Consider the following 57,164-nt stretch of genomic DNA (forward strand, 5'->3'; position numbering starts at 1 on the left):
GCAAACGCTGGGTGACCCGATGGAAGGCCGCCCTCAACGCCTTCGCCATCACCTTCGAAGGCCGCCTGACCCCAACCGCCCGATAGAACCAATCAAGACCGAGTTACACCGTTGATTGGACAGACCCGGCTGGTGGGACGAGGACCATCTGATCGTGTGGGCGGACGACCAGGAGAAGGCACCCCACCGTGCCGTGTTGATCGATTTTCGCGGGAAGGTCACCAGGACTCTCATAAGGGCCGGTGACAGAGACTACGAAGACGGCCGTCTGGGATTGATATTCACCCGTGCATCCGCTGGGGCAGCGGGCTGAATGAGCGTCGGACATGACGAGGGCGGGCTCGGCGTTGTGCCGAGCCCGCCCGTTTCAGGTCCACCCTCACATGTCAGGGCTTGGAGGCGGGACCTGTGTCATACGCCTTAACGCTGCAGGGTCAGGACGCCCGGGCGGTAGGGCAGGAGACCGTAGTCGACGTTGCCGGAGTTCGGGCTGCGGCCCTGGTAGAGCAGCTGCAGGTTGCAGGGGTCGACCGTCTTGGTCTGGTCGGGGTTGTTGCGGACCAGGTCACCGTGGCTGATGTCGTTGGTCCAGGTGGCACCGCTGTTGGCCTTGCCGGCGAACGGGTTGCTCTCGCTGGCGGCGTTCGGCGTCCACGACCCGCTCAGGCTGTCGGCCGTGAACGAACGGAAGTACCGGCCCTGCGAGCCGATCGCCTCGACGAGCATGAGGTACTTGTTCTGGTTCTGCAGCTTGTAGACCTCGACCGCCTCGAACAGGTTGTTGGTCGAGTCGCTCATGATCTGCGTGTAGTTGGAGCCGAAGCTGCTCGGGAAGTTCCCGATCGGCATGCTCTGCCGGTAGATCTTGCCGTTGTCGCCGGCGAAGAACAGGTACATGTTCTGGCCGTCACCGATCAGCGTCTGGTCGATCGGGCCGGTGCCCCCACCGCCGATGTTCGCGGTGGACAGGGTCTGCGTCGCACCCCAGCCGTTGGGGTTGGTCGGGTCGCTGGAGGTGCGGTAGGAGAACGCGGTCCCGCCCCACTGGTAGGTGAGCACCCAGATGTTCTTGGGGGCGAAGTAGAACAGCGTGGGCGCGACCGTGGAGGAGTTCATCTTGGTCTGGGTGGCCGAGGCCATATCCGACCAGTTGGTGAACGGGCTGAAGGCCATCGAACCCCAGGTCGACCCGGTGTCGTGCGTGGTGGCGTAGACGATGTGCTTGCCGTTGTAGGTGACGTTGGTGAAGTCCTTGAGCGACACCCAGCCGGACTTCGGCTGCGCCAGCGCGCCGGTCGAGGTCCAGCGGTACGACGACGGAAGCGGGCACGTGCCGGTCGGCGTCACAGACGGCGACGCGGACGGCGACGCGGACGGCGACTGGCTCGGGCCGCCAGAGGTGGTCCACTTCTGGTTGGTCCCGCCGTGGCAGGTCCACAGGTAGACGGCGGACCCGTTGGCCGTGCCGTAGTTGCTCACGTCGAGGCACAGGCCCGACTGCACGCCCGTGATCGTCCCGTCGGAGTTGAGGCGCCACTTCTGGTTGGCCTGGCCGTTGCAGGACCAGATGACCACCTTGGTGCCGTTCGCGGTGCCCTGACCGTAGGCGTCCACGCACCGCGTGCCGTTGAACGTCCGCAGGTCCCCCGACGAGGTGAACTCGAACGCCTGGTTGGCCTGGCCGTTGCAGTCGTAGATCTGCAGACCGGTTCCCTGCGCGTCGGTGTTGCCCACCACATCGAGGCACCGGCCCGACCCGACGCCCACCAGCGGCGCCGCCGCCGCCGACGCGGGCGCCGCCGAGACCAGCGCCGCGGCCAGCACCGTCACCAGCGCGGCGGACACACGCGCCGCCACGGTGACGTGGGAACGCCACCGGCCGACGGCCGAACGGATGGGGGGTGAATGCATGGTCTACTCCTGAGGGTGGGTCGAGGCGGAGGCCTGGGTCCTACGAAGTGCTGTTAGCGCTAACATTTTCTGTGGTACGAGAGGTCGCGTCCACGGGCGTCGATGTCGGTGGTGGTATTGGCGGAGCAAACTAGGGGACAGCGGGTGGCGTCAAGAGGCCGATCGAGAGGTCCGGTGACGCTCCGACCTTCAGAGGCGCATCTATCTGGCGTTACCGGCACAGCCCACACAGAACAGACGGCGGCCTCGTGATGAAACTTTCAACCGCGCGCTCACGCCGGTGAGGCCCTCGCCCGGTCCTGCTGGAGGCTGTCTCCGGGGAGCGCAGGAGGTGAGCTCCAGGACCACGGGTGACCGGGTAAGCGTTTGATCAATCGTAGAGGTCGCCGAGTGGGATCAGGCGTACGTCCCCCCCTGATCGGGCGCCGAGTTCCGCGGTGAATCCCGCGCCCGAGTAGCACGTGAGCACCGTGTCACGGGTGTCGTACCCCTTGGCGGTGAGCAGGTCGCGCGCGCGGCGGAGCCGGGCCACGTGCTCGGCTCCCATGACCCTGTCCCACTTGACCTCACCCAGCGAGAGGACCCGCCGTGGGCGTCCGTGATCCGCGGGCGCCAGAACGGCGACATCGACCTCGATCTGTGTGCGGTTGGCCGGATCCGGTACGACTCCGCTCCCCACCTCACCGGCCGCGGCATCGGCATGCAGGGCGTACTCGCGGCAGAGCACCTCGACGTGGGGGCCGACGACCTGCGACAGGAAACGTGCCCTGCTGCCCCGCCACACCGTGGCCGCGTCCCCACGCTCCAGCCGCGCCCACTCCCTGACCATGATCGCCTGGTAGAACGTGATGAGCGGTTCGGCCACCCGGTAGTAACTCCGGTTCGGACGGAAGAGATCGCGTTCCTTGACCAGGAGATGGCTGTCCTCCAGGACGCGGAGCGGATGCGCGATCTCGTTGGACTTGCGCCCCACATAGCCGGCGATCCCCCCTGACGTCGTGTTGCCGTCGGCTACGGCGGCGAGGACGGAGTGGTAGAGCGACGGGTCGCGGATCTCCGTCTCCTCCGCCAGGAGGTAGCGGGCCTCCCTGAACAACGGGACCTCGGCGTTCAGCACCGATCTGATCACCCAGTCGTCGAAATCCGCCGGTCCGGCCGGGACGTCGCCACGGACGAACTCCCTTCGGTAGGCCGGTGTCCCGCCCACCACCGCGTGGACCTGGACCGCCAGGCGCGGGTCGCCGATGCCCCAGAAGCGGGCGGCCTGACGGTAGTCGAAGGGCCTGACGACCATTTCCAGTCCCGCGCGCCCGCGAAGCGGAGCCGTACCGGACAACAACCCGCCCATCACCGACATCGCCGAACCGCAGAGCAGCACCCGGGCCATGCTGCCGGCTCCCGAGCCGCCGGGGCCCAGCTCCCGCTGGATGATCGAGGGAAGCTCCGGAGACGCCTTGACGAGGTACGGAAACTCGTCCAGCACGACAGGCACCGGCCGGTCTCGTACAACGCCGAAGAGGTAGGGGACGGCGTCGATCCAGTCGCGGAAGGCCGGAACAGGAGCGCCGGTGAACCTGATCAGTTCATCGGCGAAGAGGCGCAGTGCCACCGCCTCGGTCACCTCGAGCGCGGGGAAGTAGATGCCGCCCCAAGGCGGCGGCAGCGCAGGCGATGGTGGCGAGCAGCGGTGGAGCCCATGGGTTTGCGGGGCCGCTGCTGATGTAGTCAGGCTGGCTGCCCGCGCTGACCTCCGCAGGGGTGAACGGCCATGGGCATTCGCCCACGAAGACCACCAGATTGACCACCGCCATGACGCCGAGGAGCGCGGCGCCGGCCATCCCCGTTCGCCACCAGAACCAGGAGAAGCCGGCCGCTGACAGAGCGAACAGCGGCAGGACACCCACCACGAGGAGATCGAGCGCGAGCAGGTATCGCGCGTCGACTCCGATGAAACGCCAGGCGAAGGAGACGAGCGGCAGGTAGTCGATGCCGCCGCGCGCGGTCATGGCCATCAGCAGGGACGGCACCGCTGAGAGGAGCACCGCCAGCGCCATCCACGGCCACGCCCGGCGACGGGCCCGGTCCTTTCGATCACCAGCGAATCGTACGGGACCGCCTCGCCGAGGGCCTGCCCTCACGGTGCCGCTTCACCGGCTCCGAGGCGGGCTACCTGTGAATGACGAAGGCCCCGGGACTCCGTGAGGAGCCCGGGGCCGGATGCCGTCGGATGGCGCGGGCCTCACCTCGGTGGGCCCGGCATCGGCGGTGCGAAGCGCTGCTTAGAGCGGGCGGACCTGCTCGGCCTGCGGGCCCTTGGCGCCCTGGCCGGCGGTGTACTCGACCCGCTGGTTCTCCTCGAGCGAGCGGTAGCCGCGGCTGTCGATGGCCGAGTAGTGGACGAAGACGTCCGGAGTGCCGTCGTCGGGGGCGATGAAGCCGAAGCCCTTCTCGGCGTTGAACCACTTGACGGTTCCCTGGGCCATACTGCTTTCTCCTTCATGAGACGATCTCGAGGGCCACGGGTGTGGTCCCTCGGGCTGCTGCGACCGACCGCCTCGGGAAAGCCTCGGCTCCGTACGGCAACGCCCGCTGTCACTACTCAGCAAGCGTTTCAACGCATACTGGTACTTCGACACAACCTCTGTCTCGACATTACACGCCGCGACGCGGTTCTCGCGCCCCCCTTTCGCAAAACCCCGTACGCGCCCCGCGGGCCGCACCCCTCCAGCGGCCGAAGGCACAAGGCCCGTAGGTGAGGGAGCCTCTCGATCTGTGATGACGGACACACGCGTCACAGACGGGCAGACCGTCCTGTCTTGCTCAGCAGGACGGAACGCATGGCGACCAGGGGGGTTCGCAATGGAAGTACCCGACTTGAGCGGGAAGCTGGCGGTGGTGACCGGGGGCAGCGACGGTCTCGGTCTCGGCCTGGCCACACGCCTGGCCCAGGCCGGGGCCGAGGTGGTGCTGCCGGTCCGCAACGTCGCCAAGGGCGCCGCCGCGCTCCAGAGGATCCACGCGGCCGCGCCGGAGGCTGTGATCTCCACTCGTGAGCTCGACCTGGCCTCGCTGGAGTCGGTCGCGAAGCTCGCCGACGCCCTCCGGCACGAGGCCCGCCCGATCGACATCCTGATCAACAACGCGGGCGTGATGGCTCCCGCCTCCCGGCACACCACCGCGGACGGCCTGGAGCTGCAGTTCGGCACCAACCACATCGGCCACCTGGCGCTGGTGGCACGGCTCCTGCCGCTGCTGCGCCTGCGCGGAGCGCGGGTCACCACCATGACCAGCAGCGCCGCCCGCTCGGCGAAGATCGACTGGGTCGACCTGCAGAGCGAACGTAAGTACTCGCCGGTCCGCTCGTACGGTCAGTCGAAGCTGGCCAACCTTCTCTTCGGGCTCGAACTGGACCGGCGCAGCAGGGCCGGGGGGTGGGGCATCGTGAGCAACGTCGCCCACCCCGGCACGACCCTGACCAACCTCTACGCGTCCGGGCCGAACCTCGGCCGCGCCCGCTCCGCGCCGTACGAGCGGATCATGACCCGGCTCCTGCGGTGGGGTCTGTTCGTGCAGCCGGTCGACGCCGGCCTGCTGCCCGCCCTGTACGCGGCCACCAGCCCGGACGCCCAGGGCGGTCGGCTGTACGGCCCCGACGGCATCGGCCAGTTCACGGGCGGCCCCACGGAGCTGCCCCTCTACCGGTCGGTCCGGGCCGGGTCCGACGCGGCCCGGCTGTGGGACGTCTCCGAGCGGCTGGCCGGGGTCGAGTTCCCCTCCTGACCCGGCCCGTCCGCGCCGGACACTGCGGCGATCTTGGCGGGGTTCATCATCCACAGCACCTGGTCGATGCCCTCGTCGGAGGCGTTGACGGTGAGCACGGTGAACACCTCGCCGTCACGGCGGAGCACGGCCGCCGCCTGCCCGTTGACGTCGGCCCACTCCACCTCGGCCCCGGCCCAGAAGCGGTCCGCGAACGCCCTGACGTACTTCGCGACCCGCAGCGCGCCGACCACGGGGATGCGGGAGGCGCGGACCGCGCCGCCGCCGTCGGAGTAGCTGACCACGTCCGCGGCGAGGATCCGCTCCAGCGCGGCGAGGTCGCCGGAGCGGGCGGCGGTGACGAAGGCGCCGAGCAGCCTGCGCTGCTCGGCTCTGGTCACCGGCGCCCGGCGCTTGGAGGCGAGGTGCTTGCGGGCCCTGCTGACCAGTTGCCGCACCGCCGCCTCACTGGTCTCGATGATCTCGGCGATCTGCCGGTAGGGGTAGTCGAACGCCTCGCGCAGCACGTAGGCCGCGCGTTCGGTGGGGGTGAGCCGCTCCAGCAGGAGCAGGACCGCGAAGCCCAGGGCCTCGCCCCGCTCGGCGCCGAGGTGGGGGTCGTCGCGGGTGTCGACGGGTTCGGGGAGCCACGGGCCGACGTACGTCTCGCGGCGGACCCGGGCGGACTGCAGGACGTTGAGGGCGAGGCGGGTGGTCACCGTTGCCAGGAACGCCCCCGGTTCGGCCACAGTGTCGCGGTCGTAGGCCTGCCAGCGCATCCAGACGTCCTGCAGCAGGTCCTCCGCCTCGGTGGAACTGCCCAGCATCCGGTACGCGATCCCGAACAGGCGGGGCCGCACGCTCTGGAAGACGGCCGCCGCCTGGTCGAGATCGTCCACATCGCGGACGTGTCTCCCCGATCCGGTGTCCCCCATGACGATGGCTCCCGTTCCGCCGGCGATGGACCCGTCCAGCCTTTCACTCGCCCATCTCGCGGCTTCGACGGGGGATCCCTCAGCTCCAGGGGCCCTTCAGCAGGGTGTGGAAGCAGTCGGCGCCGAACTCCAGTGCCCGCACCGAGACGCGCTCGTCGGCGCAGTGCAGGCGGTCGCGGTAGACGACCTCGGGTCCGTGCAGCAGCGGCATCCAGCCGTAGCACTCGATGCCGAGCCCGCGGAAGACCCGCGCGTCGGTCGAGGCGGGCGTGATCACGGGGACCGGGACGCCGCCCGGGTCCCTGTCCCTGAGCACTCCGGCGAGCCGGTCGTAGAAGCCGCCGAGGCGCGGTGGCGGGCTCTTCTCGCCCTCCACGAGGATCTCGACGTCCATCTCGCAGCCGGCCCGGGCGCGCAGTCCGGCGAGGAAGTCCTCCGTCGAGAAGTCGCCGGGGAGCAGCCGTCCGTCGAGTTCGACAGTGATCTCGGAGGGGTGCACGTTCGTCACCGTGCCGCCGCGCAGCACGGTGGCGGTGACCGTGTGCCGGACGAGCGACTGGAGATAGCGGGAGGCCGTGTCGCCCAGCCCGGCCAGGAGGGCGGCGTTCCCGGGGTCGGCCCGGAACGCCTCGACGGCGCGGCCGGCCTCGGGCGGCAGCGCCCGCGCGAGTTCGCCCAGCATATGGTCGACGACCGGGGTGAGCCGGACGCCGAGGCCGCCGTCGGAGATCGCGTCGAGCAGCCGGGCGAGTTTGCGTACGGCGCCGTCGGCGGACGGCACCCGGGAGGCGTGCCCGCCCGGCCCGCGCAGGGTCGCCCGGACCCAGCAGGTGCGCTTCTCCCCCACCACGACGGGATGGACGCGTGCGTACGCGCCGAGGCCCAGCTCGGCTCCGCCGTCCTCGCCGATCGCGTGCCTGACCCCGGCGAACAGCTCCGGGTGCCGGCCCACGAGGAACCGCGCCCCCACCGTGCTCCCGGCCTCCTCGTCGGGGACGACGGCCAGGATGACGTCACCGGGCGGCTCCTCGCCCGCCGCCCGCATGCGCAGCAGCGCCGCCAGCATCATCGCGAGCTGGCCCTTCATGTCGACGGCCCCGCGCCCCCACAGCTCGCCTCCGGCGATCTCCCCGCCGAACGGCGGGCGGGTCCAGGGCTGCCCCTCCACCGGGACGACGTCGGCGTGCGCCTGGAGCAGCAGGGGCGGTTCGGCGCCCCGGCCGGGCAGCCGGGCGACGAGGTTCGGGCGGCGCGGGTCCGCCGCGAGCAGCCGCGTCTCCAGCCCGGCGGCGTCCAGCAGGTCGCGGATCCAGCCGACGCAGTCCGCCTCGTCGCCCGGGGGGTTGACGGTGGGGAACCTGATCAGCCGCTGCGCGATCGCCGTCGCCGTCGGTGACGGCTCGCCCGGCGAAGGCGGAGCGGCCTCCTCCGCCCGCCGCGTCGCCACCTCCACCGCACCGCGGCCGGGACCGGCGGCGGACATGTGACCGTCGCCCGCGGGACGGCCGCCGTGACCGAGGCCGTCGCGCAGCCGGGTGAGCGCCGCACGCATGACCGTCTCCTCGTGGACGAGGGCGACGCGCAGGTGCCCGGCCCCCGGGTTCACGCCGTACGGCCCCTCGGCCGCGAGATAGCGGCCCGGCATGACGGACAGGCCCTGGTCGCGCCACAGGTCCCGGGCCGCCGCCTCGTCGTCGGGCACCGGCAGCCAGAGGAAGAAGCCCGCCTCGGCCCTGCGATAGCCGGGGAGCCCGCCGAGGATCTCGTCGGCCAGGTCCCAGTTGCGGGCCAGCGCGGTCCGCAGCCGCGCCACGTGGGCGTCGTCGGACCACAGAGCGGCGGCGGCCGCGCAGACGGGCAGCGGGCTGGAGACTCCGCAGGCCCGGTTGTGGGCGGCGTACGCGGCGACCGTGGCGGGGTCACCCGCGGCGAAGCCGCTGCGCAGCCCCGGCGCCGCGGACCGCTTCGACAGGCTGTGCAGCACCAGGAACCGTCCGGGCGCGACCGAGCCGTGCTCCACCAGCGAGAGGTAGCCCGGGGGCTCGCGGCCGGTGGACAGGTCGGTGTAGCACTCGTCGACGACGAGCAGCGTGCCGGCCGTGGCGGCGATCTTCGTGATCTCGCTGAGGGCCTCCTCCGGCAGGATCTCCCCCTCCGGGTTGCCGGGGTTGCACACGATCAGGGCGGCGACGGGGGAACGCGCGGCGTCCACGGCCGCCGCGACGGCGGCCGGGCCGTCGCTCCCGGCGAAGAACTGCGGCCGGGCGCCCGCCGCCTCGGCTCCCGCGAGGTACGTCGGGTAGAAGGGGTTGGGCATGACGACCGAGGGAGTCTCGCCGTCGCGGCGGGCCCGCGCCCTGGTGGACGTGACGGCGAGGGCGACGGCGGCCGCGACGGCCTGTTTGGTGCCGGGGGTCGGCTCGATCGCGATCGCCTCGTCGTCCAGCCCCCGCCGTACGCCGAAACGGCGCTCCAGCCAGCCCCGGTAGGCGGCCCGCAGTTCGGGGGTACCGCCGAGCGGCGGATAGCGGGTCCACCCCTCGGCGTCGTCCAGGAGGCCGGGCGCGAGCGGTGGCGTCACGAGCCGCGACTCGCCGAGGTGGAGCCGCACCGGTTCCCGGTCCGGCGGCGCGGACACGCCGTCGAGCAGGTCGCGCAGCAGGGCGAACGCGCTCCGGGCGGTGGTCACCGGTCCAGGTCCCGTACGAGGTCGTTGAGCGCGGTCTTGCCCCGGGTCCGCTCGTCGGCGTACTTGACGATCACCGCCGCGTACGTCGAGAGGCCGGGCCGGCGCGGGTCGGTGCGCGCCCCGGGGATCACCACGGCGTTCTCCGGCACCTCCCCGTAGGTCACCTCGCCCGAGGCCCGGTCGACGATCGGCGTCGAGCGGCCCAGGTAGACGCCCATCCCGACGACCGCGCCGCGGCGCACCCGCACGCCCTCGGCGATCTCGCTGCGGGCGCCGACGAAGACGTCGTCCTCGATGACGACCGGGTCGTCGCCGATCGGCTCCAGCACGCCGCCGAGGCCGGCGCCGCCGGAGATGTGGCACCGCGCGCCGACCTGCGCGCAGGAGCCGACCGTCGCCCAGGTGTCGATCATGGTGCCCGGGCCCACGTACGCGCCGACGTTCACGAAGCAGGGCATCAGCACGGCGCCCGGCGCGACGTACGCCCCGAAGCGGACGACGGCGCCGGGGACGACCCTGATCCTCGCCTCCTGGAAGTCGGGCTCCTTCCAGGTCTCGAACTTCAGGGGCACCTTGTCGAAGGTCCGGGGGCGGCCGGGGCCCGCCTCGGCCATCTCGCTCCGGCCGGTGCGGAACGACAGGAGGATCAGCTTCTTGACGAAGGTGTCCACGACCCACTCCTCGCCCAGGGGGCGGGCGGCGCGCAGCTCGCCGCGGTCGAGCGCGCCGAGACCGGCCTCGATCTCCGGGGCGAGGACCGCCAGTTCGGCCTCGGTCAGCTCGGCGCGCCGTTCCCAGGCGGCCTCCACCGCGGCTTCGTTCACAGGCTTCGCTCCTCGTGCTCGTGGTTCGGGAGGCCGGCCGGCGACGCGATCGGCACCGGCTCCGGCTTCCAGCGGGCCGTGGCCAGGTAGTCGTCGACGGTCTCGGCGCGGCGGATCTCGACGACGTCGCCGCCGGGGGTCATCATCAGCTCGGCCGGTCGCAGCCGGCCGTTGTAGGTGAAGCCCATGGCGTGCCCGTGCGCGCCGGTGTCGTGGACGAGGGCGATGTCCCCCTCGCGGGGATCGGGCAGCATCCGGTCGATCGCGAACTTGTCCATGTTCTCGCAGAGCGAGCCGACCACGTCGAACCGCGACCGCTCCCGTCCCCGGGCGAAGGGCAGGCTGACGTGGTGGTACGCGCCGTACATCGCGGGGCGCATGAGCGCGGACATCGACGCGTCGACGCCGACGATCTCGCGGCCCTTGCGGCAGCGGTTGACCACCCGGGTCACCAGCACGCCGTGGGGCCCGGTGACGTACCGCCCGCACTCCATGAGGATGCGCGGGGCCCGCTGCGGGAAGCACCGGCGCCGCGCGGCCACGATGGCGTCGGCGTACGCCGTGAAGCTGAGCGGCTTGTCCTCGGGGCGGTAGGGGATGCCGAGGCCGCCGGCCACGTTCACGTACTCGATGTCGACTCCGGCGGTCTCGGCCACGTGCGCGCCCAGCTCGACGACGTCCACCGCCGCCCGGATGGCCCGGTCGACGTCCAGCTCGTTGGCGCAGGTCATGCCGTGGATGCCGAACCGGGTCACGCCGCGCCGCCGGGCCTCGCGGTAGGCGTCGGGGAGCTCGTCCAGGGGCACGCCGAACTTGGAGCCGGTCGGGTCGCCCATGAGGGACGAGCCCGCCGCGAGCCCGTTGGGCGAGGCGCGGAACGCCACCGTCTCCGGCAGGACGTCCGCCTTGCCGAGGAACGACCGGTCGTCGAACGTGATGAGCGCCCCGGCCTCCAGGGCGGCGCGGTACTCGGAGAGCCGGGTGTTGTTGGAGGTGAAGATCACCTCGTCGCCGGCCGCGCCGACGCGCGCGGCCAGCTCCAGCTCGATCGGTGACGCGCAGTCGAGCCCGCTGCCCTCCCGGTGCAGCAGGGAGAGGACGGCGGGGTTCGGCAGGGCCTTCACGGCGAAGTACTGGCGGTAGGGCTCGCCCCGGAAGGCGTCCACCATCCCCCGGTACGTCTCGATGATCCCCTGGGCGTCGTAGATGTGGAACGGCGTGCCGTATGCGGCTACGACGTCCGGGAGCACGGGCAGGAGCTTGCGGGCGAACCCGTCAGAGATCGGCACGCTGGTCCTCCTCGGTCACGGCACCCGCGCGACGCAGATGGTGCGGTTGCGCATGCCGCTGATGGGCCGCAGATAGGGGAAGTAGTAGCTCTCCAGCGGCTCGAACCCGAACGACGACAGGGTGTCCTGGAGGTAGTCCTTCGAGACGAACCAGAAGCCCTCGACCCGCTCGTGCGGCGCGAAGGCGACGTGCCGGTCGCGCGGCGCGTCATTGGAGAAGACCAGGCGCGTCCCGGACCGCAGGCCCAGGCTCTCCAGCTTGCCGAGGGCGGGCCGCAGTTCCTCCACGGGGTCGAAGAGGTGGCCGAGCAGGCCGTCGGCGTAGACCGCCTCGGCGTCGCCCACGTCGGCCGCCGTCAGCGCGAAGTAGTCCGCGGTGAAGGCGTCGACGCCCTTCTGCCGGGTCAGCCGCACCGCCTCCTCGTTGTAGTCCATCGCCCTGACCTTCCGCTCGCAGTGCACGAGGTCGGCCTCGACGAACCCGTTGCCGCAGCCGAGGGAGAAGACGCCGGAGCCGTCCGCGGTCAGCGACAGGATCTTGAGGACCATGTGCGAGCGGTATTCGGGGACGTACGTGGAGGGGGTGATGGAGTCGTTGTACGCGCCGCCGCTCTCCCATATGTCGTAGATGGTGGCTTCGGCCCCGCCGACCTCGCGCTGCGTGCAGTAGTACTCGCGCACCGCGTCGAGCGCCTGTCGGGTCTGGGTCATGTGCGTTCTCCTTGGTCAGGCGTCCTGGTCAGGCGTCGCCGTGGGCGTGGAGGTGCTCCTGCAGGTAGTCGACGGAACGGAGGGGACGCGAGCGCATCTCCTCGATCAGGGGCAGCAGTGGCGCGGGGTTCGCCGGGCCGTAGGCGCCGTACAGCGCGACGGCGGGCTCGCCCCGGCCGGCGAGCAGCGCGTCCGCGAGGACCCGGGCCAGCGAGCGCAGCCCCGCCAGGACGACCTCCGGGTCGCCCTTCAGGCGGCCGTCCTCCAGGGCGAGCGCGCCCAGCTGGACGAAGTAGGACAACTGGAGGAACATGCCGTCGCTGTCGGGGAAGTGGCCGAGGCCGCGGTCGACGTACCGCAGGCACTCCCCCAGGTAGTAGGTGACGGCGTCGGCGCCGGACAGGTCCATGCGGGGCGCCCAGACGTCGGCGAGGATCAGGATGCCGAAGACGTCGGCCGCGACCTCCTGGAGGACGACCGACGCCCAGCGGTCGGCGGCGTTCAGCTCCTTGTAGGCGGTGGCCGGGCGGCGCACGCTGTGCCCCAGCTCGTGACCGAACACGCCGAGCGCCGGGATCCGCGCGAAGCGCTCCCCACCCGGCTCGTACGGCTCGCCCAGATCGAGGTGGCGCGCCGCGAGCGGCCCGGAGAAGCCCTCGACCATGGCCCGGTGGGTGTTGCCGAAGTAGTAGGTCTTCTTGAACGGCGAGCGCTTCACCCCCTCGTCCTCCGGGAGGAAGTAGGCGATGTGCTTCGGGTGGAGGGCGCCCTCCCCGGCCATGAAGAACAGCCGGGTCGCCGCGAACGCCGGCACGTCGCCGAGCCGCAGGTCGGCGTGCAGCCGGGCGAGATACTTCGCGACGTCCTCCTGGTACGTCAGGGCCTCGGACACGTCGGCCTGGCGTTCGGGGTCCCGGCGGCAGGCGAACGCGGTCGGCAGCCCTCGCAGGTCCTTGCCGTACCAGGTGGAGATCTGGCCGGCGACGACCGCGACGTCCTCCTCGACGCCGACGAGCTCCTGGAGGATGTCGTCGGTGTAGCCGTGCTGGACGGCGTCCGCCCGCAGGGCGAGCGCCCGGCGGTCCACCTCCCCGGGCAGGTGCCCGCCGATCCGGCGCATCGCCTCGGCGACGGGCAGCGGGTCGGGGAGCCGGGTCCGGGCGGGCGCGCCGACGGTCTTGACGGTGCGCCACTCGTCCTCCACGGCCGCGCCGAGCGCGGCCAGGTCGCGGAGGAAGGCCGGCCCGAGGGCGGGGGCGGCGTCCGCGAGGTCGAGCCGCCGCAGTTCGTAGCGGTCGGACGGCGGCCAGAAGGCGTTGCGATGGTCGCCGTAGGTCGTCGCCCTGGCGAGGTTGGCCGTGTAGTCGAAGCGATCAGCGGGGGGCTGTCCGGTCACCGTTGCACTCCCATCCTTTGTCTGCCGCGTCAGCCGGTGGTGAAGAGCCGGCCCTCGCGCTCCCATCGCCGTACGGTCAGGTAGTCGGCCTGCAGGACCTCGGGGTCCGGATGACTCATGAAGACGATGCCGGGGCTCGAGTAGAGGTCGGTGGTCCGCGTGACGGTGTCACCGGCCCTCGGCGCCTTCTGGATCCAGGTGGTGCTCTCCAGGGTTCCCAGCAGTTCCTCGTAGTGGGACCGGGTCACCGTCCCCGACTGGGCGGAGATGAACTGGACCTGCCACAGCGGGGCGTGCAGCCCCTTCTGCTCGTCGGCGAGCCGCGCGGCGAACGGCTCGCCCTCGACGACCAGGCGGGCGGCCAGGTCGAGCATGCTCGCGCCCACCGCATGGTTGGCGGCGGGCCGGTTGAGCCCGCCGGACAGGCGCGAGGCGCACTCGATGAGGACCGGCCCCCGGTCGGTGACCATCAGTTCGGTGTGGTGGGCGCCGTACCGCACGCCCAGGGCGTCGAGGACCGCCTTCACGTAGTCGACGATCCGCTTCATCTCCGGGTCGACCGGGTCGAACAGGACGCTGCGGTCGTAGATCAGGCCCGCGCCGGGCACCGGCACCTTGTCGGTCCGCCAGATCTCGGTGACGACGTGCCGCCCGTTCCCGCTGATCCCGTTGATGAAGTACTCCTGGCCCGACAGCAGCCGCTGCGCGAGCACGGCGTCGTTGCGCTCGCCGAGCTGGTTCACCGCGCCGTGCAGGCGGTGGAAGACCTCCTCCAGCTCGCCCTCGTCGGCGCAGAAGGTCACGGAGTCGGTGCCGGCGCTCGCCGGCGGCTTCACGACGACGGGCCAGGCGCCGGCCTTCGCCCAGGCGAGCAGCCCGCCGAGGTCGTGTGCCAGGTAGTGGTCCATGGCGGGCAGGCCCGCGCCGATCAGGCGGTTGTGCATCTCGTACTTGTCGCGCCGGGCGGCGCTGGACGACGGGTCGTTGCCCGGCAGGCCGAGCGCGGCCGCCAGGAGGTCGGCGACGATCACGCCGCTCTCCGTGCCCGGCAGCACGGCCGCGGGCCGGTACGCGCCGACCTCGCGGGCGAGGGCCTCGATGTCCCCGTCGTTGTCGAACTCGGCGAGGTAGTCGCCGGGCCGGTAGGTGGCCCGGAAGTACTCGGGCAGGCTCGCCGACGCCCGCACGTGCACGCAGTCCCAGCCGTGCTCCGCCATCACCCCCGGCAGCTGCGAGCCGGACGAGTAGCCGTCGACGATGACCAGGACCTGCCGTGGTGACGTGCTCATGTGGTGTCCTTCGTGACGTGGGGGCCGGTGCCCGGGCGCTCGTCCGCCGCGCTCTCGCGCTCGTAGGCCCCGCTCTCGCGCTCGTAGGCGGCGTGCGGGCCGCCGCACCCGTGGTCGGCCAGGATCATCGCCGCGCCCTTCTCGGCGATCATCAGGCTCGCGGCGTTCGTGTTGCCGGAGACCAGCGTCGGCATGACGGACGCGTCCACCACCCGCAGCCCCTCCACCCCGTGCACGCGCAGCCGGTGGTCGACCACCGCCATGGGGTCGTCGCCCATCCGGCAGGTGCCGGCGGGGTGATAGGAGGTGTCGCCGTGGGCGCGGGCGTAGGCGAGCAGTTCGTCGTCGGTCCGCACGCCGCTCCCCGGCGTCAGCTCGTCGCCCCGGTACGGGTCGAGCACCGGGCTCTCCACGATCTCCCTGGCGATCCTGATCCCGGCGACGAGGCGGGAACGATCCATGCCGGACTCCAGGAAGCGCGGGCGGATCTCGGGCGGGGCCAGCGGGTCGCGGGAGCGGACGTGGATGGAGCCGGACGACTCCGGGCGCAGCGGGTAGACGCCGAGCGTCATGCCGGGAGCGGTGTCGAGCCGCCTGCTCGACCCGGGGCCGTAGCTGGCCGGCGCGAAGTGGAACTGGATGTCCGGCCGCGTCTCCTCCGGCGAGGAGCGGACGAAGCCGAAGCCGAGCGCGATCGGCAGGCTGAGCAGGCCCCGGCGGGAGGTCAGGTAGGTGGCGACCTCCCGCGCCAGCGCGAGCCCGCGACTGCGCTCGTTGAAGGTGATCGGCCGCCGCACCCGCCACCGCAGGCGGGCCGCGAAGTGGTCGCGGAAGTTCTCGCCGACGCCCGGCAGGTGGTGCACGACCGGGATGCCGAGGCCGCCGAGCACGTCGCGGGAGCCGATTCCGGAGAGCTCAAGGAGCTGGGGCGACTGCACCGCGCCGGCGCTGACGATCACCTCCTTGGCGCAGCCGGCCCGCTCCGTCTCGCCGTCCCGCACGTACGTCACGCCGGTGCAGCGGGTGCCGCTGAACCGCAGGCCCGTGACGTGGGCCCGGGTGAGGAGGGTGAGGTTCGGCCGGAGCCGGGCGAGCTTCAGGTAGGTCCCCAGGGCCGACGACCGCCGTCCGCCGTCGTGGTTGACCTGGTAGTAGCCGAAGCCCTCCTGGTCTCCCGAGTTGTAGTCGGGGTTGGCGGGATAGCCCGCCTTGGCCGCCGCGGCGAGGAAGACGTCGCACAGTTCGTCGCGGTCGCGCGGCGGGCCGACGGCGATCAGCCCGTCCCGGCCGCGCGTCTCCCCGCCGATCCCGGTCACGCGCTCCAGGCTGCGGAAGTACGGCAGGACGCCGTCCCAGGACCAGCCCGGGTTGCCGAGCCGCGCCCAGTCGTCGTAGTCCTCCGCCTGGCCCCGTACGTAGATCATGCCGTTGATCGCGTTCGAGCCGCCGAGCAGGCGCCCGCGCGGGATGCGCACGCTGCGGCCGTCGATGGTGGGGTCGGGCGCGGTCTCGAAGCACCAGTCGTACCTGGGGTTGCCCATCAGGATGGTCTCGGCGGCGGGGATCGACAGCAGCGGGCTGCGCCGCTCGTGCCCCGCCTCCAGGAGGAGCACGCTGACGGACGGGTCCTCGGTCAGCCGGCCGGCGAGCACGCAGCCCGCCGCCCCTGCCCCGACGATCACGAAGTCGTACGTCTTCATGAGGCGATGGCCTCGCCGACCGGCACCGGGCTGCCGGTGGACAGGTGACCGGCGATCGTCGTGCGGTGCATGAGGCGGCGATACGCCTCGTAGTCGTAGGGGGTGGCCCGGTGCATCGCGCTGCGGTTGTCCCACAGCAGGATGTCGCCCGGCTGCCACCTGTGGCAGTAGGTGAAGCGCGGCTGGACCGAGAACTCCTGCAGGAAGGTTATGAGCGGGGCGCTCTCGGCCTCCGGCATCCCCTCGATGCGCCACGGGACGTTGCCGCCGCTGTAGAGGGCGTTGCGGCCGCTCACCTCGTGCCGGCGCACGATCGGGTGGCGCATGTCCACCCACGCCGCCCGCTCCTCCGGCGTCGGCGCCGGACGGTCGGGATAGTTGTACGGCCGCGACTGCACCCGGCTGATGACGACCTTGAGGTCGTCGATCCGTTCCTTCATGGCGGCTGGCAGGGCGTCGTACGCCGCCATCATGTTGGCGAACCAGGTGTCGCCGCCCTCCGGCGGGACCTCGATCGCGTAGAGCATCGTCCCGGCCGGCGGGTCGGAGAGGTAGTGGCCGTCGCTGTGCCAGACGCGGCCGCTGTAGGCCGACCCGATGGGCTTGCCGTCCCGGGTGATGTTCGACAGCACGAGGATCTCGGGGTGCTCGGGCTCGTTGAACTCCGAGCGGGTGTAGGTCGTGATCTCACCGAAACGCCTGGTGAGCGCGATCTGCTGCTCCGGGGTCATCTTCTGGCCGCGGAACAGCAGGAGGCAGGTGTCGATCCAGGCCTGGTAGATGCGGTCGAAGTCGCGGGCCGATATGTCGCCGGTGACGTCGACGCCGCGGACCTCCGTGCCGATGGAGTCGGTGATGGGGACCAGTTCGAGCATGGCGCAGCTCCCTCGGTGTTGCCTGCGTTCACATCGCTACGGCGCTCGTCAGCCGAGCGACACCTGGTAGTCCTCGATCCACCTGCGCATCTCGACGAGCTGGATGAGCATGTGCGGCGCGCTCGTCCCGCCGGGCAGGTCCGGCCGGAGCCGGTCGGCGGCGATCCCGCGGATGAACTCCGCGAGGCGCGGCCGGTCGAACAACCGGCCGATCGGAGAGCGCTCGTCGCTCACGATCCAGGTCGCCTCCTCGATGAGCGCGTGGTCGTATTCCGGGTTGTGCACATGGGGATAGGCGCTCTTCCGCCGGTTCAGCGTGCCGGGTGGCAGGACGTCGGCCATGGCCGCCTTCAGCAGGCCCTTCAACCCGCCCCGGGACTTCATCGACCAGGGCACGTTCCAGACGTACTCGATGAGCCGGTGGTCGCAGAACGGGATGCGCACCTCCAGGCCGGACGCCATGCTCATCCGCTCCTTGCGGTCGAGGACGACCGCGAGCGGCCCGGACATGCCCAGGTGGAGCACCTCGCGCATGCGCGCGTTCTCGGGGTCCTCGCCGGGCAGCCGCGGCACCTCCGAGAGGAGCTGGGAGAGCCGGGCGCGCTCGTCCTCCACGGGGTCGGCCGTCGCCCGCATCTCCGGTGAGAGGTAGTCGGCGAGCCGGGGGCCGTCGCCCATCCACGGGAAACCGTCGCGGTTGACGAGTTCCGGCTTGAAGAAGTACGGATATCCGCCGAAGATCTCGTCGGCGGCCTCGCCGGACATCGCGACCGGGCCGATCTCCCGCATCTCGCGGAAGAGCAGGTACATCGAGGCGTCGAACTGCCCCCAGCCCGGCAGGTCGCGGGCGCGGCGGGTGGCCGGGACGGCGTCCAGCAGGTCGCGCAGGCCGACGGTGACGGTGTGGTGGCGGCTGCCCATGAATTCGGCCGCGTCCGCCGCGTACGGCGCGTCCACCTCGGGCCGCAGCTCGGTCGGGGAGAAGTGCGCGGAGTCGCTCTCGAACCGGACGCAGAAGGTGTCGAGACTCCTGCCGTCCCGGGCCGCCAGGGCGCGGACGGCGAGCGCCGCGACCGAGGTCGAGTCGACGCCGCCCGACAGCATGGCGGCGCACGGCCCCGAGGCGGGGACCTGCCGGCCGACCGCGTCCTCAAGGAGTTCGCGCACGTGGCGGGTGGTCTCCTCGAACGAGTGCCGATGCGGCTCGCTGGACAGCCGCCAGTAGCGGCGCGGCGACGGCCCGTCCTCCGACCAGATGACGACGTGGCCGGGCGGGACCTCGCGCAGCCCGGCCAGCGGCGTCTCGCCGGGCAGGGTGAGGCGCGGCTGCAGGACGATCGGGAGGGCCGCCGGGTCGAGGCGCGCCTCGAACAGCGGGTTGGCCATGATGCCCTTCGGCTCCGAGGCGAACAGGATGCCGCCCGGGTACGCGAAGTAGTACAGGGGCTTGAGGCCCATGCGGTCGCGGCCCAGCAGCAGCCGCCGCGACCTGCCGTCCCAGACGGCGAAGGCGCCCATGCCGTCGAGCCGTTCGGCGAGCCGGTCGCCCCAGCGGAGGTAGGAGCGCAGCAGCACCTCTTCGGAGGAGCCCCCGCCGAGGTCGGCCGCGTTGTAGATCTCACCGGCGTGGACGACGGCCACCGTCTCGCCGCCGATCTCCGCCGTCAGGGGCTGGGCGTCACCGCCCGCCGCGCCGACCGCCGCGTCGCCCACGGCGAGCCTCCGGTGCCCGAGCGCCGCGTGCCGCGACAGCCAGAGCCCCTTCGCGTCGGGACCGCGGTGCTGCATGGTGTCGGCCATCGCGTGGAGGACGTCTTCCTGTGCGCCGAGGTCGCGCCTGAAATCCATCCAGCCAACGAATCCACTCAATCGATGTTTCCTTACTCGTCAATTCGCGGGCGAATACCGGCCGTGAACGCGGCCGGCGGTTAACCGGAATATAGAGACACCGTGCAGGCGGAAAGAGCGATCGGATAGCGGAGCGAGAATTGCCGGAAATATCGTCGACCAATAACCTGCCGACGACGATGAATCGCCGGCCGCGGCCAGTGGACATCTGTTCATCACACAAAACGATGACGCCGTTCGGAAGTATACGTACCGGACAAGCGGTCGCAATAGACCTTCGAAGTGACGCACGTCACACAGATTCCTCACAACGCCGATAATTGCATGGTGAGGTTTCCGTTCGGCCGGACGACCCCTTGAGGACCGGGCATCGCGGCAGCTCAGAGCCCGGTGGTGAGATTTATTACGGTCCTATCGGAAGCGGAAATTCGACGGTTATTCTCCGGGTACGTATCGTCCTCGTATCGTGGGCTTCGCGGATAACACTCCGGTGGTGTCCGCGCGCCCGCCGACGCCGCTACCACAGGGAGAAGACATGGCGAACTCCGACGGAGTGCTCCTTGTCATGGCAAGTGGGTTTCCGCACTACAGGGAGTACCTTCTGGCCTCGATCGCGCAGCGCGGCGGGCCGGTCTGGCTCTTCGAGACGGAACGGCCCTCCTGGCAGACCCCGTACATCGCGGGCAGCACCGTCGTCGACGTCTTCGATCCGGAGGCGGTCGTCGCAGCGGCCCGGCAGCTGGCCGCGCGGACACCGGTCCGCGGCGTGATCAGCTACCACGAGGCGGTGATCGAGGCCGCCGCCCGGGTGGCGGCCGAGCTCGGCCTCCCCGGGCCCTCCCCGGAGGCCGTGACCGCCGTACGCGACAAGCCGACGACGCGGCGGCTGCTCGACCGGGCGGGGATCAGGCAGCCCCGGCACGCGCTCGTCGCGACCCCGGAGGAGGCCGCGGCGGCGGCCGGGCGCATCGGGTTCCCCCTGGTGGCCAAGCCCCGGGGCCTCGGCGCGAGCCAGGGGGTGGTGAAGGTCGCCGGCGAGGCCGAGCTCGGCTGGGCGGTCGGCGTCAGCCGTACGGCACGCCAGAGCGGGATGCCCGGCCACGACGAGATCCTGCTGGAGCAGTTCCTCGCCGGGCCCGAGATCAGCGTCGACGCGGCGGTCCACGACGGCGAGTACCTGCCCTACCTGGTCGCCCGCAAGCGCCTGGGCGGCGAGCCGTACTTCGAGGAGACCGGGCACGTCGTGCTGGCCGACGAGCCGCTGCTTCGGGACGCGGACCTGCTGCGGCTGCTGGCGGACACGCACCGCGCCCTCGGCTACACCCACGGCACGACGCACACCGAGGTCAAGCTGACCTCCGAGGGCTACGCGCTGATCGAGGTGAACGGCCGGCTCGGCGGCGATCTCATCCCCTATCTCGGGCTGCTGGCCAACGGCGTCGACTCCGGGGTGGTCGCGGCCGACCTCGCCCTGGGGGTGCGGCCCGACGTGACCGCGCACGGCGCCGGCGCGGTCGGCATCCGGTTCCTCTACCCGCCGGAGACCTGCGTGGCGCGGCGGGTGGAGATGCCCGAGCCCGATCCCGAGGCTGGATTGCTGGCGTCGGTGGCGGTCGCCGGCCCGGGGACACCGCTGATCCTGCCGCCCGACGGCGCCATCGCCCGGTACGGCTTCCTCATCGCCCGCGGCCGTACGGCGGAGGAGTGCGACGAGGTGCTCGACCGGGCCGAGCGGGCCGCGCGGTTCGAGGGCGACCCCCCGCACGCCGCCCGGGAGGTCGTCTCCGTCTGAGAGGCGGCACAGCCCGTCCCGGCAGGCGGCTGGACAGGCTCCGGGAGCGGCCCATGGCGGCGCCGCCCCGGCGCGGGGAAAGCCCGGGCCGTCTCGCGCGGGAGCGCGCCCAGCCGAGAGAACCCGTCCTGCCGAAAGAGCCCGTCCGGTGGAGAGAGCGAGGAGTGAGGACGTGTCCGAGGACCAGCCCCCCGTCGCGGCGCCGCGGGGGGACGAGCGCGCCGGCGTGCTGCGGACGCTCCGCGAACTGCCCCCTCCCGTGCTCGCCCTCCTCTGCGGGATCGCCGTCAACCGGATGGGCAGCTTCGTCTCGCTCTTCCTGGTGCTCTACGTCACCGGGCTCGGCTACCGCCCGGCCGAGGCGGGCGGCGCGCTCACGGCGTTCGGCCTCGGCTCGATCGCCGGGGTGGTGACGGGCGGCGCCGCGACCGACAGGTTCGGGGCGCGGAACGTGATCGTCGCCTCGATGGCGCTGTCCGGCGTGGGCGTCGGCGCCGTCGGCTTCGTGACCGGCTACCTGCCGCTGCTGGGGATCAGCCTGGCGATCGGCGCGGTCACCCAGCTCTACCGGCCGGCCTCCACGACGATGCTGTCGGAGCTGACCCCGCCGCGCCGGCTGGTGATCACCACGGCGGCGAGCCGCCTGGGGCTCAACGTCGGCGCGACCCTCGCTCCGCTGCTGGGCGTGTGGCTGGCCGGATTCGGCTACCGCGCGGTCTTCCTCGCGGACGCGATCACGAGTGTCGTCTTCGCGGTGGCGGCGATGTTCGTACTGCCCGGAGGCCGGCCCGGGCGCGAGGCGGCGGAGGCCGTCCGGCACGAGGACGGGACGCGCGGCGGCTACCGCGCGGTCCTGCGGGACCGCCGTTATCTCCTCGTCCTCGCCGCGATGTTCGCGACGGCCCTCGCCGAGGTGCAGTATCAGGCCGTCCTCCCCCTGGAGATCAGGGACCGGGGCCTGCCCACCGCGGTCTACGGCGCCGTCGTCGCCCTGAACGGCGCCCTGGTCATCCTGCTCGAACTGCCGCTGACCCCGTACGTCCAGAGGCTGCCGATGCGGACGGCGATCTCGGTGGGGACGCTGCTGATCGGCGGGGGGCTCGCGTTGGCCGGCGTCTCGGCCGGTGTCTGGCTGCTCTTCGCCAGCGCGCTGATCTGGACCATGGGCGAGATCGTCAGCGCGCCGTCGTCGAACGCCTATCCGGCGCTGGCCGCGCCGGGACACCTGCGCAGCCGTTACATCGGCGCCTTCGCCGCCTGCCACACCATCGGATACGCGGTGGGACCCGCCGTGGGCACGGCGCTCTTCCAGTACGACGGCGCGCTCGTCTGGCTCATGTGCGCCGGGCTCGGCGTGGCCGGGTTCTTCGGCATGTGGTTCGGGGTCCGCGCGCCGGCCCACGAGACCGCCCCCGCCGCGCGGGCGACGCCCCGGCCCGCCACCGACCTCAACTGACGAGGACCTTGGAGAGGCGGCTCGCGGGGCTGGATCGGGGACTCCTCGATGGCCGACGTGTCCAGGCGTGGAACGACAGGGACGCGGGATCGGCGACCGGCCGCCGATCCCGCGTCCCCTCGGGCCGGTGAGGTGTCTACCCCCGCAGATGCCGGGCGAGGAACCGGACCGCGCTGTCGGCCTCGAACCCGGGCACCTCGTGGTGCCCGCCCACGTTGGCGTGCAGCGTCTTCTCCTTCGAGGCCAGCGCGTCGAACAAGGCGAGGCCGGATTCACGCGGGATGAGCTCGTCGTCCCACTGGAGCGCGAACTCGACCGGCACCGTGATCCGTCCCGCCGCCTCGGCCAGGGCCTCGTCGTAGGAGTGGAGACCGAGCACCGCCGCGGTGATCCTGGGTTCGGCCGCCGTCAGCGGCAGCCCGATCGCGGTGCCCATGCTCACGCCGTAGTAGCCCACCGGCCCGCCGGCGCCGATCTCCGGCAGTTCCTGGAGGGCGTCCAGGGTCGCCCGCCACTCGGGCACCGCACGCCTGGCGATGCCGGCGTTGAAGGCGACGACGATCGGGCCGACCGGCTCACCCGCCGCCATCGCCCGCCGGAGCGCGGCGATCTCCCGCTCGTCGTCCTCCGTACGCGGCCGTCCGCCGTGACCGGGTGCGTCGATGGCGGCGACGTGGAAACCGCCGTCGCCCACGAGGCGGGCCGCGCGGCCGGCCATCCCCGGCGCCCTGCTGTCCTGGCCGCCGCCGTGCCCCAGCAGCACCAGCGGCGCGCGGCCGGAACCGGACTCGGGCGACCAGACCATGCCGGGGACCTCGCCCACGGTGAACCCGCGCGCGATGACGCCGTTCGACGTTTCTTCCGAAGTGAAATGCACAGAAGGCATTAGGTTGTCGCTTTCCGGGAGTGCTTGTTGTCCAGGCGCTCCCGGCGACTCCTTATGTCAGTCGCCCGACCGTGATGACGAGAGGGAGCACCCCATCGACACAACGTTCATGGGTCTCACCTCCTCGCAGCCTGTCACGATCACCCGCACGCTACCAGCTCCGGACCATCCCGCCCAACCGTATTCACCGCGAATACAGGCAGCCCAATCACCCGTGTGTCAATGCGAGGGGGGTGGCGCGAATGGGGTGGCCGAGAAAGGCGATCCCCCGCCACTTTCAAGCTATAGCGCACCGGGGGGCTTGCGGCAAGACCCCGGTCGTACCGCAGAATCTCCGTCCGAACAGGGAGCGGGACCTTGTCGTATGGGGGATTCATGATCGACGTGATCATCGCCGGTGGCGGGCCGACCGGCATGATGCTGGCCGGTGAGCTGCGGCTGCACGGCGTGCGGGTGGTCGTGCTGGAGAAGGAGACGGAGCCGACCGGGTTCGTCCGGGCGCTGGGCCTGCACGTGCGCAGCATCGAGGTGCTGGACCAGCGTGGCCTGCTGGAGCGGTTCCTCCCGCACGGCCGCAGGTCTCCGGTCGGCGGTTCCTTCGCCGCCATCGAGAAGCCCTCGCCCGAACGGCTGGACACCGCGCACCCCTACGTCCTCGGCGTCCGGCAGACCATCACCGATCGCCTGCTGGGCGAGCACGCCGCCGAGGTGGGCGCCGAGATCCGGCGCGGCCGCGCGCTGGCGGGGCTGAGTCAGGACGAGCACGGGGTGACCGCGGAACTGGCCGACGGCACGCGGCTGCGCGCGCGCTACCTCGTCGGCTGCGACGGCGGCCGCAGCACGGTGCGCAAGCTGCTGGGCGTCGGCTTCCCCGGCGAGCCCACCAGGGTCGAGACGCTGCTGGGCGAGATGGAGGTGGGCGTGCCGCCGGAGACGGTGGCTGCCGTGGTGGCCGAGGTCCGCGCCACCCAGAAGCGGTTCGGGCTCGCGCCCTTCGACGAGGGGGTGTACCGCGTGGTCGTGCCCGCCGCCGGAGTGACCGAGGACCGCTCGGTCCCGCCGACCCTGGAGGACTTCAGGCAGCAGCTGCGGGCCGTCGCCGGCACCGACTTCGGCGTGCACTCCCCCCGCCGGCTCTCCCGCTTCGGCGACGCCACCCGGCTGGCCGACCGCTACCGGGTGGGCCGGGGGCTGCTGGCCGGCGACGCGGCGCACATCCACCCGCCGGTCGGGGGGCAGGGCCTCAACCTCGGCATCCAGGACGCGTTCAACCTCGGCTGGAAGCTGGCCGCAGAGATCGCCGGCTGGGCCCCGGAGGGGTTGCTGGACAGCTATGAGACCGAACGGCGCCCGGTGGCCGCCGACGTGCTGGACAACACCCGCGCGCAGATGGAGCTGTTGTCGACCGAGCCGGGCGCCCAGGCGGTGCGCCGCCTGCTGTCGGAGCTGATGGACTTCGAGGACGTGAGACGGCGCCTGGCCGAGAAGATCACCGCCATCGGGATCCGCTACGACTTCGGCGAGGGGCACGAACTGCTCGGCCGGCGGATGCGGGACGTGACACTGAAGCGCGGGCGCCTCTACGAGCTCACGCGCGGCGGCCGCGGGCTGCTGCTCGACCAGACCGGCCGGCTCTCGGTCGCCGGGTGGGCGGACCGGGTCGACTACGCCGCCGACGTCAGCGAGGAGCTGGACGTGCCCGCCGTACTGCTGCGGCCGGACGGTCACGTGGCGTGGGCCGGCGAGGATCAGGCGGGCCTGCTCGATCGGCTGCCCAGGTGGTTCGGCGCGCCGCGCGGCTGAGCGCCCCGTACGGCTCGCGCGGATGACCGATGGGCGGAAGCGGGACCGGTTCAGACCGTTCCGAACCCTCCGGCGGCCGGGGAGGCCTCCGAGGCGCCGTGCGAACCGTCCGGCGCCCGGAGCGCCCGGGTGACGGAGCCGGTCCGCCGCGCGGTGCCCCACATCCACTCGACGCTCGCCTCGGCCCGCCTGCGGGCGAGCCAGTCGTCGAAGATCCGGTTCTCGATCGCCTGCCGGGTCCCGTCGTCGAGGACGGCGGGGCGCACCTCCAGGACGCAGGTGACCAGCGGCTCCGGCCCGCTGCCGGCGACGACGTCCCCGGCTTCGGCGCCCGCGGCCTCCGGGCCGAGTTCGCGGCGGTACACGAGCGCCGGCCGGACGTCCGCGCCGTACGCGAAGGCCTCCTCGGCGGCCTTCGCGAAGATCGCCGCGCGGGCGTCCTCGGCCCGCAGCCGCGCGGCCGCCGCCCGGGCGGCTTCGAGGTGGGGATAGCGCAGGCGCATCACGCTCAGGCGGTCGTGGCCGCCCGGGTCGGCGGCGAACAGCCCGGCGGCGTCCTCACCGGCCACACGGCGGCGCAGCCGGGCGATGGCGGCCTCCTGGTGGACGATCACCTCCAGCGCCGCGTGGTCGAGCCCGCGCTCCGCCATCCAGTCACGGGTGGCCCGCACGGTGAGCAGGCCGCGGGCCCGCCGGAAGGCGTCCATGGCCTCCTGAAGCTCCTCGGCGGTCAGCTCGACCGGTTCCCGCTCCAGTTCCTGCTCCACCAGGGCGGCGTTCACCAGGCGGACGGCCAGCGAACTGTCCCCCCACAGCCCGTCGAGCACGGCCATGGCCTGCTCCATCCTGACGTCGGCGCCGTCGACGCGGACGACGACCTGCTCGCCGGCGCTCTGGCTGCCGCGCAGCGGCCACGGTACGGCCCGCGCCGGCGCGAAGGCGACCGACACCGTGCCGTCCGGCGCCGGGATCAGCAGGTCGTAGTGGTGGCTCCCGCCGGGATGGTCGCGCTGCCAGACGAGGCGCATCGGCACGTTCCGGTGCCCGGCCCGCAGGTCGTCCAGCAGGCGCCTGGCGTCGGCCGGCTCGGCGCCGGAGATCCGGCGCAGGAAGGCCAGGGCGTCGTTCAGCAGGTGGTCGGGGAGAATCGGCACGTCAGGCTCCTCGCAGAAGGTGTTCGCAGATGGCCTCGCTGATCGGGAGACCGGTGAGGTGCTCCACCCACAGCCACTGAGCGTTGGGGTTCACCTCGAGGAAGACGTGCCGGCCCTCGGGGGTGAGGATCAGGTCGATCGCCCCGTACGCGAGGCCGAGCCGCTCCATGAGGGTGAGGCACCGGGCCGCGACGTCGTCCGGCAGGCGGTGCGGGCGGTGCGGGGTGACCCGCGTGTCGTAGCGCCGCCAGTCGACGCTGGACCGGTTGGACACCTGGGAGTGGATCTCCGCGGCGAAGATCCGGCGGCCGACGACGGTGACGCGCAGCTCCAGGCGCTTGTCCACCCGCTCCTGCACGATCATGGGACAGAACCGCAGCCCGTCGGCGTACGCCAGGTCGCGGGGCGACACCTGCTCGCTGAGCCGGGTGACGGTGAGGCCGTCGCCGACGCCCTCGATGAAGGGGATGTGGAACGTCTTGGTGATGACGCGGCCGTCGTGCCGCTCGTGGAACTCGAAGAACGACTCCGGGTCCGTGGTGATCAGCGTGTCCGGTACGGCGAAGCCGAGCTCCGCCGCGAGGGCGAGCTGGGAGGCCTTCTGGCCGGACCGGCGCCAGACCGACTCGCGGGCGGGGAGCTGCGGGCACGGCAGGTGCTCCCACAGGTCGCTGAGCAGGCTCTGGCACTCCCTGGCCGCGTGCGCGGCGACCGCCGGGTCGGCGATCTCCGGATGCGGCGCGGGCGGGCTGGGACGGCGCCACCACAACGCGGTGACCGTGTCGAGCGCGATCTCCTCCGCACCGCCCCTCAGGAGGCGCGGCGTCATGCGGCCGTCCGCCGCGTAGCCGACCTCCACCCTCCAGGAGACAGGGAAGCCGCCGGGGTCGAAGACGGTGACCCGCGCGCCGCGCCCGGCGAGCAGCGCGCAGACGCGGTCGGCGTGGGGATCGTCCTCACCCGTGAGGACGAGAACGTGCGGAGATGGCAAGGCCGGGCCTTTCGTGATCACGGTGGAAGGCGGGAGCGCCGCCGCGGGCGCTCCCGCCCCGTGCCTCAGCGACGGTTCAGAAGCGGTTCAGAGGCGCTTCACAGAGCACTTCGGGAAGCGCTTCGAAGGGCCGCTCAGAGGGCGATGTCGTCCCAGGAGCACATGTTGCCGCCGTACGAGCCCGTGTTGTACTCGGGCCACATGCCGCCGCTGATGCCCCGCAGGGTCTCCTCGTCGAGTTCGGCGCCGACGGCGTCGATGTCGGCGAGAACGGTCCGCACAGTCATTCCGGTGTCTCCCTAGCAGTAGACGTCGTCGCGGCTGGCGTACAGGCCGGTGTGGCTGTAGGCCCCCTCGGGGTCCATGCCGCCGTTGATCCCCTGGAGCCGGCTCTCGTCCAGCTCGGCGCCGATCTCGGAGATGTCGCGCAGCTCCGTGCGCAGGTCCTTGCCCATCTGATCTCCCTCCTTTCCGTACGGGAGCCGGGACGGCTCCCGCGCCTCAAGGCTCGGTGGAAGATCTTGGAATCGTCTTGCGAGCAGATTGGAGGGGGGCTGAGCACCGCTGCAACCGCAGGCCGGGGGGCGGGCCCGGCCTTCTCGCCGCCTCCCCGCGGCGCGGAAACCGGGCCCCCGCGGCCCGTTCCCACGCCGGATGATCCAAGTCTCCGCGCAGTGGGCGACGGAACACTGCGGGAACCATGAGGTTCAATCGCACGAAGGTGCCGCTGCTGTTCCAGGACTCCATGACCGAGTGCGGCGCCGCCTGCCTCGCCATGGTCCTCGGAGCGCACGGTCACCACACCACGGTCCGCGCGCTCGCGGACGAGATGGGGATCGGGCGCGACGGCGGGAACGCTCTCTCACTCATCCGGGCGGCACGCCGGCGAGGCCTCACCGCACGTGCCTTCTCGCTGCCCGCGGACGGGATCCGGCAGGTCCCCCTGCCCGCCGTGGCCCACTGGGAGTCGCGCCACTTCGTCGTCGTCGAGGCCCTCGGGCGCGGGCGCGTCACCATCGCCGATCCGGGTTCCGGGCGCCACCGGATCAGCGACGAGGAGTTCGCCGAGTCCTTCAGCGGAGTGGTGCTCCTCTTCGAACCGGGGCCGGAGTTCGCCCGGGGACGGTTCGGGAACGCGCGGAGCCGCTCGTGGCTCCGGTTCCTCCGTACGGCGTTCGCCGCGCGGCGGTCCCTGGTCGCCCTGCTGGCCCTGCTCAGCGTCCTGACGCAGGCGTTCGGGCTCGTCCTGCCCGCCCTGACCGGTCTGATCGTCGACCGGGTGGTCCTCTCGGGCGAACGGGACCTGATCACCGCCCTCGGCGCGGGCCTGCTCGCGGTCTTCGCCGCGCACACGGCGGTCGGGGTGCTGCGGGCGTTCACGCTCGCGGCCCTGCGCGTCCGCGCGGACGCCGACCTGCTGGAGATCACCGCGACCCGCCTGCTCGCGGCGCCGTTCCGGTTCTTCGCCGGGCGGACGTCGGTGGACCTGTCCAACAAGGTCATGGGCACCGTGCTGATCAGGGAGATCGTGATCGGCCAGGCCCTCCTCGCGGTCTTCGACGGCCCGCTGGCGCTCGGATACCTGGTCACGGTGGCCGTACGCAGCCCACTGACCGGCGCCTGCCTGCTGGCCTTCGCGGCGGCCCAGGTCGCCCTGCTGCTGGCCACCCGGCGGCACGTGAGCGACCTGGCCCGCCGCGAGGCGGACACGCGCAGCGACGTCCAGGGCCGGCTCGTGGAGGTGGTGCGGGGCATCGAGAGCATCAAGGCCTCGGGCTCCGAACCCCGCGTCCGGAGCCGGTGGACGAAGCTGCTCGCGGTGTACGTCGGCCGGGCCGGGCGCAGCAGCCGGGCCCAGGGCCTGCAGCAGGCGGTGTTCGACGCGATCAGGTTCACGGCCCCGCTGGTCCTGGTCTGGGTCGGGGCGCGGCAGGTCGTCGGCGGGGAGATGTCCCTGGGAGAGATGCTCGCGCTGCAGGCCCTCGCGGCCGTCGCGCTCTCCCTGCTGTCCTCGCTGATCAGCGGCCTGCAGTCGCTCCAGGCGGCCCGGCCGTACGTGGACCGCCTGGCCGACGTCTGGGAGGCCGAGGCGGAGGCGGTCCCCTCGGACGCGGTGACCACCGAGGTGAGCGGCCGCCTCAGCGCGGAGGGCGTGGGCTTCCGGTACACGGCGGAGGCGCCCTGGGTGGTGCGGGACGTCAGCGTGGAGGTGCCGGCGGGCCGGAAGGTCGCCCTGGTGGGCCGGTCGGGCTCGGGCAAGACCACCTTGGCCCGGGTGCTGCTCGGGCTCTTCGCCCCGGCCGAGGGCGAGATCCGCTACGACGGCGTCCCCGCCTCCCGTTTCGACCCGGGCGCGCTGCGCCGCCAGTTCGCGGTGGTGCCGCAGGAACCCGTGCTGTTCACCGGCACGATCGCCGAGAACATCGCGCTGAACGCCCCGGGCGCGTCGGCCGAGGAGATCGCCGAGGCGGCCCGCCTCGCCTGCGTGCACGACGACATCACGGCCATGCCGATGGGGTACGGCACCCTGCTCGCCGAGGGGGGCGGCCTGTCCGGAGGGCAGCGGCAGCGGATCGCCCTGGCCAGGGCCCTGCTGTCCAGGCCGAGGCTGCTGCTCCTGGACGAGGCCACCAGCCACCTCGACACGGCGACGGAGGCGGCGATCGAGGCCAACCTCGCCAGGCTGGACATGACGCGCGTCGTCATCGCGCACCGGTTGAGCACGGTGCTGGACGCCGATCTCATCCTGGTGCTGGAGGCCGGCCGGGTCGTGGAGGCCGGCGGTCACGCCGACCTGCTGCGGGCGGGCGGGCCGTACGCGCGCCTGGCCGGCGCGTCACCGGAGTCGTGACCGGGCGAGAGGGCTGTCCGAAGATTTTTCACTTCGCTTTCCACCCTTCCGACCTGCCCAAAAGCCGTCGGCCGGCCGCCCGGCCGCAGATCGGCCCGCATGGATTCGGGCTAGATGGGAAAGGTCTCCACAAACCCACGGAAGAGACACGGTTTGACAACAAATATAACGATCGCCACTGTCGGGTAGCGGAGCAACGCGCTCCGGCCGCCGCCAGTCCGGCGGAAACCATCACACCGCACGATATGGAGGAACGGTGACGCCGACCAACCCCCGCCGCCCGAAGGAAGGACAATCGTCCGGCCCGGGCGGACCACGCAGGCGCATCTCCCACCCCATGATCCTCGCCACCGCGTTCGTGCTGACCGCGACCGGCGGCGTCGGAGTGGCGGCGGCCTCCGCCGCTCCCGTCACCCCGCCGGCCGACGCTCCGGAGCCCGTGGTGACGACCACCGTGACGATCACCCCCACGCCGGTGGACCTCCCGGCCGAGACCACCACCGAGGTGCCCCTGGTGGGCCCCTTCCTCGGCGTGCTGCACGGCCAGATGGTCGTGCCGGCCAAGAACAGGTGCGACACCGTCACGGTGTTCACCCAGACCGGGCAGGCCGTCGCCGTGGCCGATGGCTCGGTCACCATCCGGAGCCAGGACGGCTTCGAGCGGTCGTACTCCGTCGACGACTCGACGCGGGTGTTCAGCGGCCGCCGCGGCGGCGAGATCCGGCAGGACGCCTGGGTCTCCGTGGTCGCCGCGGAGCCCGCTCCGCAGACCCCGCCCGAAGCCACGCCCACTCCCCCGGAAAGCACGCCCACACCTCCCGAGGAGACCCCCACACCACCCGAGAGCACACCGATTCCTCCCGAAACCACCCCCACTCCCCCGGAGGCGACGCCCACGCCGCCCGAGAGCACACCGGCTCCCCCCGGGGAAACGCCCACGCCCGATCCGCAGACGTCGACGGCTCCGGCGGCCCCCGCCGTGCCGGGGCAGGCGGACACCGTCGCGCCGAAGACCGAACCGTCACCCGCCGCCTCTCAGGGGGAGACCGCGGCGGCCGCCTACGTCTTCGATCTCTCCCGGCCGAGCAAGAAGCTGTGGAACCTCGGCAAGAGCTCGCCGTACTTCCCGCACTGGCGCTCCGGCAAGCCCGCCTGGCGCACTCCCCAGCCCTGCCCGACGCCGACGGTGACGCCCACGGCGCCGACCGACACCCCGACCGACACCCCGACCGCCCCGACCACCCCGAGCGCCCCGGCGGAGACGCCTTCCGACACCGTGTCTCCCACTCCTGAGCCGACGCCCACCGACGCCCCGGCCCCGTCCGGGTCCTGATCACCCCATGCGGCCGGCCCTCGCCTTCGCGGGAGGGCCGGCCTCCGGCTGCCCGGCGCGAGAATACGCCGGGCACGCCGGGAGGCCGCCATACCCGGCGCGCGGGAGGAGGCCGCCTATACTGCCGCTGCCGGCGGATCGGAGCGGGCGCGAATCCACGAGCGGCAGCGGCCCGGCTCCGGCCCTCCGTCCCACTACTGGCACGATCCCGGTGAACGCGCGGACGCGCGGTCGCCCTCGGCAGTACGGCACTCCGCCCGGCGCATGCCTTCCGTGCCACCCTCGAAGTACCGACGAAAGGTGACGCAGGCCATGCTGGAAGGACTTCGACAGGCGGCCGGAAGAGACGGCGCCGCCGCCGTACGGCTCGGGGACGACGCACTGGCGCCGGCCGAGCTGCTGCGCGCCGCGAGCGCCGTGGCCGGCGGGATCGCGGGCGCCTCCGCGGTCGCCGTCCACGCCACGCCGACGATGGACACCGTGATCGCGGTGGTCGCGGGACTGCTCGCGAACGTCCCGGTCGTCCCGGTGCCCCCCGACGCCGGGCCCATGGAGCGCGACCACATCCTCCGCGACTCGGCTCCCGCGCTCATGCTGGCGGCGAAGGGCGCGCTGGAGGACCCGGGCGCCCTCGGCGTCCCCGTCGTCCCCGTGGACGACGTCGCGGGCCCGGAGACCTCCTTCCCCGGCCCGGACCCCGGCTCCACCGCTCTGGTGCTCTACACCAGCGGCACGACGGGCCGCCCGAAAGGCGTGCGGATCTCGCACGGCGCCATCACGGCCAACCTCGGCGCGCTCGCCGAGGCGTGGGCGTGGACGGAGGAGGACACGCTGGTCCACGGGCTGCCGCTGTTCCACGTCCACGGCCTGATCCTCGGCGTGCTCGGCGCCTTCCACACCGGCTCGGCGCTGGTGCACACGGGACGGCCGGCCCCGCGCGCGTACGCCGGGGCGCCGGGGACGGTCTACTTCGGGGTCCCCACCGTGTGGTCGCGGGTCTGCGACGACCCGGAGTCCGCGCGGGCCCTGCGCGGCGCCAGGCTGCTGGTCTCCGGCAGCGCTCCGCTCCGGCCTGCCCTGTTCGAGAACGTACGGGCCCTCACCGGGCACGCCCTGCTCAACCGGTACGGGATGACCGAGACCCTGGTCACGCTCAGCGGCCGGGCGGGAGAGGACCAGACGCCCGGCTGGGTCGGGACCGCCCTGCCCGGCGTGGAGACGCGGCTGGTGGCGGAGGACGGCGACCTCCTGCCCCATGACGGCTCCGCCCTGGGCGAGCTGGAGGTGCGGGGGCCGAGCCTGTTCACGGAATACACCAACGCACCGGAGGCCACGGCGGCCTCGATGACCGCCGACAGCTGGTTCCGCACCGGCGACCTGGCGGTCGTCGGGCCCGGCGGCGTCCACCGGATCATGGGCAGGGCGTCGACCGACTTCATCAAGACCGGCGGCTTCAAGGTGAGCGCCGCCGAGGTGGAGGACGCCCTCCTGGCGCATCCGGCGGTGCGCGAGGCCGCCGTCGTGGGCGCCCCCGACGACGATCTCGGGGAGCAGATCCACGCCTACGTCGTGGCGGACGCGGTCCCGGCCGACGAGCTCGTGAACTTCGTCGCCACCCAGTTGTCCGTCCACAAGCGGCCCCGGCAGGTGCGCTTCGTGGCGGAGCTGCCCAAGAACCGGCTGGGCAAGGTCGTCAAGGGTGACCTCGGCCGCCGGTGAGCACACCGGCGAGACCACTGGCGAGCGCACCGGCGAGATCCGGGCGGGGTCCGGGCGGATCACCGCCGCCTCATCGGGAGGCGGTGATCCGTCGCGGACGGCCCGTGGCCGCCCGCCGTTCCCGGAGAGGCGCGGTTCAGCGGCCGCGCCTGCGCCCGGCCCTGCCGCTCACCCCGCCGAACAACGCCAGGCCCCGCACCACGACCACCGGCGCAGAGGGATCGATGTCCGGGCCGTTCTGCACGTCGAAGCCGCCGAAGATGCCGGTCCCGTGGCAGCGCAGCTCGACCCCCTCGGGCACGATGATCTCGGCGCCGCCGAAGATCGCGTTGACCGTGATCTCGACCTCCTTCGCCTCGAACTCGGCGGAGGTGAGGTCGAACTGCACCCCGCCGAAGACGGCGAGCGCCTTGGTCCTCCGCCGTACCCTCCAGCGGCCCTTGCGTACGGCGCCGCCGAAGACGGCGACGACGCTCTCGGGCTCGGAGGTCGCGTCGGGATGGTAGGACACCGGGGTCGCGGCCGGACGGCGCCGGTCGACCTGCAGGTCGTGGGTGAGCACGTCGAGCTCTCCCACGGTCTTCACCTGGTAGAGGGTGTCCAGGCGCTCGGAGTACTCCTCGTGACTCAGCTGACCGTTGCTCAGAGCCTCGCCGAGCAGGGCGGCGACCTGCTCCCTGTTGCTGTCCGAGGCACGCAGGTGCGACGTCTGCGAGTCGCCACGCTCGGGGGGGTTATCCATGATGGTCACGATAGTTCTCCTCGGCCCCCGGCAGGGAGCCGAACGTACGCGCGACGCGGTCCCGCCGAACCGCGGCGCCCGACGCACGCCCTGCCGGAGTGCCGGGGCGCCGCACGACCGGCGGCAGGTGCCCCTCCACGCGCTCCGCGGAGGGGCACCTTCCACCGGTGTTTAGTTGCGGCAGCCGCTGAAGCAGCTGTTGTCGCAGTCGAATCCCCAGACGGCGTTGGCCCAGAGACAGTTGTCCCACCAGCAGTCATTCCACGAGGGAATGACACTGCCGCACGTCTCCCCACCGAAGGAGGCGGTGCGCCAGTCGTTGAAACTGTTGTCGAAGGTGTTGTTGACCCCGACTGTGGTGTAGCCGTCTCCGAACTCGGTGGTGCCGCACGGGTTGCGGCGGGGGGCGGTGCGCCAGTTGTTGAAGCTGTTCGCGAAGGTGTTGTTGAACAGGACTTCTTCAGCCGGGCCCGAGTAGCCGTATTCGGTTGGAGCGGTCGCCGCGCCCGCGGCCGCGGCGCTCAGTGCGAGAGCGCCACCGGCGAGCGCGGTGGAGAATGCGAATCCGGCGATGACCTTCTTGAGCTTGGGCATTCGTGTCCCCCTCTAAAGGATCAACTGCCTGATTGCACGACATCCACTCTTAGAGAGCTATGTCGTTCAGTGACCGTTAAGCCGCCATCACCCCGCGATTGCATGGTTTCCAGACCGAATGACCGATAAACGGTGATTTACCGTATTTGATGCCCCATTGCGAGCAATGGGGCATCCGAAGTCCACTTATGCGTCGTTTATCCCGAAATGTCCGAATCTGCGCTGCGAACGGACGGCTCCTCCGGGGTCTCCTCCGGAGCGGCGCCGGGGTGGGCCGCGACGAACCGTTCGAGGATCTCGTCGGGCACCTTCCCGCGCGCGGGCACCTCCAGCCCCTGCTCACGGGCCCACTCGCGGACGTCGGTGAGCGTGTGACCGCGCAGGCGCGGCGACGCGTCCGCCGCCTTCTTCGCGCGCGACGCCTGCTTCACCTCACGGGCGTTCTCCAGGACTTCCTCGACGAAGGCGAGCGCCTCGTTCAGTCGCTTGTGGTTCTCGTCGCACAGGTCGATGGCGAAGGTCCGGTTCAGCAGCGGGAACTCCCGTCTCGCCACGTCGTCGCCCTCGGAGTGGTCGAGGTCGTCAACCAGTATCACCTTCTGCGCCACGTGCCGCCCTTTCCCAGGTGGATCTACGTCTTTCCGGACCGTGGCATCCTACTCGCGGGGTATCCCGCTCGCGCTGGTCACCCGCAACCCGCCACCCGCCGCTCTCCGGCGGGACGACCGGGGGTGACTTCGGAGGCGGGGCGGGTAGGGCCAGGGCATGCCGGAAGGGCATCTGGTCCATCGTCACGCACGCGAGCAGCACGAGGCGCTCGCCGGGCGCATGGTCCGGGCCACCAGTCCCCAGGGCAGGTTCGACGCGGCACCGTACGACGCCAGGGTCGTCGAGCGCGTGGAGGCTCTCGGCAAGCACCTGCTCTACTGGCTGGAGGGCGCCCCGCCCATCCACGTCCACCTCGGCATGCGCGGCCTCTTCCTGCGGTACGACGACCCCTCGGCCGAGCCGCGCCGGGGCACCCGGCTTCGCCTGGCCACCGGCGAGGTGGCGTTCGACCTGATCGCCCCGATGCGGTGCGAACCGATCGACGAGGGGAGGCTTCGCGCGCTCAGGGCCGCGACCGGCCCCGACCCCCTGCGCGGGGACGCCGACCGGGAGGACGCCGTACGGCGCCTGCTCGCGGCCCCCGACCCGGTCGGCGCGGCCGTGCTCGACCAGCGGGTGTGGGCCGGGATCGGCAACGCCTGGCGGGCGGAGCTGCTCTTCCTCACGGGCCTCGATCCCCGCGCCGCCGGCATCGGCGCGGAGGCGGCGGGGCGGCTCTGGGACACCGCCGTGCGCTATCTCGCGCTGGGCCGCGACGCGGGGCAGGTGGTCAGCGACCCGGACGCGCCGGACGAGCGCTGGGTCTACAAACGCGAGCGCTGCCGCCGCTGCGGAACCTCCGTCCGCACCTGGACGCTGGCCGCGAGGACGGCGTACGCGTGCCCCGTCGACCAGCCCGCACATGCCCCCTGACCTGGGAAGTCACGCCACCGCCAGGTTGTTACACCCAGGTGAACGAAGGCCACCGGCTCCTGGACATCCGCCGCCTCTACGTCGAGCCCGCCGCGGCCGGACTGCCGCGCGGCAAGGAGATCCTCCAGCGGTTCCCCGACGCCGAGCGCGTCGAGATCGAGTCGCACCACCGGATCCCCGAGCTGTACGGGGACGAGTCGAACGTCTCCCGCTGGGTCAGGATCAAGACCGAGGCACTGGTCCTCGGCGTCAAGAAGTCGCTCACCGCGCGGCCCAACGGCCGGTCGAGCGACTTCATCGCGCCCTCCACCGCGAACGGCTGCGCGATGGCCTGCGCGTACTGCTACGTGCCGCGCCGCAAGGGCTACAGCAACCCGATCACGGTGTTCGCGAACATCGACAAGATCACCGGCTATCTCGCCCGGCACGCGGGACGGCAGGGCGTCAAGCCCGAGCCCAACCAGGTCGACCCGCACGCCTGGGTGTACGACATCGGCGAGAACTCCGACTGCTCGGTGGACGCGACCGTCTCGGACAACGTGCGCGACCTCGTCGACCTGTTCCGCGACCTGCCGAACGCCAAGGCGAGCTTCGCGACCAAGTACGTCAACCGCGACCTGCTCGGCTGGGACCCGCAAGGCCGTACGCGCGTCCGGTTCAGCCTGATGCCGGCCGCGGACGCCAAGCTGCTGGACATCCGCACCTCGCCCGTCGCCGACCGCATCGCGGCCATCGACGACTTCGTCGAGGCGGGATACGAGGTGCACGTCAACTTCAGCCCCGTCGTCGTACGGGACGGCTGGCTGGAGGACTGGGCCGAGCTGCTCGGGCAGCTCGACGACGCGCTGGGCCCGGCGGCGCGCGCAGCTCGCCGCCGAGGTCATCTTCCTCACCCACAACGACCGCCTGCACGAGGTCAACCTCGGCTGGCATCCCAAGGCCGAGGAGGTGCTGTGGCGTCCCGACCTCCAGCAGCCCAAGCGCTCGCAGACCGGCGGATGGAACGTCCGTTACAAGACCGGCCACAAGGGCCGCTACGTCACCGCGCTCACCGGCCTGATCGCCGAGAGGCTGCCGTACTGCCGGGTCCGCTACGCCTTCTGACCTCGGGCGTACGCGGCGGGGAGGGCCGCGCCGATCTCGCGTGCGACCTCGGGGTGCGCGAGGTACTCCTCCACGTCGTGCACCCGGCTCAAGGGGTTGGTGACGCACGTCTCGACGAGTTCGCCCTGCCAATCGTCGTCGAGCGGGCATCCGACGGTGACCGGGTCGGTGGGACACCACGCGTTGAACCAGTGGGCCACCTGGCCGGGACGCTGCGGGCCGCCGGCGAGCAGGCGCCGGTACACGGTGTCGAGGCCGAGCGGGCTGCCCGCGGTGACGAGCAGACCGACGTTCACGGCCGGGCCGAGGCGGATGAGCAGGTCCAGCGCGACGACCGTGCCCAGGCTGTGGCTGACGATCACCAGCGGGCCGCGGGGCGTCTCCCGCAGCACCGTGTCCAGCACGGCCTCCCGGACCCGTTCGTCCCCCAGGTAGGCGGCCACGTCCGCGAAGATCGCGGCGATGGCGAGCCGGTCCAGGTCGGTGACGGCCGCCAGCCAGCTCAACCCACCGTGCACCAGGTCCGCCCGTTCCCCGCCCGTCGGCCGGGTTCCGGGCATCCCGGCCCTGGCCGCGGCCTCCACGATCAGCTGCTCGTACAGCCGTCTCGTGCCGTAGAGCACGGGAGCCGCCGCGTCGACCGGGTCGGCGAAGATCTCCTCAAGGGAGTGCGGCGCGGGGCGGGAGGGCCGCAGGGCTTCGGCGAGCCGGTCGCCGTAGAAGGGGAAGCAGACGTCCCCCGGGGCGATCGTGGGCAGTCCCGCCCGGGTCAGCCCGCCGTTCAGGCCCGCCGTCCAGTAACGGCGCAGGTGCTCGGGGTCGCGTCCCTGCTGGCCTCGGCCGTGCAGGAACACCAGGTGCAGGGCGCCCCCGAACGCCGCGGAGTCCGCGGCGAGCCCCGTCGTGCCGGGCTCGTCAGGAGACACCGTGGTGGCCTCTGACGATCCGGGCGTGACCGTCCGCGTGGCCGCGGGCTCCACCGGCTCCGCCGGCGCCGTCACGGGTGACGCGGTGGGAGCCGATCCCGCGGCGCGGCCGTCCAGGAGCCCCGACTCCGGCCCCATCTCCGCGAGCAGCGCCGTCCACGCGCCGTCGAACCGCAGCGTGACCAGGTGCCGCAGGATCGAGCTGACGCGCACGCCCTCGTTGGACACCCAGTCCACGGCGTCGTCGCCGTCACCGGCCTGCCAGACCTGGCCGTCGCGACGGAGGATGCGGTCCTGGTCGTCGGTCCTCGGCACGCCGCCGTGGTGGAGCGCCGTCACCTCCCACTGGTCGTTGAACACGGGCGAGCCCGAACTGCCCGGCTCCGTGTCGGTCTGGTATTGCAGGAAGTCGTCCAGACGGACCTCCAGCCGGTTCTCCCGGATGGAGATCTCCTTCAACCGGCCCCCGGGATGGCCGACGATGTTCACCGCTTCGCCGATGACGAGCTTGCCCGGCTGCGCGCTGAGCCGGTTCCAGCCGAAGATCTCCCCCGCCGGCCGTCCGCCGGCCTCGGGAGCGACCAGGACGAGGGCGAAGTCGAGGCCCTCGTCGGCCACGAAGAACGCGTCCGGATCGAGGGCGAACCGCTTGGCCACCTCGGGCGTGTTGTCCACGCCGACCTGGGCGTCGAACTCGGCGAACGCCTGCCGTACGGCCTCCGGGCAGGGGAGGACGTGGTGGTTGGTCAGCAGCAGCCGGGGCGAGACCAGGAAGCCGGTGCCGATCGGCAGCTCCCGGCCGTTCTCGCGCACCGAGATCCTGGCGACGGTGCGGGCCGCCCGGGCCCCGCGCGGCAGGAAGCTCCACGCCTGGAGGTCCTTGGCGACGCCGAGGATGCGCTCGTGCATCGCGGGCCGGTCCAGGCGGACGCCCCGGGTGGCGTCGATCACGGCCTCGACCGGCACTCCCTGACGCTGGACGAGCCGGGCGGCACGGGCCGCGAGCAGGTCCGGCGAGTCGGGGAAGGCGTCGCCCTCGCTCTGCCTGCGGCGCACCTCGTCCCGGACCGTGCCGCTGCGGCGATACCGTACGGCTGCCGCCCTGGCGTGGCGCAGGCCCTTCTTCCGGACCTCGTCGGCGATGTCCACGGCGTCTCCCGTCACTTCGCGATCGTCAGCACGCCGCCCTGGCAGGACAGCACGGTGAGGTCGGTGCGCCCGCCTTCGGGGAAGACGACGCGCACGCCGCTCTCCCGCGCGTGCCAGCGGCCCGTCACCGGCCGCGGGCGGTCGGCGGGGCCGGGGCGGAGCTCGACGAACGTGCCGTCCGCCCGGAACTCCAGGCCCCGGCGCGGACGGCGAGAGGGCCGGAACGGATGGCGCGCGGGGCGGTAGACCTCCGCGTCGCCGGTGTCCTCCTCGTAGGAGTGCAGCCACTCCCCCACGATGCCGATGTCCGGTTCCGTCACGGGCTCACCCGTCCGGGTGGCCGCCGACCATGCCGATCGCGGCGCGGATGTCGTTCAGCACCTCGGTGGTCAGCCGCTCGCTGTCCTGGAGCAGCCGCTCCACGTCCCCGTCGTGGCTGGGATGCCACATCTCCGGCATCGCCCGCGTGAGGCGCTCCTCCGTGGCGGGTGCCTCTTTCGCGGGTGCCTCCTTCGCCGCCGGCGAGACGAGGAAAGAGGCCCGCACGCCCTCCAGGCAGGCGTTCATCCGCGCGGCCTGCCCCCGGGTGAACATGAACATGCCGGCGTCGTCGGTGTAGTCCATGTAGTTCACGAACATGTCGCCGTTCGGGCCGTTGCCGCAGGTGACGCGGGGGAAAGCCGGCAGCCCGTAGTTCGCGTCCGCCTGGTTCGGCGTGTCGGCGACCTTGTCGTCGCTCGTGCAGGCGCCGTCGTCGTCTCCCCAGATGTGGTAGAGGTCCAGCCAGTGGCCGATCTCGTGGGTCGCCGTACGGCCGCCGTCGAAGGGGTGGGCCGCCGTGCCCGTCGTCCCGAAGGCCGTGTTGAGGATGACGACGCCGTCGGTCTGCGGCGGGCCGCCGGGAAACTGGGCGTACCCGAGCAGGCCCCCGCGAAGCCGGCACACCCACAGGTTCAGGTACTCGTCGCTCGGCCACGGGTCCGATCCTCCGGTGGCCCCCGATTTCACGGCGTCGTCCACGGTGAAGTCGTGCCGGTCGGTGGCGACGCGCACGATCCCCGTCGCGGGCTCGCCGTCGGGCCCGCGCGTGGCCAGGCGGAACTCCACCCGGGCGTCCGCCACCAGGGCCTTCCACACGTCCGGCACCTTCGCCACGTCCGGATTCGCCGCGCGGAAGTCCCGGTTGAGCACCTCGATCTGGCTGTGGATCTGTTCGTCGGCGATGTCGTCGGCCGGCACGGCCCGGTCGTGCACCACGTGCACGACGACCGGGATGGTCACCACCTCGGTCCGGACGGGGCCACGCCGCCCCTGCTCGTACCGCAGGGCCCGGGTCTCGATCGCGGCACGCCGCGCCCGATAGGTCATGCTCTCGTTGAGCAGCCTGCGGTGCACCAGCATCGTCCCGCACAGGTCGCGGCCCGGGAAGCGGGTCGGTTCGGTCATGGCGAGTCCCTCCGCTCGGGTGTGTGGTCGCGCGCCAGGCGCCGCTGCAACTCGAAGTTGCGGAACTGGTAGAACGGCCCCTCGGCGCGCAGCAGGCCCAGGCGGTGGGCGTCGTCGAGGAAGCACATGGTGCGCAGCGGCAGCCGTCCGCGCCTGGCGAGCCGCGGAATCGTCAGCGTGTAGGCGAGCCAGGCGTGGTGGCTGCCGAGGACGAGCCCGAACAGCAAGCCGAGCAGCAGGCCTCCCACGAGCGCGGTCGGGGTGCTCAATCCGGCCATATGGCTGAGGACTCCGACCATCAGGCCGACGCCCAGCCCGCACAGCGCCCGGATGAGCGTGAGGTTGCGGTCGGCGCACCACGTCGACCGGGGAGAGCGCGCCGTCGCGGTGCTGGTCGGATGCTCGACCCAGCGGGTCAGACCCACGGTGAGCAGGTACGTGAGCCCGGACAGCACCGCGATCTTGAGCGCACCGTCGACCCTGTGGCTCATCAGTCCGCCCACGAGCGCGCCCAGCAGGGCGGCCACGACGGCTTCCGCCAGCGTGCGGCCGAGCGTGGCCAGCCGGCCGCGCACCTTGAAGTCGGCATGACCCGGCGGCTCGGTGAACCACGACCTCGTCATGACCAGCACGGCGATCGCGGACACCAGGCCGATCAGCGCTCCGGCGGCCGGCGTGTGGGTCACCACCGCGATCGGGATGCCCGCCAGGGTTCCGCTGGCGACGCTGACCGCGAGCCGGACCGTCCGCGTGGAGGCGTACCGCGCGAGATGCCACCAGGCGACGTTGCGCGTGTCCTCCCCGACGGTCAGGATCTGACCCGACAGGTAGGCGAGCCAGTGCCGCACGTGCTCCGGGTCCCAGGCGTGCCGGGGCCGGAACGGTTCGTCGGCGTCCGCGGCGGGGGTACGCGAGCCGACGAGGGCGGGAATGAACCGCTCGCACAGGTGGTCGTAGAGACGGGCCGCGTCCGCCCGCCCGAGTTCGAGCAGCGGCGCGGGGTCCTGGCGGGTGACGACGTAGGCGGACCGGACGAGCCAGAGCCCCAGCGGGGTCGCGGCCACCTCGGCGAGGGCGGGCGCGTTCCCCTTCCTCAGCGCGTCCAGCACGTTGAGCCAGGCGGGGTGCGGCCTGGGCGGCAGGCACGCCTGGAGGTAGTCGGCGGCCGTGTCGGCGGTGATCTCCCCCGGCTCGATGACCGCCGCCGCGGTCAGCACGTCTCCCAGCAGGTCGACGGACTCGGCGAACTGCTCCGTACGGCAGGTCAGGATCAACTGGTCGCGGCCGCTCATCGAGTGGTTGAGCGCCTTGAGCACCCCGGCCCGTGCCTGTCCCGGCAGTTCGTCCAGGCCGTCGAGGACCGGCAGGACCTCGCCGCGCGCCGTCAGCGTCTTCGCGGCGTCGGGACCGTACTCGTCCGCCGTCAGCGCCGGGTAGTCGACGGCGAGGCAGTCGGCCAGCCAGTCCTGTAATCGGGGATGGACCTCGGCGTCCCAGCGTGCCGCCGACAGCAGCACGGGAACGGGCTCATCGGGGAGCCGCGTCCGCAGCAGTTCCATCAGCAGTTGCACGGCGAGGGTCGTCTTGCCCGATCCCGGGCCCCCGATGATGACCAGACGACGGCATCGCAGCGCGCGGAAGTCGGCCGCCATGCCGGCGAGGTCCGCGTTCAGGCTGGGAAAGCTGACGAAGTCCTTGGCGATCATGCGGGGGTGGTCCATGAGCTCGGCGTGCTCCGTCGACCGCCACGGCACCGGAATGGGCTCGGGGTCCGCCAGCGACCTCAGGATCGTCTCGTCCTTCCACTGCTCGGCCACGAGACCGGCGAGGGCGTCCTTGGCGTTGTCGACATCGCTCCGGGTGGGGGCCGGTGAGGGTCTCCTGGACCTGACCCACCAGGACACGAACTGCACGCCCCCGTTCACCAGGCCCACGATGCCGGTCGCCGTGGCCATGAGCTGCGCGACGTTCAGCGCTATCAGGCGGGGCGTCGATTTCGGCAGCAGCAGATTGAGGTTCAGCAGCAGGAGCACCAGCGCCAGGGCCAGGAACAGGATCCCCAGCACCACCGAGGTCCTCGTGTGGTGCCGCCGATGCCACCGCGACCTCTCCACAAGGCCATCATGCGAGCCGCTCTGCCGGAAGAGTAAGAAGGGAATCCGCCCATTGTGGAAAAGTGCTCGTACACCTGCGCGCGGGCAGGTCAAGCCTCCGGTAGATCACTCCGCCCTGCGTCTGCGGCCCGTACGGCGGCCCGGCCCCGGGGGCCCGGCAGGACGAGGTTGCCCTCCACGACCAGCATGAAGCGCTCCAGGCCCGGCACGACGACGTGCACGGCCGTTATCCGCCCGGGAAGAACGGCCACCGTACGCGTGAGCGGGGTGTAGCCGCGCGCGCCGAGGCGGGCGGCCACTTCGCGGAGCTGGTCCCGGGGACGGCCCGGCCGTGCTCCGTCCTCGGGGAAGGGAACCGTACGGGCCGCGTGCAGATGCTCGGTGAGGTCGAAACGCCCGCACGCCAGCAGTTCGGGATACCGGGCGAGCCGCTCCGCGTCCCCCCGGCGCTGGATGCGCTCGCCCACGGTGGTCTGCACAAGCTCGGTGAGCGCCCGCCACGCGGCGTGAGCGGGGCTCAGGGAGGTTCCGGCTCCGCGCCGGTGCGGGCGGTCCGGCGTCGGCGCGACGTAGGCGAGCATGGTGGGAACCCTCAGGTCACCGGTGATGTCGAGCAGGTGGACGGGCGCTCCCGCGACCTGACCGGCCACGGCGTGGGCGCGGGCCAGCTCGGGCGGCAGGGTGCGCGGATCGACGACCGACGGCCGTTCGCCCGTGCCGAGGAAGGCGCGCACCAGCAGCAGGGAGAGCGCGTCGCGTTCGATCGTCTCGTTGAGCGCGTGCAGCAGCGCCTCCGTCGCGGTGACGCCCACGGCCGATCCGCTGTTGCAGCTGTACCTCATCAGACCGGTGTAGTCGTGGGCGTCACCGGCCCGCTCGCGCAGCCGCGCCGCGTCCGCCTCGACGTACCAGGGGGCGGATAGGAACAGGGGCACCGGGACGGCGCCCCCGGGTCCCCGATACCGATGACAGGCCAGCGGCGCGGCGCATCGGCCGTCGAGCAGGACGGCGGACGCGTCCGCCCGCAGCGGCCCGGCCGCGATCCTGGCCGGTTCGACGGGTTCCACCGCCGCCGGGTCGAACAGCGCCGGGCCCGTCAGGTAGTGCTCCAGCGCCTCGAACAGGGCGCCGGCACGGGCCTCCGCGCGCCGTCCCTTGCCCATGCCCTCCGCCGACGGCGCCGGGACACCGTCCGGCCCGCGCAGGCGGCAGTGCCAGGCGGCCGGCTCCCGGCCCTCGCCCATGTCCACCAGGTCGGGCGTCAGGCCCAGATGCGCGAGGGCCGCACCGGCCCGGCGTACCGCCTCCGGAAGCGGGACGACCCGCTCCGCGCTAACCGGCGTTCTCGTCGCGCTCCTCGGTGATCTCGCGCAGCCGTTCGCGTTCTGCCTCGGTGAGCTCCTGTTCGACGTCGTCCAGCGACTCGGCTCTGGCGAAGTCCACACCGCGTCCCATGGGCTGCTCCCTTCAACAGGCGGGAGGGACATCTGCCCGCGTCCGGGTCAGGCCAACACCATCAGCCGGCCACCTCCCGTACGACGTCCGGCCTGTTGGTGATGACGCCGTCCACACCCGCGCCGGTCAGGCGGCGTACGGCGGCGGGCGCGTCCACCGTCCACGCGAGGACCTTCATCCCCAGCCTGTGGACGCGGCGGACGTAGCCGGCCGTGACACCGGCGTACGGCGGGTTGATCTGGTCGGCGAACGCCGCCAGGCGGGGCAGGTCCGCGACCGGCGGCGTGCCGAGCAGACCGATCGGCACCCCGGGCACGAGGCGGTGGAACCGGCGCATCGACTCCCAGTCGAACGACTGCACCACGATCCGGCCCCGCCAGCCCGGGTCACGTCCGATCTCCTCGGCCACCCGGGCCTCGATTCCCGGGTAGAGCCGGGGCTCCTTGATCTCCAGCAGCAACCCGAGACCGCTGCCGCGCATCTCGCGCAGCGTCTCGCCGAGTGTCGGCACCCGCTCTCCCGCGTACTTCCGGGAGAACCACGAGCCGGCGTCCAGCCCGCGGATCTCGGCCAGCGTGAGGTCGCCGACCCGCCACGGCGACCGGCCGGGAAAGACCTTCTCCACGTCGGTCGTACGGCTGAGCGTCGTGTCGTGCATCAGCACCAGGTGATGGTCTGCGGTCTCCTGCACGTCGAGTTCGAACATGTCGGCGCCCTGGTCACGGGCCAGCCGGAACGCGGCGACGGTGTTCTCGGGCGCGTACGCCGACGCGCCGCGATGAGCGACCACTAGCGGCCGCGACGCCGCCGCGGCGGGAACGACGGGAGTGAGAAGGGTCAGGACGAGTGCGACGATAAGGCCGAATCGCCGGCGCATGGTTCTCCTCGGGTGTCGGGAGGCGTCCTACGACCCGAACCTGACCATGCGCCATTACACCGAGTTGATTTCCCGATGGCGGCCGGGTGCCGTCTCGATGAGCATCACCTCCGTCTCCGGACATTTCCGCCGTACGGGTCAGAGGCGCGCGGCGGTGACCACCACCGTGACGTAGGCGACGGTGAAGCCGCCTCCGATCGCGTCGATCGCGGCCCCGACCTCCGCGAGCATCTCCGACAGCGTGTCCGGCGGGAGCCGGGTCAGCAGGCCGGACGTGGGCAACTGGTCCAGCCACTCATCGCGCGTGTAGAACCGTTGCCAGTCGAACCGCCACTCCTCGGGCTCGCCGAACGCGCCCGCCTCCCGGATGCCGTCGGCGGCCTTGTCCAGCAGCGGCCGGTATCCGTCGAGGGCCGACTTCGGCGGCGCGCCGTCCTGTGACGGGAAGCCGGGCAGCACCTTCCGGTAGACCGCGGCGAGGGACTCCGACACGGCGGGCGGCGGCTCGAACACGTGCCAGAACGCCGCCAGCCGGCCACCGGGACGCAGCACCTCGGCGGCCTTGACCGCTCCGGCGACCGGATCGACCCAGTGCCAGGCGGTCCCGGCGACGACCGCGTCGAATGTCCGGCCGGCGGGGTGCCAGGCCTCGAACGTCGCCACCTCGACCTCGATCCCGCCGCGGCGTGCGAAGGCGGCCATCCGCGCGTCGGGTTCGACGCCGAGCACCCGGCAGCCCGCCGACCGGAACTGCCGTGCCGCGAGGCCGGTGCCGCAGCCGACGTCAAGGATCTCGGGCCCGGGACTGGCGGCGACGATCCGCTCAACCATGGCGTCGGGATAGGCGGGCCGGGTGCGGTCGTACCGCTCGGCGTCCTCACCGAACGACTCCGCCATCTGCCTGGCCTTGTGGGGTGCACCTTCAAAAGTGGGCATGCGCCCACTATTAGTGGGCACATGCCCACTCGTCAACGACGTTCACCCTCGGCGTCGTTTTCGAACTTAGAGTTATCGATCGACTACTCGAAGTAATATGCAGTCCATGCCAGGACTCGACCACGAGATGCCCATCGCCCTCATCCACAACCGGCCGGAAACCGCGCTGGAACTCCTCCACGTCGCGACCGGGACCCCGATCCCGCCCTTCACGGCCGCCCGGGTGGAATCGGTGGACAGCACCCAGCCGGTGCCGGTCGAACGCCGCGCCGACTCGGTCGTCGTGGTCCGCGACGAGGCCGGAGCGGCGACGCTGGCCGTGATCGTGGAGGTGCAGCGCGGCCACGACCGGGGCAAGCGGTTCAGCTGGCCGGTCTACGTCACGACGCTGCGCTCCCGCTACAAGTGCGACACCGCGCTGCTGGTGATCTGCCCCGACCAGGCCGTGGCCCGCTGGTGCCGGCAGGCCATCGGGCTGGGCCCGGGCGGCGTCATCACCCCGCTGGCGATCGAGCCCGGCGACATACCCCTCGTCACCGACCCCGAGGCCGCGCGAACCTGCCCGGAACTCGCGGTCATGTCGGTCGTGGCCCACCCCGAGGAAGCCGAGGACGGGCCCGTCCTGGAGGCCCTGCTGGCCGGACTCACGACGCTTGACGAGGACCGGGCGACGGTATATTTGAACTACGTATTCAACTCACTACCCATGGTGACGGCCAAGCGTCTGGAGGAGATGGTGACCACCATTCAGGACTTCGAGCACCTCGGCGAGAAGTACTTCTCCCACTGGCTGGCCAAAGGACGCACGGAGGGACACGCCGAGGGCGAGATCGACGCGATCCTCAACGTGCTGGAGGCCCGGGGCCTGGAGGTTCCCGACGACGTACGCGAGCGGATCCACCGCTGTCAGGATCTGGACCAGTTGCGGACCTGGGTACGCCGGGCCGTCACCGTCACCTCGGCCCAGGAGTTGTTCACCGAGTAGCGGACCCGGCGACGACCTGACCTTCGTATCCGTCCACGGTGGTGGAGTCGCACACTCGGTCCTCCGGCTTCGAAGACCGAGGAGGCGGCACCGGTAAAGTCGATCGTGGCGGAGAGGAGGGACGAACGGTGCCGACGGGAGTGGCCCTCCGCGACGTACGCACGCAGTTGTTCGACGCCGCCGAGCGCGTGCTGCTCAGGGACGGACCGAGTGCGCTGACCAGCCGGGCGGTCACCACCGAGGCGGGTTGCGCCAAGGGTGTCCTGCACCGGCACTTCGCCGACTTCGACGCCTTCCTCGCCGAGTTGGTGCTCGACGGCATCGCCAGGATCGACCGGCAGGCCGCCGCTCTGCAAGAGTCCGCCGGGACCGGCACCGTCGCCGGCAACCTCACCGACGTGCTGACGGACCTGTTCGGTTCGGTCGCCGTCGCGGTCGTCGGCCTGATCATCTCCCGGGACGGCCTGCGCGCCCGGTTACGTCAGGCCAGGCCCGGCCAGGGCCTTCCACTCCTGACGGAGGCCGCGGCCATGCTCGCCGCCTACCTCGCCGCCGAGCGCGATCTGGGCCGGATCACGGCGGACGCCGACGTCGACACGCTCGCTCCCACGCTGCTCGGCGCCTCACACCTGCTGTTCGCCGACCGCGACGGCGGTCCGCCCCAGGCCGACGCCGTGCACAAGATGGTGAACACCGTCATCGCCGGTGTCGTACGCGACTGAGCCGCGAACCCTCCCGCCCTGCGCGCCGTCGGCACAGAGCGCCTCCTGGCCCTCGGCCGGGCCTGTGCGGTCGATCAAGGTGCCACCCGGAATAACCACGTGATCGTCAGGAGCGTGGCCGGTAACGTGACCTGGTGTGACGAGGCCGGCGCTCTTCAACCGCGAAACCCGTTGCTCCGGTAGCCGGGCGTGAACGACGACGACCGGCTGATGCTGCGCCGTACCTTCACCGAGGACGCCGCCCTGTACGACCGGACGCGGCCCGGCTACCCGCCCGCGATGTTCGAGCACATTCCCCAAGGCAGCCGGGTGCTGGAGATCGGTTGCGGCACCGGTCAGGCCACGGTCGCCCTCGCCGGGCACGGCTGCGCGGTCACGGCGGTCGAATTGGGGGCCGAGATGGCGGCGCTCGCCCGCCGCAAGCTCGCCCGGTTCACCGGCGTGGAGGTGGTCAACGCGGCCTTCGAGGAGTGGCCGCTGCCGCCGGAGCCGTTCGACGTCGTCTTCGCCGCCACCAGCTTCCACTGGCTCGATCCCGCCACACGGGTGGGCAGGTCGGCCGACGCCTTGAGACCGGGCGGCCTGCTGGCCGTCGTCTCGACCGAGCACGTCGCCGGTGGCAGCGAGGCGTTCTTCGCCGAGGTGCAGCGCTGCTACGAGCGGTGGGACCCCGCCACGCCGCCCGGCCTGCGGTTGACGCCCGCGAGCGACATCCCGTACGACAGCGGCGAGATCGACGGCTCCGGCCGCTTCGGGCCGGTGCGGTTCCATCGCTACGAGTGGGACCACGCCTACACGACGCGGGAGTATCTCGACCTGCTCAATACCTACTCCGGCCACCGCGCCCTGCCCGCCGAGGCCCGCGCGGGGCTGCTCGGCTGCATCGCGGCTCTCATCGACGGCCGGTACGGCGGACGCATCGTCAAGCGTTACCTCACCCAGCTCGCCCTCGCGGACAAGCACCCCTGACGGGCAGGCCGCATTTCTCCGGGTGCCGCCACGCTGCAGATCTATCCCGTCACATCTTCCCGGCATCATCGTCCCGAGGTTCCGCCAGGCTTGTCGGCCCTGACGGCTAAGCTCGGTTCGAGGTGTCACCCGGGGCTACCGTGATCGTGAGGGGGAAGCACATGACAGCCGAGTCGCACGAGATGACCAGCGGTCGGAGCCCTGACCAGATCGTGGAGTCCCTGATGGCCGATCGGACTCCACGCAACATCCGTGCGTGCCTTCCTCCCACCGATCGCGACTACTTCGACCTGGACTATCGGCGGGCCATGGCCAAGGCCACCGAAGAACTGGACCTCGCTCCCGTCAACGCCCTGCTCGCACATTGGTGGCACATGGCCAGGATGAAGGCCGCCGGGGAGTACGAAGCGGTCCTGGAACACGGCGCTCGCGTGCAAGAACAGATCGAAAGCGGCGAATACGTGCCGGGGAGACCGTTGCGGGAGGTCCTAGCCGAACGGGCATCCCAGCTCGGCGTAGATCTCGGCCTCTAGATGTACTCGGTCGGCAAAAGCAAGCAGGTGGACGAGCAGATCTCCGCCCTTCCCGCGGAAGCGCTCGGGGCGTTCCACGAGGTGACCGTGTTCCTCCAAGTCGCGCCGTGGAGTGGCAACCCCTTCGTGAGAGAGCGTCCCGACGCCCCTATGCGGACACAGACGTTCGGGGACGGCGGTTCTGGCATGGTCACTTCCTGATCGTCGAGTATCGACGCCTGGTGGAGATCATTCACGTCGCCTGGTACGGCTGAACAGCCAAGCAGAACCGGCGTGCAGCGGGCCTCGGGTCGAATCGACCGGTAGGCCGAGGCGAGAGTCCTGGTCGACGAGGATCGGCTCGGCTGAGGCTCAGCCGAGCAGGGAGGTGAGGGCGGCTTCGAGACCGGGGAGGTGTGGTCAGCGGAGCAAATCGAGGGCGCGGGCGGTGCCGAGGGAATCGTCGACGGCGGTGTGCCGGGGCTCGGCCTCGCCACGCAGCACCTCGTGGATGTGGCGGATGCCCCAGGAGAACGTCGAACCCTCCCCCGGCTCGTGCCGCTCGACCAGCCGCTCCTCGCGCCAGACCTCCAGCACGTCGTGCGGCTTCGGGTGGAAGGGATTGGTCAGGCGGATCTCCCCGCCGGTGCCGACCAGCCGGGCGTACGTCGTGGACGGCAGGTCGAAGCTACAGCTCAGCAGCAGGCGGCCGGGATCGAATTCGAGCACTCCGGCGGTCTCGATGTCCACCCCTGCCTCGCCCTTGACGGTGGCGGCGTGACCGGCCACGGCTTCGCGGCCGAACAGCAGTTGCGCGAACCGTACGGAGTAGCAGCCCACGTCGTAGAGGGCGCCGCCGCCGAGGGCCGCGTCGAGCCGGATGTTCTCCGCGCCCTCAAGCTGGAAGTGGAAGGACGACCAGATCTCCCGCAGATCGCCGATGACGCCCTGTTCGAGGAGGTCGCGCAGCCGGGCCGTCTGCGGGTGGAACGGGAAGACGAACGCCTCCCAGAGCGGGCGGGCCGACCGGCGGGCCACGTCGATCACGTTCTCGGCCTCCGCGGCCGTCAGGCACAGCGGCTTCTCGCACAGCACGGCCTTGCCCGCCTCCAGGGCGGCGATCGTCCACTGCGCGTGCAGGGCGTTCGGGAGCGGGACGTAGACCGCGTCGATGTCCGGGTCCTCGATCACGGCCTCGTACCCGTGCACGGCACGCTCGACGCCGTTCTCCCCGGCGTACGCCTCGGCCCGTGCGAGGTCGCGACCCGCCACGAGGGCGGCCGTGCCGCCGCCCGCCTCGCGCAACGCCGGGAGGAACGCCCAGGCGGCGATGTTCGCCGTGCCGAGGATGCCCCACCGAACACCGCTCATACCGATCCACTCCTCATCGCCCAGATCCTGCGGGGACGGTAGCACAGGTGAATTTTTGCCCCTGGATTCCGATATCGGGCAGGTCAGGGGGGTAGGCCACCCGCCGATCCATGACGGGGGAAACGCGATGAGCGAGGAAATACGGCGATTCACTCACCGGCCGGGCGACCGGGCGCCGGGGCCCGACTATTCGGGCCCCGGGGTGGAGGCGGAGCTCACCGGGCTCATGCACCCCGACGACCGGCCGGAGGGCCGGACAGGTGAGCGGGCCGGCGAGGCGGCGCGGCCGGGCCTGGTCCGGGAAGGCGGGCCGGGGCGGGAGCGGCGGGGCGAGCGCGGGGGCGACGGATCGTACGACGGCCTCTACACGGCCCGCGCCTCGTCCGCCCTGGGGAAGGTGGCCTCCGACGACGGCCTGCTCGACGTGCGCATCAAGGCACCCCCGGAGCTGGGCGGGCCCGGTGGGGAGACCAACCCCGAGCAACTGCTCGCGGCGGCGTACGCGTCGTGCTTCCACAACTCGCTGACCCTGGTCGCCGGACGGCAGGGCACCCGGACCGCCGACGCCACCGTCGACGCCTCCGTCACGCTGCGCAAGCGGGGCGCCGCCGACGACTACACGATCAGTACGGACGTGACCGTACGCCTGCCGGGGGTCGAACCCGAGACCGCCCGGCGGCTGGTGGACGAGACCCATCGCATGTGCCCGTACTCCCGGGCCTTCGCGCACGGCGCCGAGGTACACGTCCACGTCGCCTGAATCGCGTACGGCCGTACGCGGGCCCGTGCCCGCGGGGAGCACGGGTCCGCGTCAGAGCAGCCGGGCTCAGGGTCAGACCCGCTGCCAGAGCGCCGGGACGTTCGGCGGCTCCCAGCCGGTGAGCGCGGTGTGCGCCTGGATGCACCGGTAGGTCACGCCCGCGTACGTGACCCGGTCTCCCACCTTGTACGCCGTGCCGGCCGCCCAGGTGCCGCCCGGAACGGTCGGGGTCGGCGAGGAACTGCGCGTGGGAGAGGCGCTTGGAGACGGGCTGGGCGAGGGGGTGCGCGGCAGCGTCGGAGACGGGCTCGGGCTGGGCGTCCCGCCCGAACCGATCTGGAGGTCGACGCAGGCGTAGAAGGCGTTCGTCGTGTCGGCCACGTTCCAGATGGCGAGGACCTTCTGCCGGCCCGTGCGGCCGCCGAGGTTCACGCTGTGGCTGACGGTGGCCGGCGGCTGCGCGCCGTGGTCGTCGAAGACGGCGATCCGCGTGCCGCCGATGTAGTACTCCCACGTGCTCGTCGAGTGGCGGGCGGTCAGCGACCAGGTGAAGGTGACGGTGTTGCCGACGCTGGTCGCGGGCCACGGCCTGCTCTCGTCGTCGAGCTGGGCGAACCGGGCGTTGCCGCCGCTGCAGCTGCGCAGCCCTTTCGGTCCTTCCACGCTCTGGGGTTCGTACACGATGTCGCCGCAGTTGGGGACGCGGCCCTGCGCGCACATCGCCTGCCGGCTCGGCGGCGACGAGATGTACCCGTGCGCCTGAGCGGGCGAGGCGATGAACACGGTGGCACCGATGACGACCGACGCCGTCGCGAGGAAGGTCAGCGCTCTTCGCATGTGGTGCTCCTCACTGCTGGGGGTGGCGCAAATATAAAAGAAGCTTTCCTAACAGTGAAGGCCCAATTGCTGCCACCACCTGCGGAATTAAGATCCTCTTGGGTGGATCGGTCCATCACCACCCCCTGGAGCGAGCGTCCCGGGCGGTGCGTCGTTGACAGCATGGTCCGGTCACCTAAACTTCTTCATGTGAACGACCGTTCAATCGTTGTGGACATCGAGACCGCCGATTCCTGCGCGCTCCCCGTGGTCGACGCGGACCGGGTGGAGAGCGTCAGGCGGGTCATGCCGGGCCCGGAGACGATGGAGGACCTGGCGCAGATCTTCGGGCTGCTGTCCGACCCCGGACGGCTGCGGCTGATCGCGGCGCTGCTCGAAGGCGGCGAGATGTGCGTGTGCGACCTCGCCGCGGCCACCGGGCACAGCATGTCCGCGGCGTCCCACGCCCTGCGCCTGCTGCGGGCCCACAACGTGGTGAAGGTACGGCGTACGGGAAGGATGGCCTACTACCGCCTCGCGGACTCGCACGTGCGACTGCTGTTCGATCTGGCGATCACGCACCTCACGCATGAGGAGAAGGACCGAGACGATGGGTGAGACCGGCATGGGTGATACCGGCACAGGGCACGAACCCCCGCAGGGACACCGGCGCGGGACGGGACAGGCACAAGGGCACGGGCACGGGCATGCGCACGGTCACGGGCACGGTCACGCGGTCAGCGCCGAGGCCGACCGGCGGCTGCTGACCGCCGCGCTGGTGCTCATCCTGGGCTTCATGGCGGCCGAGGTCGTCGTCGGCGTCGTCGCGCACTCCCTCGCCCTGGTGTCCGACGCCGGGCACATGCTCACCGACGCGATCGCGATCGCCTTCGCGATCGTGGCCATGCGGATCGCCGCCCGGCCTCCCCAGGGCGGCTTCACGTACGGCCTCAAACGCGCGGAGATCATCTCCGCGCAGATCAACGGCATCACGCTGCTGCTGCTCAGCGTCTACTTCGTCTACGAGGGCGTACGCCGGCTGATCGAGCCGCCCGAGGTCGCGGGAGCGTACGTGGTCGCCACGGGTCTCGCCGGGATCGTGGTCAACCTCGCCGCGACCTGGCTGCTGAGCAGGGCGAACCGGTCGAGCCTCAACGTCGAGGGCGCCTTCCAGCACATCCTGAACGACCTGTTCGCGTTCATCGCGACCACGGCCGCCGGCGCGGTGGTGTGGGCCACCGGCTGGAGCCGGGCCGACGCCCTGGCCGCGCTGGTCGTGGCCGCCCTGATGCTCAAGGCCGGGTGGGGCCTGGTGCGCGACTCCGGACGGGTCTTCATGGAGGCCGCCCCCGCGGGCATGAGCCCCGCCGAGATCGGCCGCAGGACCGCCGCTCTGGAGCACGTGGTCGAGGTGCACGACCTCCACATCTGGGAGGTCACCTCCGGCTACCCGGCGATGTCCGCGCACATCCTGGTCGCCCCCGGCTCCGACTGCCACGCCGTACGGCAGGCCGCCCAGCGGATGGTCCACGACGAGTACGGCATCGCCCACACCACCCTCCAGGTCGACCACGCCCCTCCGGACCTGCTGGCCATCGGCGGCCCGGCCGAGCCCCACTGCGCGGAGGCGCACGGCCCGGCGCACACGAACGGGCGGCCGCAGCCGTCCGACGACGCCGCCGGAAAACGCGGCCCGAACGGGTGCCCGGGACGCCGCCGGATCAGTTTCCGGCGCCCCGACCGCCTCTCCGACCGCCCCACCTGACCGTTACCTTCCCTCCATCCGTTCGCAGGGCGGCCGCTCGGCGGGGCTGTTTGCCGTACGACCCCAGGGGTATCAGCCGCGCATGTTCACCCCGTCCGACCTCGACGTTCTCGTGCCCACCAGGGATCGCCCCGGTGCGCTCGCCGTCACGCTGGCGGGTCTGGCGGCGCAGACCGCGCCGGGGTTCCGTGTCGTGATCTCGGACCAGTCGCGGGAGCCGGTCGCCGGGGACCGGCTGGTGGCCGCGCAGGTGCGGATCCTCGGCCACCGTGACCGACCCGTGGACGTCCGTCGTCACCTGCCCGCGCGGGGCATGGCGGAGCAGCGGGCGTTCCTGCTCGACCAGGCCGACCGGCGGCTCGCGCTCTACCTGGACGACGACGTCTGGCTGGAGCCGGAGGCGATCGAGGTCCTGCTGGCGGCGATGAACGGCCTGCGCTGCGGGTTCGTCGGCTTCGCCCTGCACGGGCTGTCCTACCGCGACGACGTCCGCCCGGCCGAACTCGCGCCGTACGAGGAGTGGACCGGCGGCGTACGGCCCGAACGGGTGCGCCGGGAGTCGCCGGCCTGGCGGCGGTGGACCCTGCACAACGCGTCCAATCCGCTGCACCTCGCGCAGGAGCACATCGGCGCCCCGGGCCCCCGCGAGTGGCGGCCGTACAAGGTGGCGTGGATCGGCGGCTGCGTGCTGTACGACCGGGAACGGCTGCTGGAGTGCGGCGGGTTCGACTTCTGGCGCTCGGTGCCGCCCCGGCACGCGGGTGAGGACGTGGCCGCGCAGCTGCGCGTCATGGAGAGGTACGGCGGGGCGGGACTGCTGCCGAGCAGGGCGTACCACCTCGAACTGCCCACGACGATCACCGACCGCGGCGCCGAGTGCTACGACTACGTCTTCGAGGCGGCGGCAGGGGCGCGGTGATGGCCACGCCGATCGACCCGCCTACCGGCACCGCGACCGGCACCGCGACTGGGACGGTGATCGGCCCTGAGACGGGGGCCCGGCGACGGGGACGGCGATGGGCGGCGTGATCGAGGGGGTGGGCCGGATCGCGGTCCTGCGGGCCAACGCCCTCGGTGACCTGGTCCTCGCCATGCCCGCCCTGGAGGCGCTGCGCCGGGCCTATCCGGGGGCGCGGCTGACCCTCCTCGCCAGGTCCTGGCACGCGCGTTTCCTGGCGGGCAGGCCGGGTCCGGTGGACGACGTCGTCGCCCTGCCGCCCATCTCGGGCGTCTCCTCGGCCGCGAGCGGCCACGCGGCCCCGGAGAGCCTGTTCGAGGAACTGCGCGAGCGGCGGTTCGACCTCGCCGTGCAGATCCACGGCGGCGGCCGTTACTCGAATCCGTTCGTCAGGGCGATCGGTGCCCGGGTCACGGCCGGGCTGTGCTCGCCGGACGCCGAGCGACTCGACCTCTGGGTGCCGTACGTCTACTTCCAACACGAGACCCTCCGCTACCTGGAGGTGGCGGCGCTGGTCGGCGGGACGTCGGAGGTGCTCGATCCGCGGATCGCCGTGACCGACGCCGACCGGGCCGAACTGGCCCGCGTGTACGGCGAGCCGCCACCCGGCCTGGTGGCCATCCACCCGGGGGCGACCGATCCGCGGCGACGCTGGCCGGCGCGTCACTTCGCCGAGGCCGCCGACCGGCTCGGCCGACCTGTGGTGATCACCGGTGTCGAGGCGGAGCGCGAGGTGGTCGAGAAGGTGGCGGCGATGCGGCGGCCCGCCGTCATGGCCGTCGGCACCCTCGGCGTCGGCGGCCTGGCCGCGCTCTACGAACGGTGCGACCTGGTGATCTCCAACGACACCGGCCCGCGGCATCTGGCCGCGGCGGTGGGGACCGCGACCGTGGGCGTCTACTGGTGCGGCAACCTCATCAACGCCGGGCCGCTCACCCGCACCCGGCATCGGTCCCTGATGTCCTGGACCGCCGAGTGCCCGGTCTGCGGCGTCAGCGGGCTCGACCCGCGTGCGGGGCGGTGCCCGCACGACGAGTCGTGGGTGACCGGGGTCACGGTCGACGAGGTGGTGGAACAGGCCGAAGACCTGCTGCGCGGCGGATGACGAACCCGTCACCGCACCGCCTGGTCCACACCGGCCCTCCGTCCGGGAGGACGCCCGCGGGAGCAGTGCGGGCCGGTGCGCGGGCCGGTGTTCGGGCCGGTGCGCGGGCCGGTGCGCGGGCCGGTGTGCGGAGGCGGCAGGCCCGCACTGTCCGGGGACAAGACGGCTGCAAGGTCCCTCCAAGGCGCCGGCCCTAGGGTCGGCCGACATGAGCAAGAACCTCGTCATCGGCGGACTGCTGGCGGCCGTGTCGGCCCTGGGCCCGCTGGCCGCTCCGGCCCACGCCGCCACGCCCAGGACCGCGACCCAGGCCGCCTTCACACAGGCCGCCCCGACACAGGCCGCCCCGGCACAGACCACCACGGCATCGGCCGCGAGGACCCGGTCCGCCGCGGCGCCGCTCATCCACTGGGGGCCGGTGCGGTCGCGGGCCGGGCACCGCGGTTACGCCAAGGCCGACGTCTGGATCACCCGGTTCAGCGCGGAGACCTTCGTCGTCTCCGGCAGCCTCCACGACCGTGACGCGCACGGCGGCCACTGCGCCTACGTCCGGGCGCGCTTCCACTACATCGGCGGCGGCACCGGCTGGGCCCTGCCGCGGACGACCTGTGCGCCCCGGAGCACGTTCCGGCTGTCGTCGGACGGCCAGATCAAGCGGGTGGACGTCAAGGTCTGCGTCGTGGACCGGGCCCGCCGCGCGACGCTGAACTGCCACAGCGACGCCATCACCCCCGGCATCATCGCCAACTGGCCGCAGTGACGGCGTACTCCCCGAGCGGTAGTGGGACGCGCCGCTGATGCGGCGGCGGTAGCCGCAAGCGCCTTCCGGCGTGCGACGACGCGGGCGGCCGGCGGCGAGGACGATCGGAGCGCCGCCGGGGAGTACGCGGCCGGGCGGAAGACCCGCCCGCGTACTCCCCGAGCGGTAGCCGACGTGTCTCTCACGGAGGGACGACGCGCCGGTTCGACATGGGACACGATCCCGGTGATCCCCACAGTCCGCTCATCGAAGGGAGCACCGCCGTGCGCAAGGTCTACGCCGTATTCGCGGGACTGCTGCTCGCCGCCGCCGTCGTCCAGATGTACCTCGCGGCAGTCGGCGCGTTCGACAAACCACAGGACGACT

General features: G+C 72.0%; 52 protein-coding genes and 1 pseudogene (1 of these 53 running past the window's edge). 21 read left to right on the plus strand and 32 right to left on the minus strand.

Annotation, left to right across the window (positions count from 1 at the left end):
- Positions 1-420: 420 nt before the first annotated feature.
- From HHX40_RS31620 to HHX40_RS31635, 4 genes are all read right to left on the minus strand, one after another.
- The gene (locus HHX40_RS31620) at positions 421-1,911 is read right to left on the minus strand and encodes a non-reducing end alpha-L-arabinofuranosidase family hydrolase (protein ID WP_182883511.1); all 1,491 of its coding nucleotides are present in this window, start codon (positions 1,909-1,911) and stop codon (positions 421-423) included.
- A 370-nt stretch (positions 1,912-2,281) separates the two neighbouring features.
- A complete protein-coding gene (locus HHX40_RS31625) occupies positions 2,282-3,520 on the minus strand; it encodes an AAA family ATPase (RefSeq protein ID WP_182883512.1) in 1,239 nt (412 codons plus the stop codon).
- A complete protein-coding gene (locus HHX40_RS31630) occupies positions 3,495-3,965 on the minus strand; it encodes a hypothetical protein (protein ID WP_182883513.1) in 471 nt (156 codons plus the stop codon). The genes HHX40_RS31625 and HHX40_RS31630 overlap by 26 nt, the downstream gene beginning before the upstream one ends.
- A gap of 225 nt (positions 3,966-4,190) precedes the next feature.
- Positions 4,191-4,394, minus strand: a complete 204-nt coding sequence (locus HHX40_RS31635) for a cold-shock protein (RefSeq protein WP_111701102.1) — start codon at positions 4,392-4,394, stop codon at positions 4,191-4,193.
- Between the two features lie 376 nt (positions 4,395-4,770).
- Here HHX40_RS31635 and HHX40_RS31640 point away from each other — a divergent pair, with 376 nt between their 5' ends.
- Positions 4,771-5,691, plus strand: coding sequence for an SDR family oxidoreductase (locus tag HHX40_RS31640; protein ID WP_182883514.1), 921 nt, complete (start codon positions 4,771-4,773; stop codon positions 5,689-5,691).
- On the opposite strand, the gene HHX40_RS31645 is transcribed toward HHX40_RS31640, so the two are convergent.
- The 10 genes from HHX40_RS31645 to asnB form a co-directional block, all read right to left on the minus strand.
- Positions 5,607-6,605 carry an RNA polymerase sigma-70 factor gene (locus tag HHX40_RS31645; RefSeq protein WP_182883515.1) on the minus strand — a complete coding sequence of 333 codons (999 nt, stop codon included), beginning with the start codon at positions 6,603-6,605 and terminating at the stop codon, positions 5,607-5,609. The two genes, HHX40_RS31640 and HHX40_RS31645, sit on opposite strands and share 85 nt — an antisense overlap.
- Before the next feature lie 79 nt (positions 6,606-6,684).
- Complete coding sequence (locus HHX40_RS31650; protein ID WP_182883516.1) at positions 6,685-9,294, minus strand: aminotransferase class I/II-fold pyridoxal phosphate-dependent enzyme; 2,610 nt, start codon at positions 9,292-9,294, stop codon at positions 6,685-6,687.
- A complete protein-coding gene (locus tag HHX40_RS31655) occupies positions 9,291-10,118 on the minus strand; it encodes a 2,3,4,5-tetrahydropyridine-2,6-dicarboxylate N-succinyltransferase (protein ID WP_182883517.1) in 828 nt (275 codons plus the stop codon). Before HHX40_RS31655 ends, HHX40_RS31650 begins: the two co-directional genes overlap by 4 nt.
- Positions 10,115-11,407 (minus strand): diaminopimelate decarboxylase, encoded by a 1,293-nt coding sequence (locus HHX40_RS31660; RefSeq protein ID WP_182883518.1) that lies wholly within the window; start codon positions 11,405-11,407, stop codon positions 10,115-10,117. The genes HHX40_RS31655 and HHX40_RS31660 overlap by 4 nt, the downstream gene beginning before the upstream one ends.
- A 15-nt stretch (positions 11,408-11,422) precedes the next feature.
- The gene (locus HHX40_RS31665) at positions 11,423-12,118 is read right to left on the minus strand and encodes a class I SAM-dependent methyltransferase (protein WP_111701096.1); all 696 of its coding nucleotides are present in this window, start codon (positions 12,116-12,118) and stop codon (positions 11,423-11,425) included.
- A 28-nt stretch (positions 12,119-12,146) separates the two neighbouring features.
- Positions 12,147-13,514 carry a hypothetical protein gene (locus HHX40_RS31670; protein WP_182883519.1) on the minus strand — a complete coding sequence of 456 codons (1,368 nt, stop codon included), beginning with the start codon at positions 13,512-13,514 and terminating at the stop codon, positions 12,147-12,149.
- A gap of 29 nt (positions 13,515-13,543) precedes the next feature.
- A complete protein-coding gene (locus tag HHX40_RS31675; RefSeq protein ID WP_182883520.1) occupies positions 13,544-14,803 on the minus strand; it encodes an ATP-grasp domain-containing protein in 1,260 nt (419 codons plus the stop codon).
- Positions 14,800-16,503, minus strand: a complete 1,704-nt coding sequence (locus tag HHX40_RS31680; protein WP_182883521.1) for a GMC family oxidoreductase — start codon at positions 16,501-16,503, stop codon at positions 14,800-14,802. The genes HHX40_RS31675 and HHX40_RS31680 overlap by 4 nt, the downstream gene beginning before the upstream one ends.
- The gene (locus HHX40_RS31685; RefSeq protein WP_182883522.1) at positions 16,500-17,378 is read right to left on the minus strand and encodes a TauD/TfdA dioxygenase family protein; all 879 of its coding nucleotides are present in this window, start codon (positions 17,376-17,378) and stop codon (positions 16,500-16,502) included. The genes HHX40_RS31680 and HHX40_RS31685 overlap by 4 nt, the downstream gene beginning before the upstream one ends.
- Positions 17,379-17,426: 48 nt before the next feature.
- A complete protein-coding gene (gene asnB, locus HHX40_RS31690) occupies positions 17,427-19,247 on the minus strand; it encodes an asparagine synthase (glutamine-hydrolyzing) (RefSeq protein WP_182883523.1) in 1,821 nt (606 codons plus the stop codon).
- 514 nt (positions 19,248-19,761) lie between these two features.
- Between asnB and HHX40_RS31695 the strand changes: the two genes are divergently transcribed.
- Together HHX40_RS31695 and HHX40_RS31700 are read left to right on the plus strand one after the other, a co-directional pair.
- Entirely contained in the window at positions 19,762-21,018 is a 1,257-nt protein-coding gene (locus HHX40_RS31695; RefSeq protein WP_182883524.1) for an ATP-grasp domain-containing protein, read from the plus strand.
- Between the two features lie 172 nt (positions 21,019-21,190).
- Complete coding sequence (locus HHX40_RS31700; protein WP_182883525.1) at positions 21,191-22,474, plus strand: MFS transporter; 1,284 nt, start codon at positions 21,191-21,193, stop codon at positions 22,472-22,474.
- A 136-nt stretch (positions 22,475-22,610) separates the two neighbouring features.
- Here HHX40_RS31700 and HHX40_RS31705 read toward each other — a convergent pair whose 3' ends face one another.
- A complete protein-coding gene (locus HHX40_RS31705; RefSeq protein ID WP_259404090.1) occupies positions 22,611-23,351 on the minus strand; it encodes a dienelactone hydrolase family protein in 741 nt (246 codons plus the stop codon).
- Positions 23,352-23,735: 384 nt separating this feature from the next.
- Between HHX40_RS31705 and rox the strand changes: the two genes are divergently transcribed.
- A complete protein-coding gene (rox, locus tag HHX40_RS31710; protein WP_182883527.1) occupies positions 23,736-25,163 on the plus strand; it encodes a rifampin monooxygenase in 1,428 nt (475 codons plus the stop codon).
- A gap of 50 nt (positions 25,164-25,213) precedes the next feature.
- Here the strand turns inward: rox and HHX40_RS31715 are convergent, their stop codons facing one another.
- From HHX40_RS31715 to HHX40_RS31730, 4 genes are all read right to left on the minus strand, one after another.
- Positions 25,214-26,317 carry a TIGR04500 family putative peptide maturation system protein gene (locus HHX40_RS31715; protein WP_182883528.1) on the minus strand — a complete coding sequence of 368 codons (1,104 nt, stop codon included), beginning with the start codon at positions 26,315-26,317 and terminating at the stop codon, positions 25,214-25,216.
- 1 nt (position 26,318) lies between these two features.
- Positions 26,319-27,308: an MvdC/MvdD family ATP grasp protein gene (locus HHX40_RS31720; RefSeq protein WP_182883529.1), complete on the minus strand. Its 990-nt coding sequence runs from the start codon at positions 27,306-27,308 to the stop codon at positions 26,319-26,321.
- A 134-nt stretch (positions 27,309-27,442) separates the two neighbouring features.
- Positions 27,443-27,595, minus strand: a complete 153-nt coding sequence (locus HHX40_RS31725; protein WP_165900704.1) for a hypothetical protein — start codon at positions 27,593-27,595, stop codon at positions 27,443-27,445.
- Positions 27,596-27,607: 12 nt separating this feature from the next.
- The gene (locus HHX40_RS31730; RefSeq protein WP_165900703.1) at positions 27,608-27,763 is read right to left on the minus strand and encodes a hypothetical protein; all 156 of its coding nucleotides are present in this window, start codon (positions 27,761-27,763) and stop codon (positions 27,608-27,610) included.
- Positions 27,764-28,008: 245 nt separating this feature from the next.
- On the opposite strand from HHX40_RS31730, the gene HHX40_RS31735 reads away from it, so the two are divergent.
- From HHX40_RS31735 to HHX40_RS31745, 3 genes are all read left to right on the plus strand, one after another.
- Positions 28,009-30,159, plus strand: a complete 2,151-nt coding sequence (locus tag HHX40_RS31735) for a peptidase domain-containing ABC transporter (RefSeq protein ID WP_182883530.1) — start codon at positions 28,009-28,011, stop codon at positions 30,157-30,159.
- A gap of 256 nt (positions 30,160-30,415) precedes the next feature.
- Entirely contained in the window at positions 30,416-31,492 is a 1,077-nt protein-coding gene (locus HHX40_RS31740) for a hypothetical protein (RefSeq protein WP_182883531.1), read from the plus strand.
- 312 nt (positions 31,493-31,804) lie between these two features.
- Positions 31,805-33,211, plus strand: a complete 1,407-nt coding sequence (locus HHX40_RS31745) for an AMP-binding protein (protein ID WP_182883532.1) — start codon at positions 31,805-31,807, stop codon at positions 33,209-33,211.
- A gap of 136 nt (positions 33,212-33,347) precedes the next feature.
- On the opposite strand, the gene HHX40_RS31750 is transcribed toward HHX40_RS31745, so the two are convergent.
- The 3 genes from HHX40_RS31750 to HHX40_RS31760 all read right to left on the minus strand — a co-directional run bounded on the left by HHX40_RS31750 (position 33,348) and on the right by HHX40_RS31760 (position 35,155).
- Positions 33,348-33,953, minus strand: a complete 606-nt coding sequence (locus tag HHX40_RS31750; protein WP_182883604.1) for a DUF1707 SHOCT-like domain-containing protein — start codon at positions 33,951-33,953, stop codon at positions 33,348-33,350.
- Between the two features lie 171 nt (positions 33,954-34,124).
- Entirely contained in the window at positions 34,125-34,547 is a 423-nt protein-coding gene (locus HHX40_RS31755; RefSeq protein ID WP_182883533.1) for a hypothetical protein, read from the minus strand.
- A 197-nt stretch (positions 34,548-34,744) separates the two neighbouring features.
- Positions 34,745-35,155, minus strand: coding sequence for a histone-like nucleoid-structuring protein Lsr2 (locus HHX40_RS31760; RefSeq protein ID WP_182883534.1), 411 nt, complete (start codon positions 35,153-35,155; stop codon positions 34,745-34,747).
- A gap of 157 nt (positions 35,156-35,312) precedes the next feature.
- Here HHX40_RS31760 and HHX40_RS31765 point away from each other — a divergent pair, with 157 nt between their 5' ends.
- The 3 genes and pseudogenes from HHX40_RS31765 (at position 35,313) to HHX40_RS36080 (ending at position 37,172) form a co-directional block, all read left to right on the plus strand.
- On the plus strand, positions 35,313-36,068 hold the full coding sequence (locus HHX40_RS31765) for a DNA-formamidopyrimidine glycosylase family protein (RefSeq protein ID WP_182883535.1): 756 nt from the start codon (positions 35,313-35,315) through the stop codon (positions 36,066-36,068).
- A 38-nt stretch (positions 36,069-36,106) separates the two neighbouring features.
- Positions 36,107-36,922: pseudogene (locus tag HHX40_RS38355) on the plus strand (spore photoproduct lyase family protein); the annotation flags it as partial.
- Positions 36,923-37,016: 94 nt separating this feature from the next.
- Entirely contained in the window at positions 37,017-37,172 is a 156-nt protein-coding gene (locus HHX40_RS36080; protein ID WP_220499828.1) for a hypothetical protein, read from the plus strand.
- Here the strand turns inward: HHX40_RS36080 and HHX40_RS31775 are convergent.
- From HHX40_RS31775 to HHX40_RS31805, 8 genes are all read right to left on the minus strand, one after another.
- On the minus strand, positions 37,160-39,262 hold the full coding sequence (locus HHX40_RS31775) for a serine protease (RefSeq protein ID WP_310738373.1): 2,103 nt from the start codon (positions 39,260-39,262) through the stop codon (positions 37,160-37,162). The two genes, HHX40_RS36080 and HHX40_RS31775, sit on opposite strands and share 13 nt — an antisense overlap.
- Positions 39,259-39,567, minus strand: coding sequence for a hypothetical protein (locus tag HHX40_RS31780; RefSeq protein WP_182883536.1), 309 nt, complete (start codon positions 39,565-39,567; stop codon positions 39,259-39,261). The genes HHX40_RS31775 and HHX40_RS31780 overlap by 4 nt, the downstream gene beginning before the upstream one ends.
- Before the next feature lie 4 nt (positions 39,568-39,571).
- Positions 39,572-40,693 (minus strand): zinc metalloprotease, encoded by a 1,122-nt coding sequence (locus HHX40_RS31785; protein ID WP_220499829.1) that lies wholly within the window; start codon positions 40,691-40,693, stop codon positions 39,572-39,574.
- Positions 40,690-42,807, minus strand: a complete 2,118-nt coding sequence (locus tag HHX40_RS31790) for an NACHT domain-containing protein (protein WP_182883537.1) — start codon at positions 42,805-42,807, stop codon at positions 40,690-40,692. The genes HHX40_RS31785 and HHX40_RS31790 overlap by 4 nt, the downstream gene beginning before the upstream one ends.
- 89 nt (positions 42,808-42,896) lie before the next feature.
- Positions 42,897-44,051, minus strand: coding sequence for a YcaO-like family protein (locus HHX40_RS31795; RefSeq protein ID WP_182883538.1), 1,155 nt, complete (start codon positions 44,049-44,051; stop codon positions 42,897-42,899).
- Positions 44,052-44,139: 88 nt separating this feature from the next.
- Complete coding sequence (locus HHX40_RS37340) at positions 44,140-44,262, minus strand: hypothetical protein (protein ID WP_259402575.1); 123 nt, start codon at positions 44,260-44,262, stop codon at positions 44,140-44,142.
- Between the two features lie 61 nt (positions 44,263-44,323).
- Positions 44,324-45,139 carry a glycerophosphodiester phosphodiesterase gene (locus HHX40_RS31800; protein WP_182883539.1) on the minus strand — a complete coding sequence of 272 codons (816 nt, stop codon included), beginning with the start codon at positions 45,137-45,139 and terminating at the stop codon, positions 44,324-44,326.
- A gap of 138 nt (positions 45,140-45,277) precedes the next feature.
- Positions 45,278-46,075: a class I SAM-dependent methyltransferase gene (locus HHX40_RS31805; RefSeq protein ID WP_259404091.1), complete on the minus strand. Its 798-nt coding sequence runs from the start codon at positions 46,073-46,075 to the stop codon at positions 45,278-45,280.
- Between the two features lie 106 nt (positions 46,076-46,181).
- Here HHX40_RS31805 and HHX40_RS31810 point away from each other — a divergent pair, with 106 nt between their 5' ends.
- The 4 genes from HHX40_RS31810 (at position 46,182) to HHX40_RS31825 (ending at position 49,284) form a co-directional block, all read left to right on the plus strand.
- A complete protein-coding gene (locus tag HHX40_RS31810) occupies positions 46,182-47,060 on the plus strand; it encodes a hypothetical protein (protein ID WP_182883540.1) in 879 nt (292 codons plus the stop codon).
- Positions 47,061-47,188: 128 nt separating this feature from the next.
- Complete coding sequence (locus tag HHX40_RS31815) at positions 47,189-47,782, plus strand: TetR/AcrR family transcriptional regulator (RefSeq protein ID WP_182883541.1); 594 nt, start codon at positions 47,189-47,191, stop codon at positions 47,780-47,782.
- 189 nt (positions 47,783-47,971) lie between these two features.
- Positions 47,972-48,751, plus strand: coding sequence for a class I SAM-dependent methyltransferase (locus tag HHX40_RS31820; protein WP_220499830.1), 780 nt, complete (start codon positions 47,972-47,974; stop codon positions 48,749-48,751).
- Between the two features lie 161 nt (positions 48,752-48,912).
- Complete coding sequence (locus tag HHX40_RS31825; protein ID WP_182883542.1) at positions 48,913-49,284, plus strand: DUF6247 family protein; 372 nt, start codon at positions 48,913-48,915, stop codon at positions 49,282-49,284.
- 399 nt (positions 49,285-49,683) lie between these two features.
- On the opposite strand, the gene HHX40_RS31830 is transcribed toward HHX40_RS31825, so the two are convergent.
- Positions 49,684-50,634, minus strand: a complete 951-nt coding sequence (locus tag HHX40_RS31830; RefSeq protein WP_182883543.1) for a Gfo/Idh/MocA family protein — start codon at positions 50,632-50,634, stop codon at positions 49,684-49,686.
- A 127-nt stretch (positions 50,635-50,761) separates the two neighbouring features.
- Between HHX40_RS31830 and HHX40_RS31835 the strand changes: the two genes are divergently transcribed.
- A complete protein-coding gene (locus HHX40_RS31835; protein ID WP_220499831.1) occupies positions 50,762-51,394 on the plus strand; it encodes an Ohr family peroxiredoxin in 633 nt (210 codons plus the stop codon).
- 72 nt (positions 51,395-51,466) lie between these two features.
- On the opposite strand, the gene HHX40_RS31840 is transcribed toward HHX40_RS31835, so the two are convergent.
- Positions 51,467-52,231, minus strand: coding sequence for a lytic polysaccharide monooxygenase (locus tag HHX40_RS31840; RefSeq protein ID WP_182883544.1), 765 nt, complete (start codon positions 52,229-52,231; stop codon positions 51,467-51,469).
- A gap of 189 nt (positions 52,232-52,420) precedes the next feature.
- Between HHX40_RS31840 and HHX40_RS31845 the strand changes: the two genes are divergently transcribed.
- The 6 genes from HHX40_RS31845 to HHX40_RS31870 form a co-directional block, all read left to right on the plus strand.
- Positions 52,421-52,828 (plus strand): metalloregulator ArsR/SmtB family transcription factor, encoded by a 408-nt coding sequence (locus HHX40_RS31845; protein WP_310738374.1) that lies wholly within the window; start codon positions 52,421-52,423, stop codon positions 52,826-52,828.
- Positions 52,821-53,975 carry a cation diffusion facilitator family transporter gene (locus HHX40_RS31850; RefSeq protein ID WP_259404092.1) on the plus strand — a complete coding sequence of 385 codons (1,155 nt, stop codon included), beginning with the start codon at positions 52,821-52,823 and terminating at the stop codon, positions 53,973-53,975. The genes HHX40_RS31845 and HHX40_RS31850 overlap by 8 nt, the downstream gene beginning before the upstream one ends.
- 82 nt (positions 53,976-54,057) lie before the next feature.
- On the plus strand, positions 54,058-54,894 hold the full coding sequence (locus HHX40_RS31855; RefSeq protein ID WP_182883546.1) for a glycosyltransferase family 2 protein: 837 nt from the start codon (positions 54,058-54,060) through the stop codon (positions 54,892-54,894).
- A gap of 97 nt (positions 54,895-54,991) precedes the next feature.
- The gene (locus HHX40_RS31860) at positions 54,992-56,038 is read left to right on the plus strand and encodes a glycosyltransferase family 9 protein (protein WP_182883547.1); all 1,047 of its coding nucleotides are present in this window, start codon (positions 54,992-54,994) and stop codon (positions 56,036-56,038) included.
- Between the two features lie 208 nt (positions 56,039-56,246).
- On the plus strand, positions 56,247-56,798 hold the full coding sequence (locus tag HHX40_RS31865) for a hypothetical protein (protein ID WP_182883548.1): 552 nt from the start codon (positions 56,247-56,249) through the stop codon (positions 56,796-56,798).
- Between the two features lie 263 nt (positions 56,799-57,061).
- A protein-coding gene (locus tag HHX40_RS31870; RefSeq protein ID WP_182875491.1) for a DUF6220 domain-containing protein crosses the window boundary here: on the plus strand, positions 57,062-57,164 show its 5' portion. It continues 356 nt past the right edge of the window; 103 of the gene's 459 nt are visible here — the first part of the coding sequence; the start codon lies at positions 57,062-57,064; its stop codon lies beyond the right edge, outside the window.

Origin of the sequence: Microbispora sp. H10949 (assembly GCF_014161435.1) — a bacterium.
In the GTDB taxonomy this organism is placed as follows: domain Bacteria; phylum Actinomycetota; class Actinomycetes; order Streptosporangiales; family Streptosporangiaceae; genus Microbispora; species Microbispora triticiradicis.

Bases quoted from the DNA above. Each gene is read 5' to 3' on its own strand.
- HHX40_RS31685 (WP_182883522.1), bottom strand. From the start codon at position 17,378: ATGCTCGAACTGGTCCCCATCACCGACTCCATCGGCACGGAGGTCCGC.
- HHX40_RS31645 (WP_182883515.1), bottom strand. From the start codon at position 6,605: ATGGGGGACACCGGATCGGGGAGACACGTCCGCGATGTGGACGATCTC.
- HHX40_RS31695 (WP_182883524.1), top strand. From the start codon at position 19,762: ATGGCGAACTCCGACGGAGTGCTCCTTGTCATGGCAAGTGGGTTTCCG.
- HHX40_RS31795 (WP_182883538.1), bottom strand. From the start codon at position 44,051: ATGGGCGAGGGCCGGGAGCCGGCCGCCTGGCACTGCCGCCTGCGCGGG.
- HHX40_RS31800 (WP_182883539.1), bottom strand. From the start codon at position 45,139: ATGCGCCGGCGATTCGGCCTTATCGTCGCACTCGTCCTGACCCTTCTC.
- HHX40_RS31850 (WP_259404092.1), top strand. From the start codon at position 52,821: ATGGGTGAGACCGGCATGGGTGATACCGGCACAGGGCACGAACCCCCG.
- HHX40_RS31635 (WP_111701102.1), bottom strand. From the start codon at position 4,394: ATGGCCCAGGGAACCGTCAAGTGGTTCAACGCCGAGAAGGGCTTCGGC.
- HHX40_RS31745 (WP_182883532.1), top strand. From the start codon at position 31,805: ATGCTGGAAGGACTTCGACAGGCGGCCGGAAGAGACGGCGCCGCCGCC.
- HHX40_RS31825 (WP_182883542.1), top strand. From the start codon at position 48,913: ATGACAGCCGAGTCGCACGAGATGACCAGCGGTCGGAGCCCTGACCAG.
- HHX40_RS31735 (WP_182883530.1), top strand. From the start codon at position 28,009: ATGAGGTTCAATCGCACGAAGGTGCCGCTGCTGTTCCAGGACTCCATG.
- HHX40_RS31675 (WP_182883520.1), bottom strand. From the start codon at position 14,803: ATGAGCACGTCACCACGGCAGGTCCTGGTCATCGTCGACGGCTACTCG.
- HHX40_RS31680 (WP_182883521.1), bottom strand. From the start codon at position 16,503: ATGAAGACGTACGACTTCGTGATCGTCGGGGCAGGGGCGGCGGGCTGC.
- HHX40_RS37340 (WP_259402575.1), bottom strand. From the start codon at position 44,262: ATGGGACGCGGTGTGGACTTCGCCAGAGCCGAGTCGCTGGACGACGTC.
- HHX40_RS31725 (WP_165900704.1), bottom strand. From the start codon at position 27,595: ATGACTGTGCGGACCGTTCTCGCCGACATCGACGCCGTCGGCGCCGAA.
- HHX40_RS31730 (WP_165900703.1), bottom strand. From the start codon at position 27,763: ATGGGCAAGGACCTGCGCACGGAGCTGCGCGACATCTCCGAGATCGGC.
- HHX40_RS31860 (WP_182883547.1), top strand. From the start codon at position 54,992: ATGGGCGGCGTGATCGAGGGGGTGGGCCGGATCGCGGTCCTGCGGGCC.
- HHX40_RS31805 (WP_259404091.1), bottom strand. From the start codon at position 46,075: ATGCCCACTTTTGAAGGTGCACCCCACAAGGCCAGGCAGATGGCGGAG.
- HHX40_RS31750 (WP_182883604.1), bottom strand. From the start codon at position 33,953: ATGGATAACCCCCCCGAGCGTGGCGACTCGCAGACGTCGCACCTGCGT.
- HHX40_RS31855 (WP_182883546.1), top strand. From the start codon at position 54,058: ATGTTCACCCCGTCCGACCTCGACGTTCTCGTGCCCACCAGGGATCGC.
- HHX40_RS31830 (WP_182883543.1), bottom strand. From the start codon at position 50,634: ATGAGCGGTGTTCGGTGGGGCATCCTCGGCACGGCGAACATCGCCGCC.
- rox (WP_182883527.1), top strand. From the start codon at position 23,736: ATGATCGACGTGATCATCGCCGGTGGCGGGCCGACCGGCATGATGCTG.
- HHX40_RS31765 (WP_182883535.1), top strand. From the start codon at position 35,313: ATGCCGGAAGGGCATCTGGTCCATCGTCACGCACGCGAGCAGCACGAG.
- HHX40_RS31865 (WP_182883548.1), top strand. From the start codon at position 56,247: ATGAGCAAGAACCTCGTCATCGGCGGACTGCTGGCGGCCGTGTCGGCC.
- HHX40_RS31785 (WP_220499829.1), bottom strand. From the start codon at position 40,693: ATGACCGAACCGACCCGCTTCCCGGGCCGCGACCTGTGCGGGACGATG.
- HHX40_RS31755 (WP_182883533.1), bottom strand. From the start codon at position 34,547: ATGCCCAAGCTCAAGAAGGTCATCGCCGGATTCGCATTCTCCACCGCG.
- HHX40_RS31835 (WP_220499831.1), top strand. From the start codon at position 50,762: ATGAGCGAGGAAATACGGCGATTCACTCACCGGCCGGGCGACCGGGCG.
- HHX40_RS31810 (WP_182883540.1), top strand. From the start codon at position 46,182: ATGCCAGGACTCGACCACGAGATGCCCATCGCCCTCATCCACAACCGG.
- HHX40_RS31630 (WP_182883513.1), bottom strand. From the start codon at position 3,965: ATGGCGCTGGCGGTGCTCCTCTCAGCGGTGCCGTCCCTGCTGATGGCC.
- HHX40_RS31640 (WP_182883514.1), top strand. From the start codon at position 4,771: ATGGAAGTACCCGACTTGAGCGGGAAGCTGGCGGTGGTGACCGGGGGC.
- HHX40_RS31620 (WP_182883511.1), bottom strand. From the start codon at position 1,911: ATGCATTCACCCCCCATCCGTTCGGCCGTCGGCCGGTGGCGTTCCCAC.
- HHX40_RS31840 (WP_182883544.1), bottom strand. From the start codon at position 52,231: ATGCGAAGAGCGCTGACCTTCCTCGCGACGGCGTCGGTCGTCATCGGT.
- HHX40_RS31665 (WP_111701096.1), bottom strand. From the start codon at position 12,118: ATGACCCAGACCCGACAGGCGCTCGACGCGGTGCGCGAGTACTACTGC.